This is a genomic window from Paenibacillus sp. Marseille-Q4541 (genome assembly GCF_018310695.1).
In the GTDB taxonomy this organism is placed as follows: Bacteria; Bacillota; Bacilli; order Paenibacillales; family Paenibacillaceae; genus Paenibacillus.
In genome coordinates, this window is the sequence record NZ_JAGXCY010000007.1 from 115,344 (window position 1) to 173,014 (window position 57,671).

Consider the following 57,671-nt stretch of genomic DNA (forward strand, 5'->3'; position numbering starts at 1 on the left):
TTTGATGTTTGTCAGCATGGCATCTTCTATTTTTCAGCCTGCTTCGCAGGTGTATATCGTTAGACTTGTACCGGAAGAAGACCGGAAACAGTTTAATGCTTTTCAGGGACTGACCACTTCAGGTGCTTTCTTAATCGGACCTGCGATAACGGGAATCATGCTTATGTATACCACACCCGATATTGCCATTTATATAAATGCGGCTTCCTTTCTGTTCTCTGCACTGCTCTTGTTCTTCCTTCCAAGACTTGATGTAGTAGAGGTAGATCCAGGCGTAAGTAAAAGATTGACCGTACATATGATTAAAAATGACTGGATAGAGGTGCTGAGGTTTAGCCGAATGTCCTTTTATGTGATGTTTGTATATTGCTTGTATCATCTGATCTTGCTGCTAGGGATGGCGCTTGATTCACAGGAAGTCGTGTTTATCCGGCAGACTTTGGATTTATCGGAACTCGAATATGGTGTCATTGTTAGTTTGACGGGGGCAGGCAGCGTTGCAGGTGCCTTTGTTAATTCCCTGCTTGCGAAATGGATGCCGCTGAAGCATATGCTCGGTGGAGGAATGCTACTAGTATCTGTGGGGTATTTGATCTTCTCTGTGTCTGGCTCTTTTACAGTCGCAACGGCGGGATTTATGATACTTGGGTTCTTTTCTTCCTTTTCAAATACAGGGATGGCAACCTTTTATCAGAATAATGTGCCTGCTGAGCTGATGGGAAGAATCACGAGTGCGTTCGGGCTTCTGATTAGCTTACTACAGATTGTTGCCATTGTTACGTTTGGCGTTATTGCTGAATTGTTCTCGTTAAGACTTGTATATCTATCGGTGTCGGTTGTTCTAATCTTACTTTCATTTCTGTTGTGGGGAGCGGGATTGAAGAAGTCTACCCTTTCTTATTATGAAGAAAAGAGAACGATGAACCATCATCTGTAGAGAACAGTTCATGTGCGATAAAGAGATCATAGATGTATAAAAGACGTCTGATGAGGGGGAAAGTAAAGAGACAAGAAATCTTCTCAACGGATAAAAGTAAAAACCAAAGCTGTACATACAGGCGCTTGGAAGGACCGTTTATCCAGTGTTGCATACAATAAAATAAGCAGAAGATACAAAATGTCGCAATCATTTCGGTGTTATGTTAGATTATATAACACAATCAAAACTCTTTCGCTTTTTCATTCGTTACTTTTATTGACACTTCTGCCTTGAATCGATTAATCTGAACATATGAGATAAAATGAATATGTAATGCGGATGACGATCAATGGGAGAGATTATGCATAAATATGCATGACACCGAAGGAGCAAGCGGTTAAGCACCCAGCTTAACTAGTGGAATCTCTCAGGTAGAATGAACCTTGATCCGACGTAACTCTGGAGAGAGCCTATGAGCCGCCAAAGGGGTAAGTAACAGCAGATATGATAAGAAGGCATCTGTTGTTTACGAAACTTTCAGGTACCAAGGACAGAGAAAGGGGATGACACCCTTTTTCTGTCCTTTTTTGCGAGAAAATGTAGGCTTATGATCCTGCAGTGTTCACGTGCAATGTATATATGCTAACCATGGGGGGAGTCAACATGAGGTTTAAGGATGTTTTTTCAATAATAGGGCCAGCAATGACGGGACCTTCCAGCTCCCATACGGCAGGAGCCGTCAAGCTTGGCCGAATCGCTCGTCAGTGGCTTGGTGAACTGCCTACTGAAGCGAAAATGATTTTATACGGTTCTTTTGCTGAGACTTATCAAGGCCATGGTACGGATCTAGCTCTGCTTAGCGGGCTGATGAATATGGCAACCGATGATCCCCGTATTCCTGATGCAGAGGAATGGGCGGAGAAGCTTGGCATGGATTATGAGATTGTGACGAGCGGTCTTCCTGCAACGCATCCGAATACAGTGAAATTTGAACTGAAGGCGGGCGAAAATACGTGTACGCTGATGGGAGCTTCTATTGGAGGCGGTAGTGTCGTCGTATCCCATTTGAATGATTTCAGGGTACAGCTTACCGGAGATTTCCCGGCACTTGTGCTTCGGCACACCGATAAATCGGGGGTCATTGCTTCGGTTACGTCTATTATCAGTGAATCCGGAGTCAATATTGGGTTTATGCAAGTCGATCGGAAGGCAAGAGAAGGCGAAGCACTGACCGCGATGGAGATGGATACAATTCCTTGTACCGATGTGCTTACGAGACTGATTCAGCTGCCTCACATTTTGGATATCAAAGTAATTGATTTGAAAAAAGGAGCTGACTAGGATGCGTTTTAAACATCTGAGTGAACTGAATACAATTTGTACGGATGAGAACAAGACCCTCGGTGCCTTGATGATCGAAGAGCAAGTGAAGGAAACGGGCACACCGGAGGCAGAGGTTGTACAGCAAATGGCTGATTATTATGAGGTTATGAAGCAAGCGGTTCATAAAGGAATGACCGAGGATACAACTTCGCGTAGCGGGCTTACAGGCGGGGATGGTCAGCGGGTCCGCGATTATTTGCAAAATAACGAAAGTTGCTCCGGCGATGCTTCTACACTTGCGATGGCATATGCGCTCGGTGTGTCCGAAGTTAATGCTTCAATGGGACGGATTGTCGCTACTCCTACAGCCGGTTCAGCAGGCATCATACCGGGAGTATTTCTTAGTGCGCAAGAGCGATTTGGCTGGAGCGACGAACATATGGTGAATGGATTGTTTTGTGCCGGAGCGATCGGTTATGTAATTGCGAATAATTCTTTTATTTCCGGAGCAGAAGGTGGATGTCAGGCTGAAGTAGGTTCTGCAATTGGGATGGCAGCCGGAGCCATGGTTGAACTGCGCGGGGGAAAACCTGAACAAGTGGTTCATGCGGTAGGAATCGCACTTAAAAATACACTAGGTCTCATCTGTGATCCGGTAGCCGGACTTGTTGAGATTCCATGTATCGTCCGGAATGGCCTAGGTGCGGTAACGGCCTTAGCGGCCGCGGATATGGCGCTGGCAGGAGTAAGAAGTGCCATTCCTTCGGATGAAGTCATTGGTGTCATGCTGGAAGTAGGAAGTGCGATGCCAAGCCGCCATCGGGAAACTGCACAAGGTGGTCTTGCACAGACCCCGACGGGAAGGAAGATTACAGAAAATTTGGCGAAGCCAAAAAAAGCGAAGCGTGAGACGAAGGAAGAGCCGAAGGAATAAAAGATTCGAAAAAAACGCCAAGAGACAGTGATATCAGATATCTGTCTTCTTGGCGTTTTTTATATGTTGCTTCATATTTTGTTACTTGTTCATCAGTTCTCCAAGCAGTTTGATGGAATGAAGTCTTGCCTGATGATCATAGATCGGCGTCGTCATGATGAATTCATCCGCATCCGTTTGGGCGAGGAATCGTTCCAGTTGTTCACGCACGCTGTCCGGACTGCCGATGACGGAGTAGCTAAGCTGATTCTGCACAATCGCCTTCTCTTGCATGTTCCAGTCCAGTTCATCTACCGGAGGTTGCATCAGCCCGAAGCGACCGCGGATCATATTCAGGAATTGTCTCTTATGTGAAGTGGACAGGTAATGAGCTTGTTCATCTGTATCTGCTACAAAAGCATTTAAAGCCACCATGGCATAAGGTTTGTCTAGTACTTCAGAAGGTTCAAAACTTGTCCGGTAGAGATCCAGCGCAGGAAGTAAGTAGTCTGGTGCAAAGTGACTTGCAAATGAGAACGGAAGTCCTTTACGTCCAGCGAGTTCTGCGCTGAAGCCGCTCGAACCGAGCAGCCAGATCGGAAGGTCTAGATCACGTCCAGGGTAGGCGTGAACCTGCATGGACGATGTTGATGTAGGATGAAAATAATTTTGCAGCTCTTCCAGACGCTGCGGGAAATCCTGTCCGTCACTGCCGGGTCCACGGCGAAGGGCACGGGAAGTGAGCTGGTCAGAACCGGGAGCGCGTCCAAGTCCAAGGTCAATCCGTCCCGGGAATAGAGATTCCAGTGTACCGAACTGCTCTGCTATGACGAGGGGGGCATGGTTAGGCAGCATAATTCCACCGGAACCAACACGAATTCGCTTCGTTCCGCCAGCGATATGACCAATTACTACAGAAGTAGCTGAGCTTGCAATACCGGGCATGTTATGATGTTCAGCCAACCAGAAACGGTTATATCCAAGTTCATCGGCTAGCTTAGCAATATCCAGTGAATTTTTTAGCGCAGTCGAGATATTGGAACCTTCTGTAACTGTGGCTAAATCAAGAATGGAGAAAGGGATATCTTTCAATTGTTTGGCTTGCGCCGTTGATTTAGTGTTCATTAGTAGTTGTACCTCCTGTACGCTATTATTGTTTCTTTTCCTATATATAAGTCACTTCTGGATATGCAAATCGTAATTCGATTATTATAACATAAAATATAGATATATGTATATGTATAAGGAAGTGATCAGGATATTACTTTGCCATATATTCTTGGAAAATAAGAGAGAAAACACAAAGAAGGCTACTGTAAATACAGTAGCCTTCTGCTGAAACATTTATTCTGCTTTAACAAGGATCTTCACTTGATTCTTTTCTTTCAGCAAACCTTCAAATCCATGCTCAATGACGTCATCGAGCTTAATTCGTTTGGTCACCAGTTGATCAGCAGGGAAGAAGCCTTTTTCCATGAGACTGATAACTGCTGGGAATACATCGCGGTATCCGATAATACCGGAGATGCTCCGTTCCTGGATAACAATTTTATTCGGCATAATTGGGGCTTCTTTTTCGAAAATGCTGACGATCATAAGCTCCCCGCCAATTTTAACGGACTCGAGTGCTTGTTCCAGCACTGGAGGCACACCGGTTACTTCGTATACGACATCAGCGCCTCCGCTTGTTAAGCGGTGAATTTCCTGCACTGCATCGACTTCTTTCGGATCAATCACGAGTGCACCAAGTTCTGCTGCTTTTTCTTTACGCTCTGGTGAGAGCTCAACTGCATAAATTTCGGAGGCACCGGAAGCTTTCAGTGCTTCGATAACGAGCAATCCAATCGGTCCTGCACCAAAAACGACAGCCTTGTCGCCTACTTTTAATTTACTTTGGCGTACAGCATAAAGAGCAACAGCAGAAGGTTCCACCAAAGCACCTTGTTCATAGGAGACGCCTTGAGGGATTTTGTGTACTCTATGCTCGTCAGCAGCAACGTATTCGGAGAAACCGCCTCCGCCACCTGCAAGACCGAGGAACCCCATTTTCTCACAAAGATTGTATTTCCCTTGTCGACACGCTGTGCATTTACCACAGTTAAAGATCGGTTCTACAACAACACGGTCACCTTTTTGGATGTTCGTTACTCCTTCTCCGATCTCAACCACTTGCCCGGAAAATTCATGTCCCATGACAACAGGTGCTTGTTCTCCTGTAAGGGGATGTGGCTCGCTACCCGGAATGAAGATGGGCCCAGCCGTATATTCATGCAAGTCGCTTCCGCAAATACCGCACCACTCGACTTTGATTTTCACTTTACCAGGAAGAGCCTTAGGCTCCTCGATTTGTTCAATACGAAGATCTTTTACACCATGCCATCTAAGCGCTTTCATATTCATTCATCTCCTTGAAATAGTTAGCTCACTAGCAAATCTGACAAGCAGTTTGCTTCGTCTCTTGAATGTCTTGGTTCTATAAAAATGGAATTCGTAATCGGTTCATAAACCGAAAAAATAAAAAGTTTTAGGAAACGTTTCCGACTCAAATATGTCACATTTTTTATATGTTGTCAATCAATCATCGATATTTTAAGTCAATTTTGTGAATGGAATTAAGGAAGAAGGCGGTATGCCTATGGGACAAGCTCATCGTAAGAAATCAGCTATGTTATAATAAAAATAGAATTCTATTTAACCTATAAAACAGGAAACGATTCCAGTTTAAAGTGAGGCTGCTAAGCGCGTGAAAAATAACAGTAATCAGAAAGTTACAATTGAAGACGTGGCTCAAAAGGCGGGGGTTGGGATTGCGACCGTTTCCAGAGCTATTAATAATGCCAGCGGAATCAGTGCCAAGACGAAGGCGAAAGTCCTGGAAGCTATAGAAGAGCTGGGATTTACTCCAAATACTTCGGCGCAAAGTTTAAAAGTACGCCAGACGAATCAGATTGCACTTGTTGTCTCTGATATTCGGAACGCGATTATGCCTGAAATTGCTTGGTCTGTAGAGCAGTCAGCCAAACAATACGGATATCGTGTGGTACAAATCAACACTTCGGGGAATGCCAGAGCAGAGCTAGAAACCATTCGAGAAGTGAAGAAACTTCACGTAGATGGACTGATTATGTTGCCACTAGCTTATCCGAAAACACTGGCTGATGTGATTAATAAATCACCCGTGCCGATCTCCATTATTAATTATGGTAAGAAGCTGGGTCCTGAATATAAAGCGGATATTGTCTGTATGGCTAAGCAGGAAGGGATCCTCGTTATGGAGCATCTGCATAAGATTGGCCGTACACGGATTGCTTATGCCGGAGCGGCCAAGGATATGATAGAAGAGAGGTATCTCGCCTATGAGCGTGCGCTGCCACAGGTCGATATTTCATTAACTTTTTTCGGGGATGACTTTTCACTCCAGACTGGATTTGAAGCGGCAAATTACTTCTATAGTCTGAAAGATATGCCAGATGCGATATATGCTTGTAATGATATGATTGCGATCGGAATTGCAAATCGGTTCAAGGAACTGGGCGTACGAGTGCCAGAAGATGTGGCCATTGTAGGGATTGATAACAACCTTTGGACGACGCTCACTTCTCCGCAGATCAGCTCGGTTACCATTTTGGGTGATGAGGTTGCTCGTCTAGCGACGGAACTGCTTATTAAGCGAATCCGAGAAAATAATCAAGGTCCGTACGAGAAAGTACAGTTCGAACCAAGGCTTATCGTCAGAGACTCAAGTGTATCCGTCAAACGTTCTCCTCTGCTATAGCTAGTTTGAGTGCAAGTATGGACCTAGTTTCCGGCCTAGGCGATATATAGAATGCGAATGAAACCACGCAGAGAGCGTGGTTTTTTCTATGTTTTTTGAAGCTTTAGGTGTTCATATTCAGTTCATTATTTTCCGCTATATTGTCTGTACTTACAATCAGAAGAAATCTCTTAAGACCAGAAAGTTTGGGTGACTATAACACGGTGGAGAGCGGAGTGAACGGATTATGAAAAAAAGAATGGATCCCTGGCTAATCGGCATTGTCATCCTTTCTTTCTTCCTTCAATTTTTTCGGGTATGGGAAGAAGGATATGGAAATACCTATTATGCGGTCGCGGTCAAAAGCATGCTTCAGAATTTCCATGCTTTTTTCTATGCCTCATATGATCCAGCCGGGTTTGTTACAGTGGATAAACCTCCGGTCTCTTTATGGGTTCAGACGGCTTTTGCTTATGTATTTGGCTTCAAAGGGTGGGCTATTATTCTGCCGAGTATACTCGCGGGCGTTGCTTCAGTAAGCTTAATGTATTTCATAATGAAACCACGTTTCGGTGCTAGAACAGCACGACTAGCAAGTCTTATTCTTGCGGTAACCCCTGTATTTGTCGCTGTGAATCGGACGAATAATATGGACCCTATCCTCCTGCTTCTGCTCATGACCGGGACATGGGCTTTGTTCAAGTCGGTTCGGGAGAAGAAATGGAAGTACTTGCTTCTTGCTTCTGCTATGGTGGGAATCGGTTTTAACGCTAAAATGCTGCAAGCCTTTATGGTATTACCTGCGTTTTATTTGTTTTATCTAATTGCAGCTAAATATTCACTGAAAATGAAGCTGATGCAGCTGGTACCGGCAGTCTGCATTTTACTCGTGGTATCTCTTTCGTGGGGGCTCTATGTAGATTCTGTTCCTGCGGATCAGCGTCCTTATATTGGGAGCAGCGAGACGAATTCGGTAATGGATCTTGCATTTGGATATAACGGTGCGATGAGGTTACTTGGAAGAGATAGTGGAGGGAGTGGGGGGACACCGCCAAGTCAAAGCAGAGAAGGTAGCTCGGCAGACACGGCACCGCCTAATGCTAGAGAGACGGATGACTCCGATTCTGCGGCGAGCGCTTCGAATGTGACGACGGAATATCAACATAGCAGCTCCGTGCCTTCAAAAAGCACCCTTTCTACCGATCAAGGAGAACGGCAGTCTCCCCAGAATGGACAACCTATGAACCGCCCAACATTTACGGGTGGCCGGGGAGCAGGAGGAGGCGGATTTAATCTTGGTGAAGCGGGTGTGTTCAGACTCTTTAATGCTTCTCTTGGGGGCCAAGCTAGTTGGTTTTTACCCTTTGTACTGCTTGCAAGTATCGGCATATTCCAAGGGGTATGGAGAAGAAGGCTCTTGAACAATGAGCAAAAGGAAGCGATGTTCTGGTACGCTTGGCTGCTTCCGGTCGCGGCGTTTTTCAGCATTGCAGGCTTTTTTCATGAATATTATCTTACGATGCTTGCCCCTGCTATTGCGGCACTTACCGCCATAGGCTGGATGAAATTATACGGTGACTTTAAGGATGCTAAAAGGGGATTGAAATGGCTTCTTCCTTGCAGTGTCGTCGTGACAGGACTCACGCAAGCGTATTTGATTGAGAACACCGGTGGAAATGGCATTTTTGCTTATGTTATCGGAGGAGTTTCAGTTGCAGTCGGTCTGATCCTAATAGGGATACAGTTAAAACGATTGTTGTCTCCGAGGAATCTACGGCTTGCTTCTTCTATCGCTATGTTTCTTCTGCTCATTGCACCGTTCTACTGGTCCATGACTCCAATACTATACGGAGATAACAGTAAGCTTCCAGTTGCCGGTCCCACGCTTAACAGTCCAGGTGGATTTAGCGGCTCCAGAGGTCAGCAGACAATGACGGAAGATATCGGTCTGATGAAATATTTAGAAGAGCATTATGATGGGGAAACTTATATTGTGGCCGCACAAAGCCATGAAGAGGCAGCTCCTATTCAGCTGGCAACCGATCATGCAGTGATGACGATGGGAGGATATTCGGGCAGTGATTCTATTCTGACGGTTGATGAGTTAGCTAGTCTAGCTGAGTCAGGAGAAATCACGTATTTCTATATTTCGTCTGGAGGTTCGGGTGGTAGGGGCCGAGGAGGTCAATCCTCGGAGCTTACGAACTGGATTATGGAACATACGGAAGAAGTGCCGCAATCAGAGTGGAAAGATGAGACCGAATCTACCAGTAATGATTCTGCCTCCGGCAGTATGTCTGAACAAGGAAATTCAGCTAGCGTAGGAAGATCGCCAGCCGGTTTCAATAATAGTAATAAACTTTATGTTTACACGGGTGAGAGAAAATGAAGCGGGCTGTAAATAAGGGTTCCTTTTTTCGATTCTCATTAGTAGGTATGTTGAATACAGCAGTTGATCTTGGGGTGTTTTTCTTGCTCAGCCTCAGCTCACTGTCTGTTGTGCCTGCTCAGGTAGTGAGCTACGTCGTTGGTATGCTGAACAGCTACTTATGGAATCGGAGATGGACTTTTGCATCCACGCAGCATCGGAGTTTTGGTGAACTCATCCGCTTTATTTCACTTAGTATCATTACCCTTATGATATCTGTAGGTACGCTGCATGTTGCCTATTATTATTTTGGTATTCCCCTCTTTACCAGCAAGCTGCTGGCGACCCTTTGCAGTGTGCTGGTAAACTATGTAGGAAGTGCGCTTTGGGTGTTCGAACAATTACATGAGCAGGCGCCTCCACTCGGAAAAAGCAAGACCCCTTGAGCTTCGTGCCAGGGGATTTCTTTTTTTACAGAAGAGAAACAGTATAATAGGGAATAAAAATGGATCTATTTTGAATAACAGGAAGGGGATGAAATCGTGGCGAAAATTCTGGTGGTAGATGATGATTCTCATATCCGGGAATTAATTGAATTGTTTCTGAAACGAGAAGGACTAGATATTTATCAGGCTAAGGACGGAGAAGATGCGCTGACTGTACTGGATACGATAAAGCCTGATCTTGCAATCGTGGATATTATGATGCCGGCTATGGACGGTTGGGAACTGTGCAGTCATCTGCGAGCTTGGAGTGATATTCCGATTCTCATGCTTACTGCCAAAGGGGAGACCGAAGACAAGGTGAAAGGTTTTGAACTTGGTACGGATGACTACATGGTCAAGCCTTTTGCTCCTCAAGAACTGGTCGTCAGGGTAAAGGCCCTTCTCAAAAGGTATCGTGTCTCCATGGATCAAACCGTGAGAGTAGGGCGCATTACACTCGATCGTCCTTCCTTTCAAGTGATATCGGAACGGGCTTCCCATACACTTCCGCTTAAGGAGTTCGAGTTGCTCTATAAGCTGGCCAGTTATTCAGGAATTACGTTTACGAGAGAGCAGCTCATTGAAGACATCTGGGGACTTGATTATGAAGGGGACGAGCGAACCGTAGACGTACATATCAAACGGCTGCGCGAGCGGTTCCCGGAAATGGAGACTGGTTTTCGAATTGTCACGATACGAGGGCTTGGATATCGTCTGGAGGAATTGGCATGATCCGCAGTCTGTACGTCCGGGTTGTTATTATTTTTATTGCAGTAACGATCATAAGTCTAATGATCTCCTCTTTATTTGCTTTTCGCTGGTTTGAGAAGGATGTAAACCGCGGGATGTCAAGCGACTTGATGGTAGACGGGAAGAAGATCCAGCAATTATATGAGTCATGGCAGCCGGAAGATTTGAGCGAGTTCCTTGCTCAGTCCTCCAGTATGATGCGCTCGCTTCATATTACGCTGATGGATGCAGATGGTCATTCGATGGACAGCGGAAATAATGAGAGAACACCACCGGTTAAGAAAGAGAGCTACGCGGAGCAAGTGGACACCATCTTGAGCGGGTCAGATGTTGTTATTGAAGAGTCCGGTCCTAATGGTTCTCCTGCACGTCCCATAGCTATCGGCATGCCTTTACGTACAGCAGATGGAGTGTATGCAATGTTCCTGCAGCCTAATCTGAAACCACAGCGGGAAGATTTTAGGCGGAATAATGGCATTTTCAATATGACGTCCTTGTTAGTAGGCAGTTTTCTTATTCTTATGGCTTCGCGCTTTGTGGTAAGTCCGCTTAAGAAAATGACCAGTGCAACTAGACAGATCGCCCGAGGGGATTTTAAGGTTAATCTTCATACAAAACGCAGGGACGAAATTGGTGAACTAGCTGAAAGCATTCAGCATATGGCAGGAGAACTTGGACAGCTTGAACAGATGCGTAAAGACTTTGTATCGAATGTGTCGCATGAGATGCAAACACCGCTTACTTCCATTCATGGCTTTTCGCAGGCGCTCACCATCAGTGAGCTTAGTGATGAGGAGCGTATCCGATATGCCAGCATCATTGAAACGGAAAGTGAACGCTTGTCGCGCCTCATTCGTAATTTGCTCAAACTCTCATCTCTGGATTCGGATAAACATCCTTTTCAGCCAGAGACATACCGGCTAGATCGTCAATTGAAAGATGTGATCTTGTCACTGGAACCTATATGGACAGGGAAATCGATTACGTTTCATCTTCATTTGCAGGAACAGGTCATTTATGCCGACCGGGATCAGCTGAGTCAAGTGTGGACGAATCTGATTCATAATGCACTGAAGTTTTCTCCTGACGGGGGCAGTATAGAAATTACGATGAACCGGGAACGGGGCTATACAGTTGTTGCCATCCAGGATCAAGGTGAAGGGATGGCAAAAGAAGATTTACAGCGGATTTTCGAACGTTTCTACAAGGCGGACGCTTCTCGTAATCGTTATGAAGGTAGCGGCCTTGGTTTGTCTATAGCCAAGAAAATTATGGACATTCATGAAGGGCGAATTCAGGTGGAATCAGAGCTTGGAGAAGGAACGATTTTTAGAGTATATCTCAAACTGTAATGCGGCAATTTCTTGAAGAATCCCTACGTTTATTAGCCTTTAGCATTCATACTCAGTTCATAATGATTCGGTATAGTGACACTATAGAGAATCGTAAGGGAGTGAGCGGAAATGAAAGGGCAGATTATGTATTCTATCGTGGTCCCGGTGTATAACGAAGAAGAGGTTATTCAGGTTACGTACAGGCGGCTGACTGAGGTCATGGAACGAACGGAGCAGTCGTATGAACTGATTTTTGTGAATGATGGCAGCCAAGATCGCACGATGGATATTTTAACACAGGCTGCCCTCATCGACGCCTCTGTTCGGGTGATTGATTTTTCACGTAATTTCGGGCATCAGATCGCGATAACGGCGGGAATGGATGCGGCAAGGGGACAAGCTATTATTGTCATTGATGCGGATCTGCAGGACCCTCCTGAACTCATCCTCGAAATGATTGAGCTATGGAATCAGGGTTATGATGTCGTGTATGCCAAACGTAGAGCGCGAGCAGGAGAAACTTTATTCAAGAGAATGACCGCTTCTTGCTACTATCGTGTTTTGAAAGGCCTGACTAAGATTGATATTCCGGAGGATACAGGTGATTTTCGGTTAATTGACCATAAGGTGAATGATGCCATGAAGACGTTGCAGGAGAAAAACCGCTTTGTCCGGGGGCTCGTTAGCTGGGTTGGATTCCGGCAAATCCAGCTGGAGTACGATCGTAAGGAACGTTTGGCAGGGCAGACCAAGTATCCTCTGCGCAAGATGATAAGACTGTCGGTAGATGGTGTCACTTCCTTCTCTGATAAGCCGCTCAAAATGGCATCTTACGCGGGCATTGTGATCTCTGGAATTAGCTTTGTGAGCTTAGTCGTTACCATTTGCCTAAAGCTGTTCACCGATAACACGGTTGCAGGATGGGCTTCCATCGTGTCGATCATCCTCCTGATGAACGGAATTATTTTGTTATTGCTCGGAGTGATGGGGGAGTATATTGGCAGGATCTATGATGAGTCTAGGGGCAGACCTCTGTATATCGTAAGGGAGAGGGTTGGGTTTAACTCACAGCCACTTAGTAAGGAAGAGAAGCTCCTTGATGATTCTCCGCAACAAAAAACAAACTTTGCCTGATGAAGACAAAGATGAATGGAGCGTAGGAGAAGAAAAACAAATAAAAAACCCACTTGAGGTCATCTGCTAAGCAGAACGCTCAAATGGGTTTTTATTATTTTAGATAAATAGATTAATTCCGGATTGATCTGCTTGACCAAGGTAATAACCAACCCCGCCAATTTTGACACCATCAATGAGTTCTTCCCTTTGAATACCCATCACATCCATAGACATCTGGCAGGCTACGAGCTCGATCCCTTGCTCTTTCGCTGTCTCCATCAGATCTTCCACTGAAGAGATATTGTTCTTCTTCATCACGCCGCGGATCATTTTAGAACCAGCACCCATCATATTCATACGGGAGAGAGGAAGTTTACGGCTGCCTCGTGGCATCATAAGTCCAAACATTTTGCCCATAAAATCTTTCCTTACACTTACTGGTTCAGACTTACGAAGCACATTCAGTCCCCAGAAGGTAAAGAACATGGTGACTTTCTTCCCGCTGGCAGCCGCTCCGTTAGCAATGATGAACGAAGCGATTGCCTTATCGAGGTCACCGCTGAATACGACCATGGTTGTTCCTTCTGGCGATGGAGCAGAAATTACGGAATTTTGGGATGCAGATCCGGCAGTAGTGGAAGCATCTACGTTGCTCAGTTCAGATCCCTTTTTCTTGAGTAATGCCTTGATCTGTCCATCCGGCAGACGCTCAACATTAAGAGTGTCGTGGTTGGACATGCGTGCAAATGATTTCACATCTTCATAAAAGCCAGGGTCAGTTGCCGTAATTTGCAGTACTTGGCCTGCTTCGAGGCCATCCATAGCTCGTTTCGCTTCAATGAGAGGACCGGGGCAAGATAGACCACAAGCGTCAAGTTTTACATCTGCAGTAATGACCAATTTCTCATCTGAAGCAGGGACACTTTGGGTAACTGTCGCGTTCATGGGGTTTATAGCACTAAGTTCGTTCCCGTCTGCCTTTTTGTTCGGTTCAAATTTGCTCATCTTGTATGTCTTATACCCTCCTGTCAAATTGCGAACGTGATAACCATGCTGCTGTAAGATACGGGCAGAGGTGTAGCCGCGCAGTCCTACCTGACAGTACACCCAAATTTCTTTCTTCGGATCAAGCTCGGATAAACGTTCTCTTAATTCATCCACCGGGATATGCAAAGAACCAGGGATGTGGCCATTCTGATGCTCAATAGCTGATCTTACATCAACAAGCAGCGTTGTATTTGGATCCCGATGCTGGAGTTCTTCAGGTGTAAATACGTCCATTTGGCCTGTCACTACATTCTCAGCTACGTAACCAAGCATATTCACCGGGTCTTTGGCAGAGGAGAAGGGTGGTGCATAAGCCAGATCAAGCTCAGTCAGGTCCGTAACGGTTCCGCCAAAATGGAGTACGGTCGCGATATCATCAATGCGCTTGTCTACCCCAATTCTGCCAACGGCTTGCGCCCCTAGAATCACTCCGTTTGGATCAAATAGTAATTTGATCGTTAGCGGAGTAGCCCCAGGATAGTATGCGGCATGCGCATTCGGGTGCACATACACAGTATGATAATCTCTGCCGAGCTCTTTCAGTTTTTTCTCGGTAAGACCGGTTTGCGCGCCAGTCAGATGGAACACTTTAATAATGGACGTTCCATGTCCGCCCTTATACTTTGTCTTAAGCCCAGCAATCCGATCTGCTGCAATTCGGCCTTGTTTGTTGGCTGGTCCAGCAAGAGGGATAGCAGTCACGGCTTCGCCTGCGTGAATCTCCACCGCATCACCGACAGCATAAATATGGGGAATGTTCGTCTCTAAAGCTTGATTTACCTGAATATGGCCACGTGGTCCGAGGGCAATGCCGCTGTCTGTAAGGAAACCTGTATCCGGCTTTACGCCGACGGCGAGGATGACGAGATCGCTGGTCAGCACTCTGCCGCTACGAAGCGTAAGGCTCACTTTACCATCTGCATCCTGAAAGGACTGGGCTGTATCCTGAAATACAAGCTCAACACCTTGCTCTTCCATCTCCTGAGCGAGGATGTTCGACATCTCGCGGTCGAATGTACCGAGGAGTTGATCCGCTGCTTGTACGACAGTGACCTCGAGTCCGGCTTCCCTTAAGTTTTCGGCCATTTCTACACCGATATATCCACCGCCAATGACGACAGCTGTTTTCGTCTCGGGAGAGATAACCTGCTTCTTAATACGGTCTGTGTCTGGAATATTCCGTACCGTATAAATTTGTGGGTGGTCGATACCAGGAAGAGCAGGGCGAATTGGTGCAGCTCCAGGGGATAAAATAAGGGCATCATAACTCTCTTCATAGGTGCCTTGTTCGGCACTGCGTACCGTAACGGTTTTTGTCTCAGGATTGACCGAAATAACCTCACTCTTGGTGCGAATATCAAGGTTGAATCGCTGTTTCATCGCTTCTGGTGTTTGTACAATCAGCTTGGAACGATCGGTAATCGTATCCCCGATATAGTAGGGGAGGCCGCAATTGGCGAATGAAATATATTCATCCCGTTCAAACATCATGATATGTGCTTCTTCATCGAGTCTCCGAAGACGTGCAGCTGCGGATGCACCGCCGGCCACGCCTCCCACAATGATGACTTTTTTACTCATTTATAATTCCTCCTGAAAAAATATTTCGATAATCCCTTTTACTCTGGGGTCTTTAACGGTATAACGAACCTCAAGTCCATGTCGCTCGGTTTCGACGATGCCCATGCTACGCAGCTTCTGCAGATGCTGAGAGATAGTGGATTGTGGCAAACCTAGGCATTCCTGCATGTAGGATACATTACAGTTGCCTTTTGCAAGTAAACCTCTCACAATGCAGAGTCTCACTGGATGCGCCAACGCTTTCAGGCATTCTGACATTTCCGTATATTGTTTAATATCGTTATCCATAACTTTCACCTCTATATGCATCATATCACTATATCGTAATATTACGTTATAGTGATATATAAGTCAAACAGCAGAAATAAAAAAGAACCCAGGCGATCGCTATTAAGCGAAGGTCTGGGTTCATTTATCTACTTATTCAGGATGATGTATTACGCTGTTACCGCTTGAAGGACTGCATATCCGTAGGCAGGAACGTCAATGCACAGCTTGCCGTCTTTGACCGGCCATTCCATACCGGAGAGAAGGTCCACGTAGGTATCTGCTTTAACAGGTACAGCGAAATGAGCCTGTTTCTCAGACTTACTCATCAGCACGATAATGCTTTCATTGTCATTCTTCCGTTCAAAAGCAAGTTGGGTGCCTTCCATATCTGCTTCTAGGAATTGAATATCACCCGTTCGGAGGGAAGGATGGGAGAGACGAAGACGAATCAGGTTCTGATAAAAGGCGAATAATTCCCGGTCTTGTTTCTCTACATCCCATTCCATACATTTACGGCAGTCTGGATCACCGTCTCCGTCCATTCCAATCTCATCTCCATAATAAATGCACGGAGCACCGATATACGTAAACTGGAAGAGTGCGGCAAGCTTCATTTTACGTTTGTCGCCTTTACAAAGGGTGAGTAGACGCGGTGTATCATGACTATCCAGCAGGTTGAAGGCCACTTCAGTCGCCTGAAGCGGGTATCTTGATAACTGTCGACCAATCGAGTTAGCAAATTGGTAAGCATCCATTTTATCTTTTACAAAGAAGTCATTGACGGCATTAGTAAAAGGATAGTTCATAGAAGCATCAAACTGGTCACCTTGAAGCCAAGGAGAGGATTCGTTCCACACTTCCCCGAGAATATAAGCTTCGGGGTTCGCTTTTTTGACCGTACGTCGGAACTCGCGCCAGAATTCATGGTCGACTTCATTGGCTACATCAAGACGCCAGCCGTCTGTACCTACTTCTTTGATCCAATACTCGGCTACTTTCAGAAGATATTCTTTTACTTCCGGGTTTTCGGTATTCAGTTTTGGCATCAGCGGTTCAAAGGAAAAAGTCTCGTACGTCGGAATGCCGTCTTCTACTTCAATCGGGAATTTCCGAATATGGAACCAGTCTTTATATTTGGAGTTTTCACCATTCTCCTGTAAATCGATAAAAGGCTTGAATGTACGCCCAGAGTGGTTGAATACAGCATCTAGAAGGACTTTGATCCCGCGATCATGGCAAAGGTCCACTAGCTTCTTGAGGGTGTCTGCATCGCCAAAATGACGGTCGATCTGCAAATAATCCTCTGTGTCATATTTATGATTGGTTGTAGCTTCAAAAACCGGTGTGAAATAGACGGCCGTGACACCAAGTTCAGTCAAATAATCGAGATGATCAATGACACCTTGAAGATCACCGCCAAAAAAATTATCTCGTTCCGGCTTACCACCCCATGGAAGTACATCTTCTGGATCATTGCTTGGATCTCCATTTGCAAAGCGCTCGGGGAAGATCTGGTAGAATACCGCATCTTTTACCCAGTCCGGGGGTGTGAAGACGTCAACCGCATTAATGTAGGGGAATTCGAACATCCGATCTGGATTTTCCGGTTCTTCTTCTAGAAAATCGTTTTCCTCCATCCACACGGATTCATCCCCGCTTTCAAGCAGGAAGGCATAACGTAATCTGTGATACGGCGGCTTTACTTCTCCGGTAAAATAATCGAACATAGAGTCAGAAGTCCATTTTTTGAGCGGGAGATAGGTTTTTGTTCTATCCCAGTCATATTTATCACCGGCAACGATCGATATCTTCTGGACATCGTCTCGTTTGGTGCGAATTCGAATATGTACCGTGTCCTTGTCATATGCGTAGGACCAGTTCTGCTTAGGATGATGATATATTGCTTCTAATAACATAAGAATACCTCCTTATAATATCGGGCATGCAGAATAAGTAAATCGTTTGCATAGAGAGCGTTATCCTATTTCGTCATACAAAAAAAGGTACAACCAAGAAGAGAGCGTATTCTCCCGAGGTTGTACCTGAAATGACCAGATATCATTGCCTTTAAATTGTGCATTGCTTGCTATTATGTATTTCCTAATTCTGCTTTCCCAATATACCACGTCTTGATTAAGATCTGCAATCATGAGACAAAGGAAGAAGTAGAAAAAATATTTGTTAATTGGTGTAGTTCCACCCTATAGATGAAAGGATGGCAATGTTCATATGACAATGCTTTTATATATTGAGGATGATCTGGAAATTGGAGAGATGGTCAGGTCAGATCTTGAAGGCCGCGGTTACGATGTATTATGGCTTAAAAGCGGGGAGCAGGCTTCCGTTATGGCAAAAGAAACTCAGCTCGCTATTTTGGATGTGATGCTGCCCGGTCTGGATGGATTTACGATCGGTCAACGTTTGAAGAAGGACCATCCTGGTCTGCCTATCCTCATGTTATCTGCGCGTACTTCTATTGATGACAAGCTGCAAGGATTGGATTTTGCAGATGATTACGTAACTAAGCCTTTTCATCCAGACGAGCTTGCTGCCCGTATTGAAGTTCTGCTTCGAAGACATGGACAAGCACCAGCAGGCTCAGCTGAAATTAGAATTGGCCATCTGCTTGTTAAGGATAAAGAGGGACTTGTGCAGGACACAAGGAATCAACAAGAAATTTTGCTCTCGGGTAAGCAGTTTCATATCTTTTCTTATTTTATAAGACACCTTGGGCAAATTCGAACGAAGGAACAAATCTATGAATCGGTATGGGGCGAACCTTATATGGAAGGGGATAAGACACTAATGGTTCATATTCGTCATTTAAGGGAGAAGCTGGAGATAGATCCGAGTACGCCTCGTATTATTGAAACGGTTCGGGGTGTAGGATACCGGGTGAAGGAATGAGCATGAATAAGTACAGATTATTTCGAAAAAAAAAGAGCGACCCGTTTAGAAATTCACTGATGTCCCGTTATTTGCTCATTGTGATCCTGGCGATGTTGTTTCTTCCCATTGTGTTTCCTTCGGCATCTCTTTTATTTGTGATGTCTTCCTCATGGATTAACGGGAAGGAGGAGGCTCCTTTACCTTACGGAAACTCTCATGATATCGAATTAAGGTGGCATGAAGAAGCGAAGCTTATGAATGATCTGCCAGAGGAACAGATAGAGTCGCTGCTTACTAAGCTTGCAGAGGAATACAAAGAAGCACATCTATTTTGGGTGAATGATCATGGGTTTATACAATTCGATACAAAGCAAGAGAATGTGGGTCAAAACTGGAGCTCTTCGTATGCCGTTGAATATATGAAAGAAGCGAATGGTAACGGTGAAAATTTTATTGTTGTTGCTTTTATAGGAGGAGGTCAGATCGACCGGGGACAAGGTTTCATTTCGATTGAGATGCCTCGCACATTGGTTACTGCTCCACCATCGGCTTACTTTGGTCCTTTGTATTATGGATTATTTATGACAGTGGTTCCGATTATTTTTATACTCGTCTCCTGGTCCTTTTTTCGGCGTATCATTAAACGTCTTATCCGGCTTAAAGGAGCTATCTCCACTCCGGGTGCAGATGGAATCCCACTGCCGGTGCACGTGAAGAAGAAGGATGAGATTGGGCGGCTCGAAGAATCTTTTAACGGCATGGTTTCACAGCTAAGGGAGAGTCAGGAGCAGCAGAAGAAAGAAGAGCAACTGCGCAAAAATCTGATCGCTGATTTATCCCATGATTTGAGAACTCCGCTAACCGTAGTTCGGGGACATGTGCATGCACTAGATAAAGAGCCACTAACGGAAAATGGAAAAGAATCACTAAGTCTGATTGAAGGGAAGATGAATGATCTCGGCGGATTGATCGATAATCTTTTATCTTATAATTTGCTTGCCAGTGGAAAGTACACAATGAAGCTTGAACCTTGTGATGTTCTCCGTATGGTGAGGGAGAGTGTTGCGGCTTGGTACCCTGTATGGGAAAAAGAAAATTTTGAAATCGATATGGATATAGATGAGGAAGGCGAGGCGGTCATTTGGAATGTGGACAAACAAGGTTTCCGCCGGGTATTAGATAACTTATTTCAGAATATTGTAAGGCATGCGAAGGCTGGAAAATATGTGCGAGTGACAGCTGAATCCCGAAATCAGCAAATCTATATAATCATTGAAGATCATGGCCCGGGCATGGACACGAACTCGGATTTCGCTGGAGCAGGACTTGGTCTTTCTATTGTTGATCTGTTGCTGGAAGGAATGGGGCTTATTCGGTTAGTGGAGAATACAGGGCGAGGGACAAGAGTGATACTGACTGTTAAAGGGACTGCCTGATTTTTAAACTAATCTTAAACTTCCTCCACACCTCGCTTTAACCTTGGCACGTTATGATAGTTGCTGAGGTGATAAGTCGTGAACGAATGGATGATTGAAACGGCAGATGTATGGAAAACGTACCGTGGCCGTGCTGCAGTGAAAGAACTTAGTTTGCAGATCAAAAGAGGGGAAATATACGGATTTCTAGGACCGAATGGTGCGGGGAAAACAACAATGATCCGAATGCTTCTAGGGCTCATCAAGCCAACGAAAGGGTATATTCGTATCTTTGGGAAAGATATTCGCCAGCAGCGTATGGATATTCTTCGTAAAGTAGGGTCCTTGGTGGAGTATCCTTCCTACTATGGGCATTTAACCGCGGTTCAGAACTTAGAGACGAGCCGTCTACTGCTTGATGTGCCCAAATCCCGAATAAGTGAAGTATTGGATATTGTCGATTTAAAGAAAGATGCCAACCGACCGGTAAAGGGTTACTCTCTTGGGATGAAGCAAAGGCTCGGTATAGCGAATGCCCTGCTGGGAAATCCTGAACTGTTAATTCTTGATGAACCGACCAATGGTCTTGATCCTGCGGGAATTCAAGAGATCAGGGAACTGATCAAACGAATGCCAACAGAGTATGGAATTACAGTTCTGGTGTCGAGTCACTTACTTAGTGAAGTCGAACAGATGGCGAGTACCGTAGGCATCATCCGCGAGGGCAAGCTTGTATTCCAAAATACGATTGAACGCTTGCATCAGGAAGCAGGGAGCACGATCCGTCTTACGGTATCTGATGCTGAGGATGCTTTGCAGCTTGCCCGTGAACAAGGGCAGTGGGGGCAAGTTGAAGGTTCGAAAATTATTTTTAATCATATGGATGATATTGCTATATCGACCTTAGTACGCCGATTGGTAGAGCATGATCATTCTGTATACCGGGTGGAAGAGCATAGACAATCCTTGGAGGATTTCTTCCTTCAAGTGGTTGGAACCGGAGGAGGCGAATCATGATGTCGCTACTCGCCTCCGATTTACTCAAAATACGTAAAAAAGGATTATGGTTTCTCGTTTTCTTTGCTCCTACTGGGCTTGTACTCATGAATGCACTGAACTTTGGATTACGTTTGGATTACTTGCAAGATCAGTATGGCAAGGACGGAATGTGGGATGGTCTAATTAGTGCATTTTCTATGTTTATTCCACTCGCGATAATGCTCGGAGCAACCATTCTTAGCTCCATGATGGCAAGTATTGAACACCAGAATGGTTCTTGGAAACAGCTGCTCGCCCTTCCGGTATCACGTAAGTCGGTATTTTTGTCCAAGTGGGTATTAATCACCGGATTACTACTCACTTCCTGTGCGCTTTTGTGTGGGGGAATTGTGGTGCTTGGAACATTACTTGGGTTTGAAGGGAGTATTCCGTGGGTTGATCTATTAAGGTTTTGTTTTCTTCCCCTTGCTGCTTCTCTTCCAATCATTGTTCTGCTTGCGACACTAACCATGACACATGAAAATCAAGCCTTGTCTGTTACGCTGGGTGTTACTCTTTCCATCGTAGGGTTGTTCGGGGCTCAGTTTCCGGATTCAGTGCCTATAAGCTGGCCAATGTTCTCTATACTGACGACAAACGGGATTTCGTTTGCAATCAAGGGCCTCGTGCTCGGTCTCCTTTTCTTACTGCTGGGCATGCTGTATTTCCAGCGTAAGGAGGTGTCCTAGAGAGATGACAGCTTATCTTAGAATGTTATCTGCAGAGCGGTTAAAGTTGATCAAATCGCCAATCTGGTTGCTTGTACTTGTCAGTCCCTTGATTGCTTTACTTGTAGGTTTTATGGCTGAACCATCCGGTAGTTGGACAAGTCTGATCAATTCCCAGGTTACGCTACATGGGATGCTACTTTTACCTATATTTACAGGGGTTTTTGCTTCCTATATTTGCCGGTTTGAGCATGCAGCCGGAGGCTGGAAACAAGTGCTTGTCCTGCCCGTGAGTCGGGCTAGCTTTTATGCAGCGAAACTTACGGTCATTATGGTACTGCTTCTTATGATGCAACTCTTGTTATTTGGCAGCATTCTCATCGCAGGAGGTTTTCACGAGATGATGAATGACATTCCTTGGGCCGTGTTACTTAAAAGTATTTCAGCTGGCTGGATTGCATCTCTGCCTCTTGCTGCCTTGCAGTTATTCGTATCCATGATGTGGAACAGTTTTGGTGCTCCGCTGGGGATTAATTTTATGCTGACGGTCCCAAATTTGTTGATCGTGAATTCGGAGAAATATGCCCCTTACTATCCGTGGGCTCAACCTTTTCTAGTAATGATGCCTACAGAAGAGGCGAATTTTGGTGCATTTCTCGTGCCGTATTCCACTCTGGTCCCTGTGATCTTCGGAACTGCAGTACTGTTTGTATTCGCAGGAATGTTTTATTTCAAACAGAAGGAAGTTTAATCTATATAACAAAAGGTGCTCTCCTACCGTAACTAGTAGGGGGCACCTTTTTTTATATAGAGCTTATTTATATGGATAAATTATTGATATTACCGCGAAGGACCTGACAGGAGTGTTCAAACAGTTTCATTTCCTCGTCTGCCAGTTGGAGTTCGATAATTTCTTCGATACCGCTGCCTCCAATAATGGCAGGAACTCCGATACACATATCCTTCTGCCCATATTCACCGTCGAGAATGGAAGAGACGGCGATAATTTTATGATCATCCGTCAGGATGGAACGTGTTATAAACGCAATTGCACTCCCGATGCCAAACTGAGTAGATCCTTTTCGTGTGAAGATCTCCCAGCCTGCATCTCTAGTTTTGCGGGAGATGTCTGCAAGATCGAGATGTTTGAATCGTTCCTTGTGTTGATCAAGAATATGAAGGATCGGTTTGCCTCCAATGGTTACATGGGACCAAGCAACGAATTGGGATTCACCGTGTTCACCAAGCGCGTACCCATGCACACTGCGCGGATCAATAGAGAATACCTCCGAGAGTATGGTTTTGAGTCTGGAGGAATCAATGGATGTTCCTGTTCCGATAACCTGACTTCTCGGCAGGCCGGATAGCTTCCAGACAAGATAAGTAATAATATCAACGGGGTTGGCCGCTACGACAAAAACGCCTTGAAATCCACTTTCCATGATTGGCGCTACAATATCTTTAGTAATCATCTCAGCCTCTTCTAGAATATCGAGCCGAGTCTGACCAGGCTTTGGATTGGCACCAGCCGTAATAATAATGACATCCATATGCTTGCAATCAGCATAAGTTCCCGCATGTACCTTGGTCCGCTGATAAGTAAAATCCATACTGTGGGACAAATCAAGCGCTTGGCCGAGTGCTTTCTCATAGGTACGCCCGATGAGCATAATCTCTCCTGCAATGGCTTGGTTGATCATCGAGTACGCTGCACTCGATCCGACAAGACCCGCTCCAACAATCGCCACTTTTCCTGTTCTGCTTCTCACCGTAGTCCGCCCTCCCGTTATAAATCGTCACTATTGATATAAAAATCAGCATCGCTCTTCTTATCTATCATTATATTCTATGCGTACGCCTATTCAACGTTACATAAGATAACATAATTTTTATTGTTTCAGCAATATTTAAACAAGGAATGGATTTGAAATGGAGAATTCATTACAAATAGGTAACATGAAAGGGTGGGTTTCAAAGAATAAACAAAAGGGAAATGTCGAAAGGCAGGGAATAAAAGTCAGATTATAGGCCCGACAAAACTTCTTACGATACCACATTCTTAGAAGAATTACGCCAAAGGAAATAAGGGGGAAAGAACGAATTTAGAGTATAACAAAATTTATAGAGACTCACCTGTGAGTGAAACTTCTCTATACATGCTTGTTAATTGTAACATGACAAATACATTTGATAAGACTGTTGCTCGCGCAAACAACAGTTCTTAAGACGTCCTTATTCCATTTTGTTAGACCAGAGCAGGCAATGTTCATGACTTATGTTTTTACAAACAAATCGATTGTAAAAAACCGGGAGGTAGTGAATATGAATATGCATTTGAATGGTAACGAAACAGGAGCAACTACAGAGACTGCGAAAGAACTGGGCATCGGAGCGAGTACACTTCGTAAATATGCGGCTGCACTTGAGGAGCAGGGGCATCATTTTGAACGTGCGGCGAATAAATCAAGATTGTTTGGCAACCGTGACATTGAACGAGTTAAGAACCTGATGACGCTCCTTCGTGAGCAGAATTTACCGCTGCAAGATGCAGCTGTCATCGTAATGGAGGTCAGCAGTGAAAATGCAGCCGCTACAAAAGAAATCGCGAATCCGGCGGCTGGTCTTAAGACAGATCACTTAGCACACACTGGCTCTCTGGTGGAACAGGAACATGTTTTTCAAAATGCTGGAGTGACTTCTGAACAGATGGAACAAATGAATGTGGAATGGCAGCTTCTGCAAGAACGAATGGTTGAGTTAGAGCGTGAACATGCGAAGTTAAGAAAACAAAACGAAGACCTCCAAGTTCAGGTGGAAGAACAGCAAAACTGGATGCGAGAGAAGCTGGAAGAAGATCGCGATCGTCAGTTGATTACGAATCTGCGCAGCTACCAAGGACGCAAGCAGAAGGCCAAGACGAAGAGTCATTCCCTACGAATGTTGTTTGGGTTATTCCCGAAGAGTGGGAGGGAGGCGTGATGATGAGAGGGGGCATGACTAGGATGAAGGCAAAAACGTTATGGCGAATTCATCAGAAACAGTCGCATAGCTCACCTTATCATCAGAAAGATACCATTCAGGATACAGGACCTCCGGTAACTCAAGGTTTTTATTTTTAGATATTTAGAGTTACAATAGAAAGGAGGGATTCGATAAAAGCGACAAGGAGAGCCACGAATGATTATTTTAAAAAGCAAAGATGAGATTGAATACATGAAAAAAGCGGGCGAGATTCTTGCCGCTTGCCATAGAGAGATTGCAGGGCTCATTCGCCCGGGCATTCAAACTCAAGAGATTGATGCGTTCGCAGAAAGCTTCATGAAGAAGCACGGTGCTACACCAGAGCAAAAAGGTTACAACGGATATCCATATGCAACTTGTGCCTCGGTTAATGACGTGATTTGTCACGGTTTCCCTGGGAAATACGCGCTGAAAGACGGGGATATCGTTACGATTGATATGGTCGTTAACCTTGACGGCTGGCTTGCGGATTCCGCTTGGTCTTATGCTGTAGGGAACGTATCCGAACCAGCTCAGAAGCTGCTGGACGTAACGAAAACTTCCTTGTACAAAGGAATCGAAAAAGCCGTTATCGGCAACCGTATCGGTGATATCTCCAATGCCATCCAGGTATATGCGGAAGCAGAGGGACTCTCTGTTGTACGTGAATTTATCGGACACGGTATCGGGCAGGATATGCACGAAGAACCGCAAGTACCTCACTATGGTCCTGCTGGACGCGGACCGCGCCTGAAAGAAGGCATGGTGATTACAATTGAACCGATGCTGAACATCGGAACATACCGCAGCAAGCTGGACAGTGACGGGTGGACTGCCCGTACACAGGATGGCGAATTGTCTGCGCAGTATGAACATACGATTGCCATTACGGCAGATGGTCCTGTCATTTTGACGGAACAGTAACATAAACGGTGCAAGAGATGTGAGGAGAAGAGACGTACTTTTCCCATATACTCGGTAAGAGTGCATCCCGGGTATACAGATGAGATATCTGAATAGTTTGACAACAGAAGATGCAGGGCTCCTTTTATCCTCCACATAAAGAGAGCTCTGCTTTTTTGTGTTTTTATTTATTTTGGTACAGCGTAAGTTACATAACGCACAGACATCATTAGCGGGATAGCCTATGATGAAGCCGATACAAGGGTCAGTAAATCATTTTTGCAGCAAGAAAGGGTGACTCTCGGGGGAAATGAGAAATAATAAAGGCAAAAGCAAACTTCGCCATCCCTTTGTATGGGGGATCGGAATTGCCGTGATCCTATTTGTACTTTTAGCTTTGCTGAATGGAAATACGAATGGAGCAGACTCTAAAGTGCTTACTGCAGTTACGAATGAAGAGCTTACTGAGTTTCTAGAGGGACAATCTGGATTTTTATATGTAGGTCGGCCAACTTGTCCAGTATGCCGTGAATTTCTACCGAAGCTGGAGCGTGCCTCTGAAGATACCGGTCAGCTCGTGTATTATTACAATACAGATGAAGGACGTAAACAAGATGAGCAGGAGGTTATGGCGCTGATGAACCAGCTCGAGATTAACTCCGTACCTGCTCTTCTATATATAGAGAATGGCAAAGAAACAGATCGGCTTACGCCAGGAACGATGGATCAGGATTCCATTGTTGCATTTATACAATCTCATATAAAAAAGCTCTAGAATAAGAACACGATCGTGTTCTGTTCTAGAGCTTTTTTATACATTAGGAACGAGTAGTAGACTCCTCGGCACCAAAAGTTTCATTGTAGTGGCGCAGCATGTATAAACGCCAGTGGAGCAGCATACCAAAAGCCAAAATGAAAAAGAGGGCCCCTGTTTGAACTACGGTTATATAATTTTGTATAAATTCATGAAGTAGTAGGCGGACCACAAGCAAACCTAGCAAGATGAACATAAAGCTCTTGGAGCTGGTAACAAAGACCTCGCCATTTCTTTTCTCGAATTTCGTGCTTCGGATGAGTGGGTAAGAAAAAATAAACCAACCTATCAGAAACGCTCCAATCGCCCAGAGGATCGGAATGTGTGTTTGTGGCACGATAAACATCATAAATCCTGTACTCATACCGAGTGGTGGAATAATGATTTTCCGTTTGGTTATGGGTCTGTTTGCAGCCTTCATGCGAATAAAAATAGCACTGAGTGCAATGAAGATCATACCAATCGTTGCCGCGATTTGTAAAAACGAAGAGTTAAGCGTCACGTATAGGACCCCTCTTTTGCTTGATAGTCAAACTTATTCTATATTATATCATATCTTATCGAAAACGCTCCTGCCGCGATTTTCTTTTATACACATATTAAATTATATGGCTTATTAAATGAACATGTGAGCAATTCTACATATGAGCTTTCCATTTCCCACATCCCGTCTTATACTAGGACTGTGCTTTTCAAGTATGTTTCAGAAGAGTATATAGGAATTATAGTAAAAGGGGATGGTGAATACGTGGGTTCTGGAGATTGGATACCAAAAGCAATCCTTGCCGTACTGGTATTCCTTTTAATCCTTGTGACCTTTCCTTGGATTCAGTGGAGAGCAGGACCTAGTCGGACCATTGATATCGCGATTATCGATAAGACCGTCCCTGACACCACATATCGAGGGCATAAAGGGCTTAGCTGGATATTAAACCATCAAAAAATAGTTGATCGTGATGGCTATAATTACGTCAATGATGAAAGTTACTTCGGATTTAACCCGAATGGGATCAATCATATTAACTCCCTTCCTTCCATGCTACGTGGGAAAGATTTGATCTATGCGGCAGATACATATGGAGTGTATGAGCAGGGACAAAAACAAGAAGATGGATCTTACGAACAACGGCTAGTGTATGGCGGAATGAAGCTTGCGGATGTCCAAAAAATTCAGTATGCCACAGCGACAGGCACTACCTTTATTGGAGAATATAATATTCTCGGGGAGCCTACATCCGAAGGAGTTAAAGAACAACTCCATAGTATGCTGGGGGTAAATTGGACTGGATGGAAGGGCAAACTATATACGGAGCTGGCCACCGAAGTTCCTGTAAGTATAATGCAGGATTACTCTCTCTCGTCAGGAAAAGATTGGACGTATAGTGGAGAAGGAATTTTGTTCGCTAATGAAAAAGGCGACATTGTTGTATTGGACAAGGAGGATCTGGGCCCGTATTCTTTTGGAGTTGAGTTTACTGAAAAAGGAATAGAGTGGGGGCAGATGAAAGGAAGAACCGCCTATTATGAATGGTTTGATATTGTGGAGCCACGCCAGAGGGCAGAAGTACTCGCGGAGTATACAATGAAATTGACCGATTCCGGAGAAGATAAATTAAAAGCAGCTGGAATCCCGGTTCATTTTCCTGCGATTACTCGTTTTAACCACACTACACATTATTCTTATTATTTTGCCGGAGACTATGCAGATCGTGGAGTGACGCCATATCCTGTTCAGTATAAGGGTTGGGATCGTATCAAGCGAATCATGGTTCCGAGCACACATAAAGATGCTTTCTACTGGGATGTATATATCCCGGTTATGGAGCGGATTTTGTGGGAAATTGAACAAAATTCGTGAGCTGGATGAGGGCAGATTCGATGCATTTAATCTGTCTTGACAAACAAAACTGTTATCATTAGAATAACAGTTGCGAAAAATATGACGAAGCAGTCATAGCCAAGTTTGATTTTGGTCGATTAGCGTAACATAATGAAGTAAAGCGGACATGTACGCTAAAATTATGGGAGGGCAGGGTAATGAACAGTGAGTTTACCATTGCGGTGCATTGCCTGTTGTTTCTGGGAGTCCGTGAAGGACGCATTGCGAATAGTGAAGATATTGCTGAAAGTGTAACGACACATCCAGCAAGAGTGCGTAAAGTACTGAGTGTGCTCCGCAAGCATAAGTATGTGACGACCAAAGAAGGAGCTCATGGCGGTTACATGCTTAGCAGCAGTCCCTGCGAAGTCAGATTAGGTGATTTGTACCGATTGTTTGCATTCGGTTCTTTCGGACCTCACTGGCGGTCAGGGGATGAGAATTCGAATTGTGTGGTTTCTTCTAATATTAAAGAAGTTATGGGTACAATTTATGACGGCGGAGAACTGGTAGTGGAACAGTATCTGGATAGCATTACACTTGAAGAAGTGCAAAAGAGGTTGACTGACAAAGGAAAGATTCGCTTTGATCCTAATGAAATTACTTAGAGAATAAAGGTTTAAACAAATCACTTTATATGATATTTATCAAATGAGTGAATAAGGTACGCAAAGCCCGGCGAAAAAGCGGGGCTTTTTTTGTTGGTACCACCATGGGATGGATTTCAATATGTATGAAACTCTAGAATTAGTTAAAAAGGTTTTATTTCCCTATATTAGATTTTATAATACAATAATTACCATAGAAAGAAGGAGGTATCGGTACTGATAAAAACATACGCTGCAGGAGGAATATTCAGATGAATTCATACCGTTCACATGAAGACCCTGAGGTAGAAATGGCGGCTAACAACGCAGATTTCGAGGCATATGAAGAACTGGTACAACGGAAAGCCCCCGAGCTGTATCGAGTAAGTTATGCTCTCTCTAGAGAGCAAGCTAGGGCAGAGCGATTGCTTCGGTGTACGATCTCTGCCGTATGGTCTAAATACAGAAAACAGAAGAAGGAGATAGATATATCTTTATTCTTGATGCAGAGACTGTTATCTCAAGCCAAGAAGAGAGGTTATGTGAGCGGGCAAAGTTTCACGGCTACGGGAGCTAGTCTTGAAGAAGAGGAGCGAGCCGGAACATTTCAAGTGAAACAAATGACAAGTCACCGTTCTATGCAGGTGGAGCAAGCCATTGATAACATGCCTGCGGAAACAAGACAGGTGTTTCTGCTGACACATTTGGCAGATATAAATACACCTGACATCACGTCATACATAGGTAAATCAGAAGCCGTTGTGGCAGAGCGGCTAGAGCAAGCGATGAACACCTTAGCAAGTGAACTTGGGGAGGACGAGGAGGAAATTCATCCGAATCTGCTGCGTCAGCATTTTGCGAGGGAGAAAGAAATATTGTTCGCAGATGTAGCTGCAGAACGGTGGAAAGCTGCTATTCAGCAAGGGTTGCAGGATGCTATAGAGGACAAATATGCAAAGCGGCACAATAGAATCATAGCTAGCTGGTCAGTTAGCGGAGTGATGGCTGTTCTTGCCGTTATATTTATTTTGTTCAATCCATGGGCTCCGAAAGAGTATCATGACGCTCTTAACGAAGATGGAACACTCGTCGTTCCAGATCTCCGCCATATGATGGAGACAGGTGAACAGAATAATCTCGTCCGAGAAAAAATAGATAGCGGTGAATATACCCAGTTAGGCCATGTCATGGAGACGGAGAATGGCGTGCGTTTGATTCTAGATGCAGCAATGGATCTCGGCAGAGAGAAGGTGTTCTGGTATACCCTTGAGAAGGGGGAGCTAGATCATACTCCATTCATTACAAGAGGTGAAGTGATGGATGCAAGTGAAACAGATTATATCGGTAATCTGCAAAATACGGCTGCCCGTACCAATGAAGATGAATCATCCTCCAAGGGAATGTTAAGTTTCATTAAAATGGACTTGTCTCTGTTGAAGTCTACCGAAGGGGCCATGATGAAGTTCGTGATTGAAACAAATGAGGATCAAAATAACCGAACATATAGTCTAACGACTCCTTATCCTAAATTGCCTGAAGAGCCAGTGAAACAGATGACTTTAAATGAAAGCTTCACAGTAGAAGGTCAATCGTTTCAGTTAACCGAACTGCTAATGACACCCGACTACACCAAGGTGGAATTAAAGCAGGACCCTGAAAATAGGTATAGTACGGACAGTCTGAAAGGGGTAGTCTTAGAAATAGATGAGGTCATGGGATACGGTACAGTGGAAGTGGGAGTAAACTATTTGCTGTTTCCATCCATTTATTATGATGAATTTGATGATCTGCAGCTTTCCGTCGCAAACACATTAGTGAAACCTGATCCTGTTTTAGTGATGGATACAGAGAAAGAGACGATTGTCTCATCTCCTGTTGCAGACGATTCTTCTAAATTATCTATAGATCACAGTACGATTGAAGACGGATATTTTACGGTCAATTTTCCGAAATGGGAAGGGATTGAATACAGTGTTGCTAATCAATATGATGATGCAGCGGGGAATTCATATTTTACTCGAAGCAGTGAATTTAACCAAAAAGGCGCCATTTCTTTTAAACTTAACGATTTTGACTATGTGCAGCCATTGACCTTTCATGTGACTCTACATGATTCAGGCAGCTCTTATGAAGATCCAATTATTATACCTCTAATAGACCATACAAAGGAGTGAATGAATCTATGGCCAAAGTACAGCAAGGCCGCTACACAGCCCAAATGGACCAAGGATATGCTGTTCTTATCATTGGCATGCGGGTGAACAAACTTTGGGCCGTTTCTTCTTGGTTACCCGTATTCACCGCAATGGGCCGGATGATTCGTGAACTCTATACGAACAAGGAGTGGGGATTCCTATCTGCTGAATTTATGATCACCGCCCGTGGTGCTAACGTAATTCAGTACTGGCGTTCATTCGAAGATATGGAGCGTTACGCCAGAGAAGGTGGGAACCATCTGAAAGCCTGGCGGGATTTTAACCAGCTCTCTCGTAAAACGGATGCCGTAGGTATCTATCATGAGAGCTACATCATTGAGCCTGGGCAATATGAAAATGTATACGTCAATATGCCGCCTTTTGGTCTTGGGAAGGCAGGTAACTTGGTTCCTGCTGATCACCGGCATCAGGCTGCAAGAGACCGGCTACGGCATAACGAAAATCAAAGAGAAGAATAGCCGGATATTTTCCCTGGCCATTTAGATGCCAGAATGAATGAGCGCCATAAGTAATATGGGCAAATAGGTCATACGCTTGCTCTTTCTACAAGTTCAAAGGGCACGGATTTTTTGATTCCCTTTGGTTTCTCTTTCATCCCTTTGTCTCTCATCTCATAGAAAGCACGAAATGATTCCTGACCGATGCGTTTCAAGTGCTGATCTATTGTAGTCAACTTCAGCGCTTCAGAGATGGGCAGATTATCGAAACCAACAATAGCAAGATCCTCGGGAATCCGAAGGCCGGCCGATTGTGCCTGAAGAATGACACCTGCTGCAACCTCATCACCTGTAATGAGGAGTGCTGTGGGTCTTTTTTTCATGGTCATTATTTTATCTACGATACGAATCCCATCTTTCGTCTCGGTACTGTTTTCAAAAATCCATTCCGGTATGAGAGGTACGCCCAGTTCATCAAGCACAGAAGTATAAGCTTTATAACGCTGCCGGCTGCTTCTGCTTTCAGCCCGGCCGACACAGTACCCGATATCTGTATGTCCATGTGCAGTCAGATGTTTCATTCCTGTGATGAAGGCGGCATGATGATCCGTGTACACGGAAGAAATCCGCTCATCTTCTGCATGCTCACAGGTAACGATGGGACCGTACATTCCGTAGCTGACAATCTCGTCTACGGGGAGGGACCTGGAACAGAAAATAAGCCCATCGATTTGTTTAGTACGAAGTAGATGAAGGGCTTGTTCTTCTTCCTTTCGGTCATATCTGCTTTGATATAACAGCGTACCATACCCAGCTTCGGATGCCTCGTCCATAATCCCCGACAGAATAGCATGAAAATAGGAATGGCTGCTTGGTACGATCACTCCGACGGTTTTTGTCTGACCTTTGATTAAATGCACTGCGTTTGCATTCGGCGTATAGCCTTGCTGATCGATTACTTGCTGGACTTTCCTGCGCTTCTCATCACTTACATAAGGGTGACCGCTGAGCACCCGGGAGACGGTAGTTACAGATACACCCGCCAATGAAGCAATGTCTTTAATATTTGCCATAGGGAATCACCTCGCCTTGATTACAATCCAGTATTTTACATGAACGAGAAATCTTCTATAATCATTATAATCATGAAAAGGAATAAACCCAAAAAAGCCCCTGTAGCAGGGACTTTACATTGGGTAAGGCAAAGCAATCATAGAAAGGTATATTGTGCCGGCTAAAAAGGACGAGCCAAAATTAAATTTTCTCTCCATTCGTTTGAATGACGTCCTGATACCAGTAGAAGCTATCCTTCTTGATCCGGCGGAGGTCTTTGTCTTCCTCTTCATCTTGATTTACATACACAAAGCCATACCGTTTCTGATATCCATTTAACCAGCTAAGCAGATCAGTGAAGGACCAGCTGCAGTACCCTATGAGTTCAACACCATCTGCCATCGCTTCTTTACACTGACGAAGATGAGATTCCAAGTAAGCAATCCGGTATTCATCATGAATGCGGCCGTCCTCTTCCAATTTATCAAACTCACCGAGGCCATTTTCGGTGATGAAAATGGGAAGGTTGTAGCGGCTAGTAATCCGGCGCATACCGATGCGAAGACCGATGGGGTCGATAGCCCAGTCCCAATTGGATTTTTCTACATGGGGATTATCCGCTGTTTTGTACAAGCCTGGAATCCCAGTGGATTCATTGCTTCCTTTTTTACCGGTGTTATTCATTTTTCCGTAAGATACGCCGTCCAGCGGGTTATGTTCATACGTAATGGTCTGGTAGTAGTTTACTCCGACAAAATCAGGTATGCCTTTCAGCAGCAACTCTTCATCCCCGTCTTCGAATGTAGGAGCGAGCCCCTGACTTTTCAAATGACGGTAAGGGATGCTCGGGTACGTTCCTTTACAATAAACGTCTAGCCACCAGTAGCTCGTAAATTCCTCTGCATTTTCAAACGCGAGCATATCTTTTGGTGAGCTGGTTGCTGGGTACGAAGGTGTATAGGCGAAACTTGGTCCGATTTTGCCGCCAGGTACATATTTTCGGAAAGAGTCAATGACCCGGGCATTCGCAAGAAACATAATATGATTGGCTTCATAGAAACGTTTGCGATCTCTTACCCCAGGCGGGTGTAATGCTTGCATAAAAGCAAGGTTGGTGTTGTGGTTCTGTTCATTCAAGGAAACCCAGTGTTTTACCCGGTCTCCAAATCTTTTGTATAGTGTGATGCAGTATTCATTAAAGTCTTCAATGATTTGTCTGGACTCCCATGCACCGTATTTTTCTTGCAGGGCTTGCGGTACATCCCAGTGATATAGGGTAAGGACAGGTTCGATGTTGTTAGCGATCAGTTCGTTAATCAGATTATCGTAAAACTGAAGACCTGCTTCATTGACTTCACCTGTTCCACTCGGATAGATGCGAGGCCAGCTCACAGAGAAACGATACGCTTTAAGGCCCATTTCTGCCATCAGTGCGACGTCCTCTTTATAGCGATGATAATGGTCAACCGCTATTTTTCCGCTGGTGCCTTTATAGGTTTTGCCCGGAATCTCGGTGTATAGGTCCCACACGGATGGGCCTTTGCCGTCTTCATTCCATGCACCTTCAATCTGATAAGCAGCGGATGCGGAGCCCCACAGAAATTCGTTTGGAAAAGCAGCCAGATTCTCATGAATCATAGAATGATTCCTCCTTATATGTTTTCAATCTTATTTTGTTTACTAGCATGTACACATATATGTTACGTTATGAAATGCATTTCAGAGCAAGCCTTAACGATATAAGCTTTTTGAGAATCTATATGGATTGGGGCAAATGCGCCTGCATTTGGTTAATAGAATAGTAACTAGACAAGCTGTATAAAAAAAGGAGCGATCGACGATGAACGAGCAATTGCAGAAAGCAGATGAAGTACTATTTTATACAGGAACTTATTCTACTGCGGAAGAGCCCGGTATTTTTCTTATAGCAGCAAGTAAAGAATCAGGGGAAATGCGAATTGTGAATCAGATGAATGGTATTGGGCAGCCTTCCTTTGTAGCACTGCATCCAAATGGAGAAAAATTGTACGCTGTAAGTGAAAAAGGGGAAGGGGAGCTATTTACTTATCAGATTGATGCTTCTACGAAAGAACTTCATCTTCTGGACCGGAAATCAACGGAAGGCGCAGACCCTTGTTATGTATCCGTCGATACAGAAGGCCGCTACGTCTTAGTTGCCAATTATTCAAGCGGAAGCGTCAGTGTGTACAAGCTAGATGAATCGGGTCTACCGGTTGAAATGAGTGCAAAGATCCAGCACGTGGGAGAAGGATTCCGTAAAGACCGTCAAGAAGGTCCGCATGCTCACTCCATTTTGCCAAGTTCAGATGGTCATTTCGTTTTCGTATGTGACCTTGGATTGGATCAACTGATTGTTTACCGCAACGAAGATGGCAAGCTCTCTACACACTATGAATTGAAATTGCCAGCAGGATCAGGACCTAGACACCTTGTGATTCATCCTTCAGAGAAATTTGCTTATATCGTAGGAGAGCTCAATAGCACAGTTACAGCACTAACTTATAATAAGAATCGCGGAGAGTTTCAAATTACGCATCATATTTCTACAAGGGAAAAAGCAGCACAGGATGAAAATACAGGTGCCGATATTCGAGTCTCTCCTTGTGGACGTTTCCTCTATGTATCCAACCGCGGGGATGATACGATTGCACTTTTCCATATTAATGAAGAGACTGGGGCACTTACTGCGGAAGAGCGAGTATCCACTGGCGGTAAAACTCCGCGTAACTTCAATCTGCTCGAAGGTGGGCTGTTGCTCGCTGCCAATCAGGGAACGAATAATCTGGTTTCTTTCCGTATCGACAGTGAAACAGGCAGACTTACGCAAACTGGATTTGAACTAGAACTGACAGCACCCGTTTGTATTGAACCATTTAAATAAAAATCATGATGTTTCGAAACCCGAACTCGTTTAATTGAGTTCGGGTTTCTATGTAAATCAACGATTGTATGCATAGTACAAGCCTCTCGTGCGATATATTGACCTACAAGTATGTATCCTAGCGGAGGTGCGTATCGGCAATGCCGTATATTTTAAGGTATAACACTACTATGAATGGAGAGATTGCGTTTACTGAAAATACCCTGGGTCTTAATCAAGTAGCTGAGAATAATCAGGGTAACACAGGATCGATTGGTGCCTTTAGCGCGCTCAATACGGCACTTAGGGCAGGGAATTTCCCGTTAGGGACAACACTTGATTATACGTTAAATGGATCTACAGCTGTTCTTGATCTTCCGAGTGGAGCCGCACTATACGCTGAATTAATCTGGGTAGGTAGTTATGATGACGGAGGAGGAAGTGTACTCGATGAGGTGAGTAATCCTCCTCAGTCAGGAACTGTTGTAGTGAACCCGAAAGGTACGTTCACGTATACGCCAAATCCAGATTTCACAGGTACGGATAACTTTACAATCATTGCAACAAACAGTGTAGGAGAATCGACATCGATTTCGTTCACAGTTGGGGTTACTGTTTCGGGACCTGTGAATGTGCCAATTACGGCCGACATTGGACTTGGAACCAATCAGGATCAGCCTGTGTCGGGGATCATCATTGCTAGTGATCTCGAAGGATTTTCACTCACGTTCCAGAGTTCCGCTCTTCCGAATTCAGGATCAGTGGTACTGAACCCGGATGGAAGTTTCATTTATACACCTAATTCAGGTTTCGTCGGTACCGATACGTTTCGTGTTAGGGTGACCAATAGTCTAGGGGGCAGTGCGCTGTCTATAGTCAGTGTTGTCGTGTATCCATCAGTTGATCCAAGCTCCGTGAAGGTAGAGCTTACGACAAGGGCGGGGACCTCCGTAAGTGACTCTCTTTCAGCAGGTCAAGGTGTTTATGTCTTGCCGAGTGGTCCTTCCCACGGAAGCGTACAATTAAATCCGGATGGAACGTTCGTCTATACACCAGAAGCTGGATTTACAGGCGTTGATGAATTTATGATTCAATTTACGGACCGTACTAGAAATGTTATACGAAATATTATACATTTCAATATCTCCGTGAATGTGGTTCCGCAGAGCAATACGCTTACACTTGGTCTTCGTACGGAAGAGAACCATCCGCTTTCCAGCAATCTGAATACCATTGGTATTGGGCTTGTGATTACGGCCCAGATCGTTGATACGCCGAATAATGGAAGACTTGTTCTGAATGCCAATGGGACGTATACCTATTTCCCCGGCCCGGATTATACAGGCCCAGATCAATTTGCTTTCATTGTAACGGATGCGCAAGGTAGCATTTATATCGTCATTGTTAGGATGTTAATATATCCTGAGTTGGAAGAGTAGATGCTGTCATTCTGCTCCTAAATAAAAAAGAAACCCGGAAGAGTCTCGTTATCGAGTCTTTCCGGGTTTCTTTTTAGTAGTGCGTCTTTTTTTATTTAAAGATGTTTTCTTGTTACGTTTATTTAGAAAAAGTTGACGCTGCTCTTTTACGTAGGCAGGTTCCTCCCAATTGCTCTAGATTAGGAAGCCAAGTTCCTCTGAAGAGATCTCTTCTTTCACAACAATAAAATGATACATGATTTGATAAGCAACATTCAGTTGACTTTGTCTTAACAGACTCTAGGGGATACAGCTTCACCAAACATCTGATATGTAAACAAAGCTGCAGAAAGTGTCACTAAATTAAGGAGTTAGACCTATATCTGGAATAAAATGTTTAAAATATAATATAAACCACAATATAAAGCGCTTACATAAAAGGGAAAACCACATTTTACTTGAACTGGAGGGACAAGTTGTGAACAGGAAAATGAGAAAGGGTATGAGAAAATTAGGCCTTTGCTTTCTGGGAGCCGCTCTATGTTGCAGTGTGGGAGGTTATACAGGACAGGCTGATGCTGCAAGTCCAAGACAGATGGAATACCTGGATCGAGGCGTCGTTGCGGTGAAGACAGGTACAGGGGTATTTGTTAGTTGGCGTTTACTGGGAACAGAAGGAGCGAGTGTGTCCTTTAACGTGTACCGTGATGGGGTGAAAGTGAATGCTTCACCGATTACGAATAGTACCAATCTTCAGGATAATGTAGGTACGACGAGTTCGAAGTATACGGTTAGAGCTGTAGTCAATGGAACGGAGCAAGCGGCTTCTCCTATTGCTGCGGTATGGGGTTCCAATTACTTAAGTGTTCCGCTGATAAAACCGGCAGACGGAACGACACCGGACGGCGTGAGTTACACTTATAGCGCAAACGATGCGAGTGCCGGAGATCTGGATGGCGACGGAAAATACGAACTGATCGTGAAATGGGATCCATCAAACTCGAAAGATAACTCCCAAAGTGGCTACACCGGCGAAGTATTCATTGATGCTTATAAGCTTGATGGAACAAGATTATGGCGCATTGGACTCGGTAAAAATATTCGTGCAGGTGCACATTATACTCAGTTCATGGTGTACGATCTGGATGGCGACGGGAAAGCGGAAGTAGCAATGAAGACTGCGGATGGAAGTAAAGACGGAACGGGCACCGTGATTGGGGATGGTACGAAAGACTACCGTAACAGCAGCGGGTACATTTTAACAGGACCGGAGTATCTGACTATTTTTAATGGACTAACGGGAAAAGCACTTACAACGGTAAATTATGATCCGCCGAGAGGTACCGTAAGTAGTTGGGGAGATAACTACGGGAACCGGGTTGATCGTTTCCTGGCAGGCATTGCTTATCTTGATGGCGAGAGACCAAGTCTTGTTATGGCTAGGGGGTACTATACCCGTTCTGTACTTGTTGCCTATGATTATCGCAACGGGCAATTAACAAAACGCTGGACTTTTGATAGCAACACTTCAGGTAACAACGCTTATGCAGGGCAAGGGAACCATAATCTCAGTGTGGGGGACGTAGACAATGATGGACGGGACGAAATTATCTATGGCGCAATGGCTGTTGATGATAACGGAACAGGACTGTATACGACCGGACTGGGCCATGGTGATGCCATGCATCTTGGAGATTTAGATCCTGACCGTGCCGGAATGGAAGTATTCCAAGTACATGAAGTACCATCAGCTACAGCTGGGGTTGAATTTCGTGATGCGAGAACAGGAGCACTCATTTGGGGGATTCCTACATCATCCGATATCGGACGGGGTATGGCGGCAGATATTGATCCGAGATATAAGGGAGAAGAGGTATGGGCTGCGGGAGCATTATATACTGCAAAAGGGCAACTCATCAGCAACACCCTGCCATCGTCCACAAATTTTGGGATCTGGTGGGATGGTGACCTAAGCCGTGAACTGCTGGATAACAACCGGATAGATAAATGGAATTATGCTACCTCTACTACAACAAATCTGCTCACTGCTTCCGGTGCTACAAGTAACAATGGTACAAAGGCAACTCCTGCGCTGCAAGCTGATCTGCTGGGGGATTGGCGGGAAGAAGCAGTGTGGCGGTCAACCGACAGCTCTGAACTTCGGATATACACAACGACTGTCATTACGGACACAAGGATCTACACGCTGATGCATGATCCCGTATACCGTCTGGGGATTGCTTGGCAAAATGTGGCGTATAATCAGCCTCCCCATACTAGTTTCTATCTAGGAACAGGGATGAGCACCCCGCCAGTACCCAATATTAAAGTAACTGCCGCACCTTGATATATGTACAGATTGTTATGTAAGTGAAGACAATAATTTCAGAGCCTCTTCAATTTGCTTTTAGACCGCAGTGATGCGGTCTTTTTGCTGTGATAAATAGAAGCCTACTTTGGAGGGGGAGCTTTACAATTTGAGAAACCAAGGGGCCATTACTTAACAAAACATTTACCTTGGAGTGTACATACGAGGGTTCTTTATCTGTAACATGAAGGAAAAGGGATGTTTTTGGAAAAAAGAGAGTACTTAATATATAGTATCTATTTATGTTAAAAAATGTTTGACAGCCCTGTTCTGCCTCATTACAATGTACATAACATACTAAACAGGTAGGAATAAATGTTAATATGAAAACCTACCACACGGGTGGAGGAACGTAAGGCAGCATAGATATGGCAGACACGAAAGTCAAGATCGGTTTGACCTTCTATCTATGTGCTTTTGTTTCTCCATTTTTATATCTACTTATAATGAATAGCTGGGGCGAGGAGAGATTTATGATGAAAAAGGGTGTACGCAAAGGTCTTATCATTAGCATGGCATTGTTGCTTATTGCTTCGCTCGCAGCCTGCGGTGGGGACAATAAAGAAGGCGGGGCAGCAAGTGCTGGGAATAATGGCGATAAATCCGGAGCTCTGGAACTGCTGAACGTCTCTTACGATCCGACACGTGAACTCTATGATCAATATAACAAAGCTTTTGCTGCTTACTACGAAAAAGAAAAAGGTCAGAAGGTTACTATTAAACAGTCTCACGGAGGATCAGGTAAACAAAGCCGCTCCGTGATTGATGGTTTGGATGCAGACGTTGTCACACTCGCATTGGGATATGATATCGATGCGATTGAAGAAAAAGGTCTAATTAATGCAGGTTGGCAGGAGAAATTTGAGCATAATAGTGCTCCTTATACATCAACGATTGTGTTCCTCGTTCGCAAAGGCAATCCGAAAGGAATTAAAGACTGGGATGATCTGATCAAAGGAGATACACAGGTCATTACGCCGAATCCCAAAACATCAGGTGGAGCACGTTGGAATTACCTAGCTGCTTGGGGTTACGCGCTGAAGCAGAACAGTAACGACGAAGAGAAGGCAAAACAATTTGTAGCTGAGTTGTTCAAACACACTCCTGTCCTGGATACAGGTGCACGCGGTTCGACAACGACATTTGTTGAGCGTGGGATCGGAGACGTTTTGCTGGCTTGGGAGAATGAGGCTCAGTTATCAGTAAAAGAACTGGGACCGGACAAATTTGATATCATCTATCCTTCTACCAGTATTCTTGCAGAGCCGCCTGTAGCTGTCGTAGATAAAAATGTAGATAAAAAAGGAACGCGAGAAGCTGCGGAGGCTTATCTTACGTACCTTTATAGTGAAGAAGGCCAAAAAATCGCAGCAGAAAATTATTATCGTCCTACACTAGAAAGTGTAGCTGCACAGTATAAAGATGAGTTCCCACCAATTGAGCTGTTTAAGCTTCAGGATGTATTTGGTACTTGGAAAGAGACACAGGAGAAGCATTTCAATGAAGGCGGCATTTTCGATCAAATCTATACACCTGGCAGCTAAAGAACGAGGCATGGCTGACCGGACAAACACCGGAGGCATGGAGGGATGAGTAAAAAATGAGCAGTGTCGGAACTTCCAAAGTAAGGGTTCTTCCCGGGTTTGGCATCACCATGGGATTTACTGTTTTATACTTAAGTCTTGTTGTATTAATTCCACTAGCAGCACTTCTGTTTAATTCAACAGGGCTCACTTGGGGCAAGTTTATAGATATGGCGACCAATCCGCGGATTCTAGCCTCTTTTAAGGTCAGTTTCACGACGGCCGGTTTAGCAGCTTTTGCGAACCTGTTTCTCGGGCTGCTGCTAGCGTGGGTACTTGTTCGTTACGAGTTCCCCGGCAAAAAAATATTCGATGCAATTATTGATTTGCCTTTTGCTCTGCCAACGGCAGTAGCAGGCGTAGCACTCACTGCACTGTATTCACCTAACGGCTGGATCGGATCCTTTCTGGACCCGCTTGGCATCAAGATTGCTTTTTCACAGCTGGGCATCACACTCGCATTAATGTTTATCGGTATTCCGTTCGTGGTACGGACCGTACAGCCGGTTCTGGCCGAACTTGATACGGGTGTGGAAGAAGCCGCGGCAACGCTAGGTGCTGGTCGCTGGCTGACGTTTCGAAAAGTGATTTTGCCTGAACTTATTCCTCCTCTTCTGACCGGATTTGCCTTGGCGTTTGCACGAGGGATTGGAGAGTACGGATCGGTGGTCTTCATTTCTGGTAACATGCCGATGAAAACAGAGATTGCACCGCTCCTTATCATGACGCAGCTGGAACAATTTGATTACGCAGGGGCTACAGCAGTTGCTTTATTACTGCTCATTGTATCCTTCATTCTGTTGTTCTTGATTAATACTCTGCAGCGCTGGAGCCGCAAAACATCCCGCAGATAAGAAAAGGAGGAAATCATTATGGCTGGAACCGTACCTTTAGGAACAGGAGCTAGGGTACAGACAAAAGCGTCCCGAGGAGCAAGCGAAGCACCATGGGTCAAATGGACGCTTATCGGCGCTGCGGCACTGGTCATGGGCTGGCTGCTTATTTTACCCCTTGTCATCGTGATTACCGAAGCATTAAAACAAGGAATCGGCGTATTTACCGCAGCGCTTACTGAACCGGATGCACTCGCAGCCCTTAAACTTACACTTATCGTGGCTGCAATTACCGTACCGCTGAATACAATATTTGGTGTAATGGCAGCTTGGCTGATTACGAAGTTTCATTTTCGTGGCAAGGGGCTGCTGATTACGTTAATCGATTTGCCGTTCTCCATTTCACCTGTTGTAGGCGGACTGATGTTCGTTCTGGTGTTTGGGGCAAGCGGCTGGTTTGGGCCGCTCCTAGATGCATGGAATACGAAGATTATTTTTGCAGTGCCAGGCATCGTGCTGGCTACGTTGTTCATTACTTTTCCTTTTGTAGCGAGAGAGCTGATTCCGCTCATGGAAGATCAGGGAACTCAAGAGGAAGAAGCTGCTGTGATGCTGGGAGCAAAAGGCTGGAGGGTTTTCTTCTCAGTCACTTTGCCAAATATTAAATGGGGCCTGCTGTACGGCGTTATTTTATGTAATGCGAGAGCGATGGGGGAATTTGGAGCTGTCTCCGTAGTATCCGGCCATATTCGAGGAGAAACCAACACCTTGCCACTGCATGTGGAGATTCTGTATAACGAGTACCAATTTTCAGCATCTTTTGCTGTTGCATCCTTGCTGTTGCTTCTAGCTCTTGCAACTTTAATATTAAAAAGTTTTTTCAGCAGAAAGAGTACACATTGATATCAATATCCCATAGAGGGCTACCAAGCCCGATATCAAGAGGAGGCGTTCATAATGGCGAAACCGCTAAAAGTGGATGAAGTGTGGATGGAACGTATTGTCGGGTTACTGAATGAGATGGAGTTTGGATCTCTTTCTATCGTGGTACATGAAGGCCAGATTGTACAGATGGAGCGTACCGAGCGCAAACGTTATGAAAACACCCCATCGGGAAAATCGCGTGCTTCGTCAGCGGGGAATACGACTAGAACGTCGGCTGGTCCGAGGGTGGTTAGGTAAGCATCATAGATTGTAATAAGGGGAAACGGACCTTCCGTGCTCGCCGCTCCCCTTGTTTTGGCTGGACTTAAGTGGATTCGGAAGAAGCTCCGGTCCAGCCAAAGCCAAAGTCGCTCTGATCCCGGAATGACCTTATTCCCTAGAGCGACGTTTGAGCTTATGCCAATAAAGCTTTCTCCCCACGTGTAATTCTTGATCGATTTCAGTCCATTGACCAGGTTTAGTTTCTTTGTATAAATAGGTTTAACAACTGATCCTTGTTAAAAGTTCATAATACAAAAAGATCCTGCCATTTGGAATGACCATAGGCAGGATCTTCGTTATGATTACAACTGGCATTTCCCTCATTCCGTCCCCTTATCTATCTCCTTTTCCTCTGACTGCTCTGCTTGAACTTCTGCATGGTGAAGTACTGGACGTCCAGACTTCAAATCAGGATGGCCTACATATGGACGCTCTTTGCGGGAAGGAGGCTTGCTGAGTCTGAATCCGAGCAGGAACAGAAGAAGCTGAACCCCAAGCGCGTAAGGAGCGATATAAAGTCCAAGCAAGTGGAACAAAGCGGCGAGAACGATAAGAATCGATAAGATAATATTCGTAAAACCTGTAGCTGTACGAGGTTTGGATAAGGCGAGTATGTAGATATACGCAGTAGTAACAAGCCCGGAAACAAATCTAGCGGATACAGCAACCCATTCATATACAGATAGGGGTTCGAGTGATCGATCTATCTCCATAATGAACTGATAAACTAAGAAAGCAATTCCTGCGGCAGCGAGAGGAGCGAACAATGGCTGTACGATTTGCCATAGTGCTTGTCCCCAGCTTGGGGAATGGAGTGCAGACAGAAGCTGGTTTCTTTCAGCCGCAAGTCTTGCCATCTCTCGATCAAGTGAGCGCTGTAGCAACTCTAGCCTTGACTCGTCCCGTTCATCTAGACACCCCTGAATTTGTTCTTGAATATGAGGATGTAAACAGGGAGCTGATTTGCTCTCCTGAAGGGCTAGAATAAGTGCTCCGTGGAATGGTTCACCTGGTAGTCCTTCACGCTCTAAGCCGAGTGTCAATTGGCCGGCCAGTCGGGAGTAAGCATAAAGCGTATCCTGTAGCTCATCCATTCGCCTATACTTGCTTTGTTTCAGGGTTGAAGCATGATATATGTATAGCCATAGCAGCAGAACAATAAAAAAGGCACCGAGTGCAATCGTTGGTGCGGATAACGAAACTACGTTGATACCTGCTAGCATGTTCAGGTTTCTTCCTCCTTCCGAACATTGTTTTCTTCTTTCACTATTGCATATGAAAACTAGGTTTTCAAGTGATATCATGTCTTATTCATGAAAGCCTGCCTTGCCCTTACCTAAAAAGGAACATGCGTTTTCTTTTACCCAAAAAATAGCTTACAATATCAGGGATGTTTTAAAGCTTATTCTAATCAATCGAACGAATACTATATTCTGAGGGAAAAGAGGCTGAACACCATGATAGAAGTAACCCATGATATTCCTTCGGCGGAATCATATTTGAATTTGCGTCGTGCCGCAGGACTGAGTGAAATGAGTAGGGAGGGTGCTGAAAAGGGGCTGCCGGCTACTTTATTTGCGGTCAGTTTACGGGATGGAGATAAGCTGATTGGCATGGGCCGAGTCGTAGGAGATGGCGGATTGCAGTTTTTTGTATCGGATATCGCAGTTCATCCTGACTTTCAAGGGAAGGGTTACGGTAAAACGATCATGAAAGAAATCAAAGCCTATATTGACGAGCACGTTCCTGGAGGAGGGATTGTCTCTCTCATTGCAGATAAGCCAGCAGACCGTCTATATGAGCAGTTTGGTTTTGCCGATGCTGCCCCAAACTCGCTTGGAATGTGGTTTAAGCAGAAACGAAAATAGAAATAGTCACGAGAAAATTAGGTGATAATTGACAAATCGAAATGACTATGAAAAGATGGAAGAAGTAACAAATCCGATCAAGAAGCGGATCATTAACTTATACAGAATGAATGAAATGAACGATACAGAGATTTCAACATAAATGAAAAAGGCCCCTTTGGATTCTGACGGAAGTGTTCAGAAACGGCAAGGAGGGCCTTTTTATTATCAAAAAGGGGCATCATACCTGCATTTTTGGTCGGAAAATGTGAGGAGGCTAAGTTCATGGCACGGGATAACTACAGCTATTTAAGTCATCTGGAATGTCCGAAATGCGGACTCATTTACCATTCAACAGGAGTACAGCAGTTATGTTCCTGCGGTTCTCCGCTGTTAGCCCGCTATGATTTGGAAAGTCTACGCAAGGTTTGGAATCCGTCCTCGTTACAAGGCAGAGAAATGAATCTATGGCGATATCATGAGCTGCTCCCCGTTCGCGAACCACAGCATATGATTACTCTTGGTGAAGGGATGACCCCGCTGCTTCGTATGCCAAGCCTGGGTATAGATATGTCTATTCCTCATTTGTATATGAAGGATGAGAGCCTCATGCCAAGCGGATCTTTTAAGGCAAGAGGAGCGGCCGTGGGGATCTCCAAGGCAAAGGAACTTGGAGTTAAGCGTTTTGCAATGCCCTCTAATGGTAATGCGGGGGCAGCCTGGTCTTTATATGCTGCTCGCGCAGGAATGTCATCTTCCGTTGTGATGCCTGTAGATGCTCCCCTCATTACTCGTGAGGAATGTATTGCTGCAGGAGCAGAGCTTTTACTCGTAAAGGGCCTCATTAGCGATGCAGGACGAATTGTAGCAGAGAAAGTGAAACGTGAAGGTTTATATGATGCCTCTACCCTGAAGGAGCCTTATCGGATTGAAGGCAAAAAAACGATGGGTTTTGAAATCATCGAGCAGATGGATTTCCAGATCCCGGATGTGATTCTATACGCCACAGGAGGCGGAGTAGGACTCATTGGTATTTACAAGGCATTACAGGAGTTGCAGGAGATTGGCTGGATCTCCGGACCACTCCCGAAGCTCGTAGCTGTTCAGTCTGAAAATTGTGCGCCTATCGTCAGAGCGTGGGAAAATCAGCTGACAGAATCCGTATTTTGGGACAAATCCAGTACGGCAGCCTATGGTATTAATGTACCTAAAGCAATTGGAGATTTTCTTGTGCTTGATGCATTATACAAGACTGGCGGGGCAGCTATTTCTGTAACAGAAGAGGAAATTCTGGCAGAACAAAGACGGGTTACCAGAATGGAAGGATCATTCTTGTGTCCTGAAGGGGCAGCTGCTTTTGCTGCAGCCCGCATTCTTCGTGCTAACGGCTGGATTGAAGAGGAAGAGAAGGTCGTCGTAATCAATACGGGATCGGGACTGAAGTACCCGGGAGCATCAGCACAAGCAATACCACTGCTTGATCCGGAAGATGTATGGCCAGACTATGGGGACAAGGAAGAGGCCTCTTCTGTAACGAAAAGATAATAACGGACGAATAAATAGCCACAGCGACAGAATCATCTTTGTGTTCTTAAAGAGAACGAAGATGATTCTTTTTTAATTGTCTTTTTTATTGAGAGTTATTGGGCTTTGGTTTTTTGGTAAATCTTCTTTATAATGAGACGTACGTTTTAACTGTTGGGTAATTTGATTAATACATAGTGTGAAATATCTGAACAGGTAATATAAGAGGAAATGAGGAATTGAATAATGAAACTGATTATATTTGGTGCATCGGGTACGATTGGACAAGCCATTGTGCAAGAAGCTTTGAGAAGAAAACATGAGGTGACAGCGGTCGTTCGCAATCGCTTTAAATTAAATGAGAAACACGATTTGCTTACGGTCGTAGAAGGTGATTTGTTGAAGCCGGGGTCTATTGCTGAATTGGCAAAAGGTCACGAAGTAGTAATCAGTGCTTACGGTCCAAAATTTGGAGCTGAACAGGAACTCGTTGAAGTAGCTCGTGCACTTGTTGAAGGATTACGTGAAGGCGGAGTAGAACGTCTTGTTGTGGTGGGTGGAGCAGGAAGTCTGAAGACAGATGAGGGAGTTCCACTTATGGAAACAGCCGGATTCCCTGAAGAAGTAAAGCCGCTCGCAATGGCACATCAGGATGCTTTTCAAATTTATCAGGAATCCGATCTTGATTGGACTTACTTAAGCCCTGCCTCCATTATTGAGCCGGGGCGCCGTACAGGTAACTTCCGAATAGGAACGGACAGACTGATTGTGGATGAGGAAGGACAAAGCCGGATTTCCGTAGAAGACTATGCGGTAGCGCTAATTGATGAGGTAGACGATCCTTACTTCAGTGGTTCAAGATTTACGGTTGCTTATTAAGTGGTTTGAGTATAGATGGATAAAACAACAGGAGCGAAGTCATGTACTTCGCTCTTTTTCATACCATTTTGACAGGAGGAGAAGCTAATGTATGTAGTCACTGCGGAGCAAATGAGAGAATTGGACCAATATGTCATTGATTCTTGGGGCGTACCTTCGGTAAGTTTGATGGAGAATGCAGGCAAAGCTCTTGCGGAAGAAGTGCTTCACCTGTGTGAGCGAAACCACCCAATAGAAAGTGGGGATCGCCATTATTACCTTGCTTCCGAAGAAAAGCGAACGACTTTCGAAGAGTGGAAGGGGACGCGCGGACAAATAAGTACCGACGGCTTTCTACCCAGAGAGCAGGCAAGGAGAGAGCATTGGCATATCCTTGTGGGGAAAGGGAATAACGGGGGAGACGGACTGGTTGCGGCCAGACATCTGCAGGAAGCTGGGTTTGGCATTACTCTTGTATTTGCTGTTGCGCCAGAGGAACTGCGAGGAGATGCAGCTTTGGAGTACCGTGCAGCTCTATCCGCCGGGATTCGTTCTGTTGTGTACACCGCCGAACAAGAAAATATGATCTTTGCAGGTAGTACAGGGATTATTGATGCTTTGCTAGGGACAGGAAGCAGAGGGGCCCCGCGAGGAGCCTATGCTTCTTTGATACGAGCTGCGAATAAGAGTGGCCTTCCTGTTGTTTCGGCAGATATTCCTAGTGGACTGGATGCAGATACAGGAGCTCTCTATGAACCGTATATTCGGGCAGAAGTGACGGTATGCTTTGCGTTGTTAAAAAGGGGACTTACGCAATTCCCTGGAGCAGAAGCGGCAGGGCGGATCAAAGTCCGGTCTATAGGCATCCCATCTCAACTTGTAGAAGGAAAATATCAAGAGACCGTATGCATGCTTACGGACGAGGTGCTGACAGAGAAGCTGAAGGTGGACCTTGCTCGTCGGCGAGCGGATGATGGGCATAAGGGAACGTATGGTCATGTGCTGCTTGTAGCAGGCACGCTTGCTATGAGTGGAGCGGCACTTCTTAGTTCCCGTGCGGCACTGCGAGCCGGGTGCGGGCTTGCGACTTGGGCGCTTCCTGCTGAGCTGCTCCCACATGTAATAAGCGCGGTGCCCGAGCTCATGCTGTCCGCTGCAGCTGAGGGACCTGATGGTACTTGGAATAAAGCATCGGCAAGAAACGTTATCCATCTTGCCAAGAGTAGAGATGTGCTCGCCATTGGGCCCGGCCTCGGTCGATTTGAAGAGGACACCGTATGGCTGCGTCAAATTTATGAAAATACGGACCTCCCTATGGTAATCGATGCGGATGGACTAAATATTCTTTCTGATCTTGGCCAAGATTTTTTCAATAGTGTACAATCTCGAAAGTCACCGGTCATTTTAACTCCTCATCCAGGAGAGATGGCTCGTCTGGCGGGTGTATCTACTAAAGATATTCAACAGGACCGAATTTATCATGCGCTATCCTACACTAAGAGAACGGGAGTAACGCTCGTACTGAAAGGCTCTCGTACAATCATTGCTACACCAGAAGGTCATGCTTATATTAATATGACGGGGCACGCAGGGATGGGCACAGGAGGAGCAGGAGACGTACTGACCGGGATGATTGCAAGCTTGCTCGCTCAAGGGTATACCGCAGAGCAGGCAGCTGCATTTGGTGTGTATCTGCACGGCAGAGCTGGAGAAACAGCAGCACTTACGCGTCCCAATCCGGCAGGAGTCATGGCGGGGGATATTATTGAATATTTGTAAGGGTGAGCATAGGTAGCGGTTCGCTGTGGAAAGGGAGTATCTAACATCTTAGGTTGACAGCAATGAATAGGAATTGTTATTATTTTCTAATACCAATGAATTTAGTAGGGATTGTTAAGATACAAAAGTAACACAATACAATCATATATCAGGGGTGAAATGAACGTGGCTAAAATAGCAGTAATTAACGGGAGTCCTTCACTGACTTCAAGGCTAAATGCGGTAATTGAATATGCAGAGCATTCGCTTAGGGAAGCCGGATTTGAAGTAGATCGCATCAACGTAGCGGAACTACCAGCTGAGGATCTGATCCTTACGAAATTCGGAAGTGAGCACATTGTAAAAGCGAATGGCATTGTTGCAGAAGCCGACGCGGTAATCGTGGCAAGTCCGGTGTATAAGGCATCTTACACGGGAGTCCTCAAAACATTCCTGGATCTTGTACCAGAGCGGGGACTGGGTGGGAAAACCATTCTGCCACTCTTTATCGGCGGAAGCCTTGCTCACTTGCTCACAATAGACTATGCTTTGAAGCCCGTTCTGTCCGTTCTTGGTGCTCGTCATATACTTGCGGGTATTTATACAGTTGACGCACAAGTTGCACGTAATGAACAGGGTGGTCTTGATATTGCTCCGGAATTGTTGGAACGACTACAGGCTGGAATTCAGGAGTTTACAGAAGAGATTAAGCTTCGCGAGACACAGAAAAGTTTAAAATCATAAGATCGATTTTGTTTAAGAGCTCAGCCCTAAAAAACGGCCGGGCTCTTTTTATAAATGTTGAAAAGGCGACCTCTGTAACACAAAATAAATTGGTTATATATGGTATACTATTTCTGTAATTTGTAATGGAGGGGAAATGACGATGAACATTCAAGGAATTAACCATCTCTGTTTTTCTGTATCCGATCTGGCCAAATCAATTGCATTTTACAAACATGTTTTTGATGCTGAAATTGTACTGGAAGGTCGAAGATTGGCCTACTTTGATTTGAACGGTATATGGATCGCCCTAAATCAGGAAGATGTTCCTCGTAATTTTACTGCCCCAACGTACACGCATGTTGCATTCACGGTTAACGAAGAAGACATGCAGATGCTACATCAGAAGCTTACAGAGGCTAATGCCAAAATTCTGCCTGGTCGTGAACGGGACGCCAGGGATCTAAAGTCGATTTATTTTCTCGATCTGGATGGACATATGTTTGAGTTTCACACTGGTACGCTGCAAGATCGTATGAATTATTACAAGGAAGACAAACATCACATGACGTTTTATCGGTAAGTGCAGTGTGAAAATGGAATGTAATAGAAGAGTCCCACCGGATCGTGTGCTTTCGTCCTTTTCCAATTATGTGATAGGGATGATGGCTACATCGATTCCAGCCGTGCTAAGTGCGATTACCAATGCTTCACTGCGTGGACTAGGGAAAGCACAGGCCTCCTCTTATATCGCCATAGGGTCAGCAATACTGAACGTAATACTCGTCTCTTTACTTGCAAATCAAGCAGGCCTTGCTCTTACTGGCCTTGTATACGCGAACGCTATTAGCTCTACATCCGCTCTACTAGTATCAACATTCCTTCTCTTTCACAGTAAATCACTAGGCAACATTCCTTCGTTTAACTTCTGTATGTCGCATTATCTTATGCTCAGATATGTAGGTATTCCTGTTTTTGCTTCATACTGTCTTATTTTTATTAGCACGTTTTTCTACAACCGGATTGTAAGTAGCTTTGGCGAGCAGGTACTGGCCGGATTTGGGGTCGGTTACCGGATTCAGACCATGGTCATCTTGCCAGGCATGGCAATCGGATCTGCTATCGGAATTATAATTAATCATAATCTTGCTGATGCATTACGGCATCGTGCTTATGAAGGGTTTCGAAAGGGGATGCTTCATTCCTATTTTCTATACCTTTGTATTGCCGGGGTATTATGGATATGGAAGGAACCCATGGTCTCCTTACTCATAGCGGACCCCCTCGCAAGTATGGAAGCAGTTCGGTATTTACATATTGTAGCTGGCTCATTCATTCTAATGGGGCCCATGCTGACAGTGCTACTAACCAAGGAGCAGACGGGTCAGGGGTTTCGGGCCTTATTACTGAATGCTCTTTATTTTGTACTGATTATCGGGATAGGATGGATACTTACCTCGATTACAGGAAAGGTTGAATCTTTTTATTGGTGTATCTTTGGTGTGAATTTAGCCGGAGTGCTCGTCATTATACCGACCTTTCGAATGTACAGAACGAAATTCACTGTTTCTTCCCAAAGGAATATGAGCAACCACGCCTTATGATATATCGGAAAATCGATACCATTTTATCTTATAGGAGGACATGATTTATGATCTCATTTCCAAATCCTGAAGTTGAACAATATTTTCAAACGTATGTTATGAAGTATTTTACGGTTACTTCAGATGAATCTCGTTTGTTGTTCCATAGTAATCTGAGTGGTCAGCCAAACCTATGGGCTAAGGATTTACCAGGGGGCGACCCGTATCCGCTAACGTATCAGAACCAATCCGGAAGTTTTATTAAAGCAGACCCTAAAGGTCAGTTCATTCTTGCTGATTTCGATAAGGATGGGGATGAGAATTTCCATATCTATGCCTTGAGACCAAGTGGCGGGAAGCCGATCAAACTCATCGAGGGAGAAGCAGATGATAAATTCTTTTACAGCAAGCTGACTGAGGATGGAAAATGTCTATATTATGTAACTTCCAAGGATAACCCTCATTTTTTGAATACCAGAAGATATGACCTCAGTACAGGAGAAGATGAACTTCTTTATGAAGGGGTTGATCGCTCTTGTTTTCTCTGTGCAGTAAGTCCAGATGAGAAACATAGAGCCTATCTTAAAATGTATGCTAATACACATCAGGCGCTTTTTATCCAGTCCGAGGGAAAAGAAGAAGTAGTTTACGTCTTCCCGGAAAATGAAGTTCTTCGTATCGCAGATGTTACTTTCACAGGCAACGACAAGCTGTTGTTTGTAACGAATCGGGATGAAGAATTTTCCTATATTGCTGAGTACACTCTTTCTACTGAAAAAGTTAATATTGTTCGTGCTTTTGAAGGGGAAGATGTGAGCAGTATCCATTGGCATGAAGAATCAAAGACACTTTATATCTTGAATGATCTTGGAATTGAGAATCGAATTTATAAGTACCTGATTGAAACAGGGGAGATCCAAGTATTAGATATTCCCACTGATGTTGTAGAGCAATCGCTTGTTACCAAAGCAGGGAACCTTTACATTCTTGGCCGTGGGGCTGTGAAACCTCATAATATATACCGTTATATTAATGGGGCATGGGAGACACTTACACATAATGTGGTTATTGGTCTGACCGAGGAAGATCTCTCTTATCCTGAAGTGATTACATATCGTTCCTTTGATGGAATGGAGATAGAATCCTTACTGTTCAAAGCCAAACCGGAATCCGCTAACGGATATACGATCTTCTGGCCGCATGGTGGACCGCAGGCTGCGGAAGGCAAGTTCTTTAGACCGATGTTCCAATTCCTATTAGCTCGTGGATATCATATTTTTGCCCCTAATTTCCGGGGAAGTTCAGGTTACGGCGCATCTTTCATGAAGCTCGTTGAAGGGGATTGGGGAGAAGGTCCACGCCTCGACTGTGTTGCCGGGATTGAATGGTTGTTTAAGCAAGGGATTAGCTCTCCTGAGCGCCTATTTATTGTAGGGGGTAGTTTTGGTGGATACATGACACTGCTGCTGGCAGGCCGTCATTCAGAGCTGTTCCGAGCAGCGGTTGATATTTTTGGACCAAGTAATCTGTTTACCTTTGTTGAGTCAGTGCCTGATTCCTGGAAACCAATGATGGAGCAATGGCTCGGTGATCCGGTTAAAGATCGTGAGCGTCTCACCAAGGATTCACCTATCACTTATTTGAAGGACATGGTGAAGCCGATGCTTGTGATTCAGGGAGCTAATGACCCACGTGTAGTAAAAGCAGAGTCCGATCAAATTGTAGCTGCACTTCAAGAGCAAGGGACCGAAGTGGAATACATAGTGCTGGATGATGAGGGACATGGTTTCTCACGTAAAGCAAATGAAATAAAGGTATACACGGCGATGGCTGAATTTTTAGATAAACATCAAGCACATATAGAGATTCATGCCTAGCAACAGGTTCGAAATCAATGTGCACATTAAATTAAAAAAGCGATCCCTGAAGTTCAGGGATCGCTTTTTTAATAGTACGGGAACCGCTGCAGAAACTGCTCGGTCCGATTTGAATGCTGATAATAAACAGCCTGTCTTATAGATCGTCAAAACCGTTGTCGTCTCCAACTTTTCCGTAGTTACGAGATTTTGCTTCAAAGAAGTCTGTTTTGGTGGAATTCAGCGCTTCATCAGAGAAAGGCTTGATCCAAGGCATACTGTTCACATCTACACCTTCGTATAACTTTTCAAGACCCATCAGACGCAGACGTTTATTCGCCGTGTATTTGTTGTAATCTTCCAGTTCTTTCAGGTCGATGCCGCGAACTTTGCTGAGTGTGTAGTGTGCCCAGTTTGTTTCGAGTTCAACCGCACGATCGATAGTGCGATAGAGATAGTCACGGTTTTCTTTTGTATCCAGTTCAGGGTAGTCAGCTAGCAACTGTTTAAACACTTCAGCGAAGAAGTAACAGTGCTGGTTTTCATCCCGCTGAATGTAGGAGATCATCTGGCAGGTCCCCATCATCTTCTGGTCTCTTGCGAGATTGTAGAAGAAAGCAAAGGTACTGTAGAAGAAAATCCCTTCCAGAATGAGATCCGCTACAAGTGCTTCATAGAAAGTTTGCGGCGTTGCTTCGTCACGGAAGTTCTGATAGATATCCGAGATAAATCGGTTACGTTCTAAGAGAACCGGATCATTCTTCCAATATTCAAAAATTTCTTTCTGCTCATCCCAGGATACAAGAGAGGAGAGAACATAGGAATAAGATTGATTGTGAACAACCTCTTGCTGTGCAATGATGGCTGAAATTGCTTCAAGCGAAGAGTCTGTTAAATATTCTCTTACGTCACCGACAAACATCGTTTGCATGGAATCAAGCACCGCAAGCAGACCGATGTTGATTTTGAAAGTACGTTGTTCTTCCGGATCGAGATGCGGGAATTGCTGCGCATCCTTGGACATTGGAATTTCATCAGCGATCCAGTAGTTTAGCAAGAGTACTTTATACAATTTATACATATGCGGCATCCGAATGTCGTTCCAGTTCAGAATACCGGAGTTCTCACCGTTAATGATGCGTGTTGATTTATTAGGAGCTTCTGTGTTGAAAATATTTTGGACTTTCATTGTCATGATACTTCCTCCTTAAGATTCGCAAGATTCACATTCGTTCTCAATAGTGAGTGCACGGCTGCGAACATAGTAAGTGGATTTGATACCAGCTTTCCACGCATGCAGGTGAAGTTCCAGGAATTCTTTTGCGCGGATATCAGGACGAACATACAGGTTGAAGCTTTGCGCTTGGTCAATGTGGCGCTGACGAGCAGATGCCATATTGATGGACGCATGCTGATCCAAGTTGAACGCTGTTTTGTAGTACCAAATCGTTTTTTCGGAAAGATCCGGTGCCGGGTTGGCAATTTTGTATGTCGTTTTCTCTTCATAGGAAAGAAGTTCGTACAAAGGATCAATACTTGCTGTAGAACCAGCGATGATCGAAGTCGATGCGTTTGGCGCAATTGCCATCATCCAAGCATTACGTACGCCATGCTCTTTGACTTCAGCAGCTAGCTCGTTCCATTCTGCAGTCGTAACAAATTTACCTTCACGAGTTCCATCGGTGTAACCACGTTGCGTGAAGTAGTTACCATTCTCCCAGTCGGAGCCTTCGAACTTTGGATATTTCCCTTTTTCCTTCGCCATTTCCATACTGGATTTGATCGCAAGGTAGCTAATTTTTTCGTACAAATTATCGTTGTAAGTGACCGCTTCTTCTGACTCCCATCGAATGCCTTCGAGAGCGAGTAGATGATGAAGTCCGAATGTACCCAGACCAATCGCACGGTACTGACTGTTTGTATATTGTGCTTGCAGAACTTCGATATTATTAATGTCAATTACGTTGTCGAGCATACGCATTTGAATCGGTACTAGACGATCCAGTACATCGTTTGGTACGGCACGAGCAAGGTGAATCGAGTTCAAGTTACATACAACGAAGTCGCCTGGTTTTTTGGTGATCACAATGCGTGTTTCGCCGTCTTTCGTTACCAGTTCTTCTTGTTCGATCACGGTTGCAGATTGGTTCTGCATAATTTCCGTACACAGGTTCGAGGAATAGATCATTCCTTTGTGACGGTTCGGGTTAGCACGGTTTACTGTGTCACGATAGAACATGTAAGGCGTACCTGTCTCAAGCTGAGACTTCATTACGCGTTTCATAATATCGATGGCAGGAAGCATAATACGGGATAGTTCCGGATGGTTCGATGCTTCTTCATATTTTTCACGGAAAGAACCTTTACCGAATTCTTCATCGTAGAAGTCTTCGAGTCCGAGTGCACGACCGTTCTCATCTTTCCATCCCATTACTTTTTTCACTTCGTGCGGGTCAAACAAGTTCCATTCTCCGCGTTGTTCTACACGTTCCATGAACAAGTCAGGTAATGTAATGCCGTGGAAAATATCATGCGCACGCATACGCTCGTCACCGTTGTTCAGCTTCAGGTCGAGGAACGCCAAAATATCTTTGTGGAACACATCAAGATAAACAGCAATGGCACCTTTACGTGTACCCAGCTGGTCTACGCTGACTGCCGTATTGTTCAGCTGACGAATCCAAGGGACAACACCGGAGCTGGTGTTCTTGTGTCCACGGATATCGGAACCTCTGGACCGAACTTTACCTAGGTAAACGCCGATACCGCCGCCCATTTTACTCAGACGTGCTACATCTGTATTGGAATCAAAAATACCTTCTAGCGAGTCATCTACAGTGTCAATGAAGCAGCTGGAGAGTTGTCCTGCGACTTTTTTACCTGCGTTAGACATGGTTGGCGTTGCTGCCGTCATGTACAGGTTACTCATAGCCCAGTAGGCTTCTTTAACGAGCTCTACCCGTTTTTCCTCTGGCTCTTTGTGCATCAGATACATGGCAATAACCATATAACGCTCTTGCGGCAGTTCCATCACTTTACCATCGAAATCATGCGCGAGGTAACGCTCTGTCAGGGTAAGGAGTCCGATGTAATCAAACAAAAGGTCGTTTCTTGGTTCGATTGTACGTCCAAGATCTTCGATTTGTTCTTTGGTGTAGCAGTCCAGCAACTCTTCACGATAAATGCCTTTTTTAACGAGGCCTGTAATAAGTGGATAAAAAGCGCCGTATGGCTCGTCCGTATAAGCTTTATATCTGCGATTATTTGCTGCTTTTTTATATAAAGAAGTGAGCAGGGAGCGAGCCGCTGCGAACTTCCAGTTTGGCTCTTCTTTTGTCACCAGTTCAAGGGCGGACATGGAAAATGCATTGCTGATTTCTTCACCGGATACTTCATCACGGCGGAGCTTGGATGTTACACCGCGTACGAGTTTATCTTTATCAAGCATGGGAAGATCAGCCAGAATACGATCTGCGTAAACAGAAATACGGGTTTCATCAAATTCAAGTTGACGATTGTTTGGTTTAATAACCACTTGTGGCATGGAGAGCCCTCGCTTTCTTTATCAAATAATAAATATAAAGGTAATAAGTCCCAATAAGTATGCGAATGGACTTTACATGCTGTACATTTTGCCATGTGGAACATAAGGGGCGTTACTTTCAACAGAAGAAAAAGTACGCGCATAAAACATTGCGAATCAAACAAAAAGCATTTCCCAACCCACTGGTCAGACAAATGCCAATGAAACCTCAATCTTTCCCGTCCCTTAACTCCCAAGAAACAATGTTCTTCATCGGTGTAAGGGCCTGATGTCGTTGATAAATACAATAAAATTTTTTCTGTGTCTATCACATTGATCTTTTCTGGATTGCCAAAGGTTCGTGGTAAAGGTGGGTTTTTCCTATCAAAAATAACTTGACAAAAAGGAGAGTTGTATTTTTGCCGATTTTAGCTGTGACACTACATTTGGTTGCTGTACATAAACTGTACCCCAATATATTGTGTTTGTAAACAGCCTAGTAACTTAGAAACGCAATTGCGATTATAGCAAAAAAGCCGAGATACCGCAAAGGAAAAGGGATGGAAGAAATGTGTCCAACCTTCAAAATTTTTTTTGATGAGGTGCTGGGGCATGCTACAATAGGGTTATCGTCTACGAGGAAATAATCTTAAAGGAGGTTAGGTCGATGGCCATTGCAGAAGTGACTATTATTCCGGTCGGAACGGGGAGCACCAGTCTTAGCGGTTATGTAGCTGATCTACAGCGGGTATTGGCTAAGCAGCCAGGTATCACATATGAACTTACTTCCATGAGCACAATACTGGAAGGTGAACTGTCGGACATCTTTGCTGCTATTACCGTGTTGCATGAGACTCCATTTGCAAACGGGGCTCAGCGAGTGTCCACCTCCGTCAAAATTGATGATCGAAGAGACAAAGTTTCTTCCAGTAAGCAAAAACTTGATTCGGT

The 57,671-nt window shown here is 44.7% G+C and carries 49 protein-coding genes and 1 riboswitch (2 of these 50 cut by a window edge); of the genes, 37 read left to right on the forward strand and 12 right to left on the reverse strand.

Annotated features, from left to right (window positions below; genetic code table 11):
• The 3 genes from KFT32_RS10710 to sdaAA form a co-directional block, all read left to right on the forward strand.
• Positions 1 to 937 carry the 3' portion of an MFS transporter gene (locus KFT32_RS10710; protein ID WP_211747182.1) on the forward strand. It extends 314 nt beyond the left edge of the window, so only the last 937 of its 1,251 coding nucleotides appear in the window; its start codon lies beyond the left edge, outside the window; its stop codon occupies positions 935 to 937.
• A 322-nt stretch (positions 938 to 1,259) separates the two neighbouring features.
• A riboswitch (glycine riboswitch) is annotated at positions 1,260 to 1,372 on the forward strand.
• 210 nt (positions 1,373 to 1,582) lie between these two features.
• Positions 1,583 to 2,260 (forward strand): L-serine ammonia-lyase, iron-sulfur-dependent subunit beta, encoded by a 678-nt coding sequence (gene sdaAB / locus KFT32_RS10715; protein WP_211747183.1) that lies wholly within the window; start codon positions 1,583 to 1,585, stop codon positions 2,258 to 2,260.
• Between the two features lies 1 nt (position 2,261).
• Positions 2,262 to 3,176: an L-serine ammonia-lyase, iron-sulfur-dependent, subunit alpha gene (gene sdaAA, locus KFT32_RS10720; protein ID WP_211747184.1), complete on the forward strand. Its 915-nt coding sequence runs from the start codon at positions 2,262 to 2,264 to the stop codon at positions 3,174 to 3,176.
• Positions 3,177 to 3,257: 81 nt separating this feature from the next.
• Here sdaAA and KFT32_RS10725 read toward each other — a convergent pair whose 3' ends face one another.
• Positions 3,258 to 4,280, reverse strand: coding sequence for an LLM class flavin-dependent oxidoreductase (locus tag KFT32_RS10725; protein ID WP_211747185.1), 1,023 nt, complete (start codon positions 4,278 to 4,280; stop codon positions 3,258 to 3,260).
• A 219-nt stretch (positions 4,281 to 4,499) separates the two neighbouring features.
• On the reverse strand, positions 4,500 to 5,549 hold the full coding sequence (locus KFT32_RS10730) for a 2,3-butanediol dehydrogenase (RefSeq protein WP_211747186.1): 1,050 nt from the start codon (positions 5,547 to 5,549) through the stop codon (positions 4,500 to 4,502).
• A gap of 349 nt (positions 5,550 to 5,898) precedes the next feature.
• Between KFT32_RS10730 and KFT32_RS10735 the strand changes: the two genes are divergently transcribed.
• From KFT32_RS10735 to KFT32_RS10760, 6 genes are all read left to right on the forward strand, one after another.
• Positions 5,899 to 6,930: a LacI family DNA-binding transcriptional regulator gene (locus KFT32_RS10735; RefSeq protein WP_211747187.1), complete on the forward strand. Its 1,032-nt coding sequence runs from the start codon at positions 5,899 to 5,901 to the stop codon at positions 6,928 to 6,930.
• A 226-nt stretch (positions 6,931 to 7,156) separates the two neighbouring features.
• Complete coding sequence (locus KFT32_RS10740; RefSeq protein ID WP_211747188.1) at positions 7,157 to 9,298, forward strand: ArnT family glycosyltransferase; 2,142 nt, start codon at positions 7,157 to 7,159, stop codon at positions 9,296 to 9,298.
• Positions 9,295 to 9,723, forward strand: a complete 429-nt coding sequence (locus tag KFT32_RS10745) for a GtrA family protein (protein ID WP_211747189.1) — start codon at positions 9,295 to 9,297, stop codon at positions 9,721 to 9,723. Before KFT32_RS10740 ends, KFT32_RS10745 begins: the two co-directional genes overlap by 4 nt.
• A 96-nt stretch (positions 9,724 to 9,819) precedes the next feature.
• A complete protein-coding gene (locus tag KFT32_RS10750) occupies positions 9,820 to 10,494 on the forward strand; it encodes a response regulator transcription factor (RefSeq protein ID WP_211747190.1) in 675 nt (224 codons plus the stop codon).
• Complete coding sequence (locus KFT32_RS10755; protein ID WP_211747191.1) at positions 10,491 to 11,864, forward strand: sensor histidine kinase; 1,374 nt, start codon at positions 10,491 to 10,493, stop codon at positions 11,862 to 11,864. Before KFT32_RS10750 ends, KFT32_RS10755 begins: the two co-directional genes overlap by 4 nt.
• A 111-nt stretch (positions 11,865 to 11,975) precedes the next feature.
• Positions 11,976 to 12,980: a glycosyltransferase family 2 protein gene (locus KFT32_RS10760; protein WP_211747192.1), complete on the forward strand. Its 1,005-nt coding sequence runs from the start codon at positions 11,976 to 11,978 to the stop codon at positions 12,978 to 12,980.
• Positions 12,981 to 13,079: 99 nt separating this feature from the next.
• Here KFT32_RS10760 and KFT32_RS10765 read toward each other — a convergent pair whose 3' ends face one another.
• The 3 genes from KFT32_RS10765 to KFT32_RS10775 form a co-directional block, all read right to left on the reverse strand.
• A complete protein-coding gene (locus KFT32_RS10765; protein ID WP_211747193.1) occupies positions 13,080 to 15,590 on the reverse strand; it encodes a CoA-disulfide reductase in 2,511 nt (836 codons plus the stop codon).
• Entirely contained in the window at positions 15,591 to 15,878 is a 288-nt protein-coding gene (locus KFT32_RS10770) for an ArsR/SmtB family transcription factor (protein WP_211747194.1), read from the reverse strand.
• Positions 15,879 to 16,027: 149 nt separating this feature from the next.
• Positions 16,028 to 17,776, reverse strand: coding sequence for an alpha-glycosidase (locus KFT32_RS10775; protein ID WP_211747195.1), 1,749 nt, complete (start codon positions 17,774 to 17,776; stop codon positions 16,028 to 16,030).
• Positions 17,777 to 18,089: 313 nt separating this feature from the next.
• Here KFT32_RS10775 and KFT32_RS10780 point away from each other — a divergent pair, with 313 nt between their 5' ends.
• The 5 genes from KFT32_RS10780 (at position 18,090) to KFT32_RS10800 (ending at position 22,621) form a co-directional block, all read left to right on the forward strand.
• On the forward strand, positions 18,090 to 18,767 hold the full coding sequence (locus KFT32_RS10780; protein WP_211747196.1) for a response regulator transcription factor: 678 nt from the start codon (positions 18,090 to 18,092) through the stop codon (positions 18,765 to 18,767).
• 2 nt (positions 18,768 to 18,769) lie between these two features.
• Positions 18,770 to 20,185, forward strand: a complete 1,416-nt coding sequence (locus KFT32_RS10785) for a sensor histidine kinase (RefSeq protein ID WP_211747197.1) — start codon at positions 18,770 to 18,772, stop codon at positions 20,183 to 20,185.
• Between the two features lie 78 nt (positions 20,186 to 20,263).
• Positions 20,264 to 21,181 (forward strand): ABC transporter ATP-binding protein, encoded by a 918-nt coding sequence (locus KFT32_RS10790; RefSeq protein ID WP_211747198.1) that lies wholly within the window; start codon positions 20,264 to 20,266, stop codon positions 21,179 to 21,181.
• On the forward strand, positions 21,178 to 21,891 hold the full coding sequence (locus tag KFT32_RS10795; protein WP_211747199.1) for an ABC transporter permease: 714 nt from the start codon (positions 21,178 to 21,180) through the stop codon (positions 21,889 to 21,891). Before KFT32_RS10790 ends, KFT32_RS10795 begins: the two co-directional genes overlap by 4 nt.
• Before the next feature lie 4 nt (positions 21,892 to 21,895).
• Entirely contained in the window at positions 21,896 to 22,621 is a 726-nt protein-coding gene (locus KFT32_RS10800; RefSeq protein ID WP_211747200.1) for an ABC transporter permease, read from the forward strand.
• A 67-nt stretch (positions 22,622 to 22,688) separates the two neighbouring features.
• Here the strand turns inward: KFT32_RS10800 and KFT32_RS10805 are convergent, their stop codons facing one another.
• A complete protein-coding gene (locus KFT32_RS10805) occupies positions 22,689 to 23,639 on the reverse strand; it encodes an L-lactate dehydrogenase (RefSeq protein WP_211747201.1) in 951 nt (316 codons plus the stop codon).
• A 553-nt stretch (positions 23,640 to 24,192) separates the two neighbouring features.
• Between KFT32_RS10805 and KFT32_RS10810 the strand changes: the two genes are divergently transcribed.
• The 3 genes from KFT32_RS10810 (at position 24,193) to KFT32_RS10820 (ending at position 26,548) form a co-directional block, all read left to right on the forward strand.
• Complete coding sequence (locus KFT32_RS10810) at positions 24,193 to 24,849, forward strand: MerR family transcriptional regulator (protein ID WP_249435806.1); 657 nt, start codon at positions 24,193 to 24,195, stop codon at positions 24,847 to 24,849.
• A 198-nt stretch (positions 24,850 to 25,047) separates the two neighbouring features.
• A complete protein-coding gene (gene map, locus KFT32_RS10815; RefSeq protein WP_211747202.1) occupies positions 25,048 to 25,794 on the forward strand; it encodes a type I methionyl aminopeptidase in 747 nt (248 codons plus the stop codon).
• A gap of 289 nt (positions 25,795 to 26,083) precedes the next feature.
• Positions 26,084 to 26,548, forward strand: a complete 465-nt coding sequence (locus tag KFT32_RS10820; protein WP_211747203.1) for a thioredoxin family protein — start codon at positions 26,084 to 26,086, stop codon at positions 26,546 to 26,548.
• A gap of 43 nt (positions 26,549 to 26,591) precedes the next feature.
• Here KFT32_RS10820 and KFT32_RS10825 read toward each other — a convergent pair whose 3' ends face one another.
• Complete coding sequence (locus tag KFT32_RS10825) at positions 26,592 to 27,089, reverse strand: CcdC family protein (protein WP_349304894.1); 498 nt, start codon at positions 27,087 to 27,089, stop codon at positions 26,592 to 26,594.
• Positions 27,090 to 27,335: 246 nt separating this feature from the next.
• Here KFT32_RS10825 and KFT32_RS10830 point away from each other — a divergent pair, with 246 nt between their 5' ends.
• From KFT32_RS10830 to KFT32_RS10845, 4 genes are all read left to right on the forward strand, one after another.
• Positions 27,336 to 28,445, forward strand: coding sequence for a hypothetical protein (locus KFT32_RS10830; RefSeq protein ID WP_211747204.1), 1,110 nt, complete (start codon positions 27,336 to 27,338; stop codon positions 28,443 to 28,445).
• Between the two features lie 179 nt (positions 28,446 to 28,624).
• Positions 28,625 to 29,074 (forward strand): Rrf2 family transcriptional regulator, encoded by a 450-nt coding sequence (locus KFT32_RS10835; protein ID WP_211747205.1) that lies wholly within the window; start codon positions 28,625 to 28,627, stop codon positions 29,072 to 29,074.
• Between the two features lie 251 nt (positions 29,075 to 29,325).
• Entirely contained in the window at positions 29,326 to 31,227 is a 1,902-nt protein-coding gene (locus KFT32_RS10840; protein ID WP_211747206.1) for an RNA polymerase sigma factor, read from the forward strand.
• A gap of 8 nt (positions 31,228 to 31,235) precedes the next feature.
• Positions 31,236 to 31,727 carry a DUF4188 domain-containing protein gene (locus tag KFT32_RS10845; protein ID WP_211747207.1) on the forward strand — a complete coding sequence of 164 codons (492 nt, stop codon included), beginning with the start codon at positions 31,236 to 31,238 and terminating at the stop codon, positions 31,725 to 31,727.
• A gap of 68 nt (positions 31,728 to 31,795) precedes the next feature.
• On the opposite strand, the gene KFT32_RS10850 is transcribed toward KFT32_RS10845, so the two are convergent.
• Both KFT32_RS10850 and KFT32_RS10855 read right to left on the reverse strand, forming a co-directional pair.
• Positions 31,796 to 32,779: a LacI family DNA-binding transcriptional regulator gene (locus KFT32_RS10850; RefSeq protein ID WP_211747208.1), complete on the reverse strand. Its 984-nt coding sequence runs from the start codon at positions 32,777 to 32,779 to the stop codon at positions 31,796 to 31,798.
• A 181-nt stretch (positions 32,780 to 32,960) separates the two neighbouring features.
• Positions 32,961 to 34,397 (reverse strand): glycoside hydrolase family 1 protein, encoded by a 1,437-nt coding sequence (locus KFT32_RS10855; RefSeq protein WP_211747209.1) that lies wholly within the window; start codon positions 34,395 to 34,397, stop codon positions 32,961 to 32,963.
• A gap of 202 nt (positions 34,398 to 34,599) precedes the next feature.
• Between KFT32_RS10855 and KFT32_RS10860 the strand changes: the two genes are divergently transcribed.
• From KFT32_RS10860 to KFT32_RS10890, 7 genes are all read left to right on the forward strand, one after another.
• Complete coding sequence (locus KFT32_RS10860) at positions 34,600 to 35,661, forward strand: lactonase family protein (protein WP_249435807.1); 1,062 nt, start codon at positions 34,600 to 34,602, stop codon at positions 35,659 to 35,661.
• Positions 35,662 to 35,801: 140 nt separating this feature from the next.
• Positions 35,802 to 37,079: an Ig-like domain-containing protein gene (locus KFT32_RS10865; RefSeq protein WP_211747210.1), complete on the forward strand. Its 1,278-nt coding sequence runs from the start codon at positions 35,802 to 35,804 to the stop codon at positions 37,077 to 37,079.
• Between the two features lie 469 nt (positions 37,080 to 37,548).
• Positions 37,549 to 39,405 (forward strand): rhamnogalacturonan lyase, encoded by a 1,857-nt coding sequence (locus KFT32_RS10870; RefSeq protein WP_211747287.1) that lies wholly within the window; start codon positions 37,549 to 37,551, stop codon positions 39,403 to 39,405.
• Between the two features lie 497 nt (positions 39,406 to 39,902).
• Positions 39,903 to 40,970: a sulfate ABC transporter substrate-binding protein gene (locus tag KFT32_RS10875; RefSeq protein WP_211747288.1), complete on the forward strand. Its 1,068-nt coding sequence runs from the start codon at positions 39,903 to 39,905 to the stop codon at positions 40,968 to 40,970.
• Positions 40,971 to 41,026: 56 nt separating this feature from the next.
• Entirely contained in the window at positions 41,027 to 41,863 is an 837-nt protein-coding gene (gene cysT, locus KFT32_RS10880; RefSeq protein WP_211747211.1) for a sulfate ABC transporter permease subunit CysT, read from the forward strand.
• 18 nt (positions 41,864 to 41,881) lie between these two features.
• The gene (gene cysW, locus KFT32_RS10885) at positions 41,882 to 42,745 is read left to right on the forward strand and encodes a sulfate ABC transporter permease subunit CysW (protein ID WP_211747212.1); all 864 of its coding nucleotides are present in this window, start codon (positions 41,882 to 41,884) and stop codon (positions 42,743 to 42,745) included.
• A 54-nt stretch (positions 42,746 to 42,799) separates the two neighbouring features.
• A complete protein-coding gene (locus tag KFT32_RS10890) occupies positions 42,800 to 43,024 on the forward strand; it encodes a YezD family protein (protein ID WP_211747213.1) in 225 nt (74 codons plus the stop codon).
• A gap of 344 nt (positions 43,025 to 43,368) precedes the next feature.
• Here the strand turns inward: KFT32_RS10890 and KFT32_RS10895 are convergent, their stop codons facing one another.
• Positions 43,369 to 44,271: a hypothetical protein gene (locus KFT32_RS10895; protein WP_211747214.1), complete on the reverse strand. Its 903-nt coding sequence runs from the start codon at positions 44,269 to 44,271 to the stop codon at positions 43,369 to 43,371.
• A 234-nt stretch (positions 44,272 to 44,505) separates the two neighbouring features.
• On the opposite strand from KFT32_RS10895, the gene KFT32_RS10900 reads away from it, so the two are divergent.
• From KFT32_RS10900 to KFT32_RS10935, 8 genes are all read left to right on the forward strand, one after another.
• On the forward strand, positions 44,506 to 44,916 hold the full coding sequence (locus KFT32_RS10900; protein WP_211747215.1) for a GNAT family N-acetyltransferase: 411 nt from the start codon (positions 44,506 to 44,508) through the stop codon (positions 44,914 to 44,916).
• 264 nt (positions 44,917 to 45,180) lie between these two features.
• A complete protein-coding gene (locus KFT32_RS10905) occupies positions 45,181 to 46,440 on the forward strand; it encodes a threonine synthase (RefSeq protein WP_211747216.1) in 1,260 nt (419 codons plus the stop codon).
• Between the two features lie 225 nt (positions 46,441 to 46,665).
• Positions 46,666 to 47,298, forward strand: coding sequence for an NAD(P)-dependent oxidoreductase (locus KFT32_RS10910; protein ID WP_211747217.1), 633 nt, complete (start codon positions 46,666 to 46,668; stop codon positions 47,296 to 47,298).
• Between the two features lie 87 nt (positions 47,299 to 47,385).
• Entirely contained in the window at positions 47,386 to 49,056 is a 1,671-nt protein-coding gene (locus KFT32_RS10915; protein WP_211747218.1) for an NAD(P)H-hydrate dehydratase, read from the forward strand.
• A 165-nt stretch (positions 49,057 to 49,221) separates the two neighbouring features.
• Positions 49,222 to 49,779 carry an NADPH-dependent FMN reductase gene (gene ssuE, locus KFT32_RS10920; RefSeq protein ID WP_211747219.1) on the forward strand — a complete coding sequence of 186 codons (558 nt, stop codon included), beginning with the start codon at positions 49,222 to 49,224 and terminating at the stop codon, positions 49,777 to 49,779.
• Between the two features lie 142 nt (positions 49,780 to 49,921).
• Complete coding sequence (gene fosB, locus KFT32_RS10925) at positions 49,922 to 50,341, forward strand: metallothiol transferase FosB (protein WP_211747220.1); 420 nt, start codon at positions 49,922 to 49,924, stop codon at positions 50,339 to 50,341.
• 13 nt (positions 50,342 to 50,354) lie between these two features.
• Positions 50,355 to 51,362, forward strand: a complete 1,008-nt coding sequence (locus tag KFT32_RS10930) for an MATE family efflux transporter (RefSeq protein WP_211747221.1) — start codon at positions 50,355 to 50,357, stop codon at positions 51,360 to 51,362.
• Between the two features lie 47 nt (positions 51,363 to 51,409).
• Positions 51,410 to 53,218, forward strand: a complete 1,809-nt coding sequence (locus tag KFT32_RS10935) for a S9 family peptidase (protein ID WP_211747222.1) — start codon at positions 51,410 to 51,412, stop codon at positions 53,216 to 53,218.
• A 136-nt stretch (positions 53,219 to 53,354) separates the two neighbouring features.
• Here KFT32_RS10935 and KFT32_RS10940 read toward each other — a convergent pair whose 3' ends face one another.
• Positions 53,355 to 54,386: a ribonucleotide-diphosphate reductase subunit beta gene (locus tag KFT32_RS10940; protein ID WP_211747289.1), complete on the reverse strand. Its 1,032-nt coding sequence runs from the start codon at positions 54,384 to 54,386 to the stop codon at positions 53,355 to 53,357.
• An 18-nt stretch (positions 54,387 to 54,404) separates the two neighbouring features.
• Entirely contained in the window at positions 54,405 to 56,741 is a 2,337-nt protein-coding gene (locus KFT32_RS10945) for a ribonucleoside-diphosphate reductase subunit alpha (RefSeq protein ID WP_211747223.1), read from the reverse strand.
• 646 nt (positions 56,742 to 57,387) lie between these two features.
• On the opposite strand from KFT32_RS10945, the gene KFT32_RS10950 reads away from it, so the two are divergent.
• Positions 57,388 to 57,671, forward strand: partial view of an MTH1187 family thiamine-binding protein gene (locus KFT32_RS10950; protein ID WP_211747224.1) — the 5' portion only. The gene runs 19 nt beyond the window's last position; the window shows 284 of its 303 coding nt (coding positions 1–284); its start codon is at positions 57,388 to 57,390; its stop codon lies beyond the right edge, outside the window.

Bases quoted from the DNA above. Each gene is read 5' to 3' on its own strand.
- KFT32_RS10775 (WP_211747195.1), bottom strand. From the start codon at position 17,776: ATGTTATTAGAAGCAATATATCATCATCCTAAGCAGAACTGGTCCTAC.
- KFT32_RS10890 (WP_211747213.1), top strand. From the start codon at position 42,800: ATGGCGAAACCGCTAAAAGTGGATGAAGTGTGGATGGAACGTATTGTC.
- map (WP_211747202.1), top strand. From the start codon at position 25,048: ATGATTATTTTAAAAAGCAAAGATGAGATTGAATACATGAAAAAAGCG.
- KFT32_RS10930 (WP_211747221.1), top strand. From the start codon at position 50,355: ATGGAATGTAATAGAAGAGTCCCACCGGATCGTGTGCTTTCGTCCTTT.
- KFT32_RS10800 (WP_211747200.1), top strand. From the start codon at position 21,896: ATGACAGCTTATCTTAGAATGTTATCTGCAGAGCGGTTAAAGTTGATC.
- KFT32_RS10945 (WP_211747223.1), bottom strand. From the start codon at position 56,741: ATGCCACAAGTGGTTATTAAACCAAACAATCGTCAACTTGAATTTGAT.
- cysW (WP_211747212.1), top strand. From the start codon at position 41,882: ATGGCTGGAACCGTACCTTTAGGAACAGGAGCTAGGGTACAGACAAAA.
- KFT32_RS10905 (WP_211747216.1), top strand. From the start codon at position 45,181: ATGGCACGGGATAACTACAGCTATTTAAGTCATCTGGAATGTCCGAAA.
- cysT (WP_211747211.1), top strand. From the start codon at position 41,027: ATGAGCAGTGTCGGAACTTCCAAAGTAAGGGTTCTTCCCGGGTTTGGC.
- KFT32_RS10760 (WP_211747192.1), top strand. From the start codon at position 11,976: ATGAAAGGGCAGATTATGTATTCTATCGTGGTCCCGGTGTATAACGAA.
- KFT32_RS10770 (WP_211747194.1), bottom strand. From the start codon at position 15,878: ATGGATAACGATATTAAACAATATACGGAAATGTCAGAATGCCTGAAA.
- KFT32_RS10795 (WP_211747199.1), top strand. From the start codon at position 21,178: ATGATGTCGCTACTCGCCTCCGATTTACTCAAAATACGTAAAAAAGGA.
- KFT32_RS10855 (WP_211747209.1), bottom strand. From the start codon at position 34,397: ATGATTCATGAGAATCTGGCTGCTTTTCCAAACGAATTTCTGTGGGGC.
- KFT32_RS10820 (WP_211747203.1), top strand. From the start codon at position 26,084: ATGAGAAATAATAAAGGCAAAAGCAAACTTCGCCATCCCTTTGTATGG.
- KFT32_RS10730 (WP_211747186.1), bottom strand. From the start codon at position 5,549: ATGAAAGCGCTTAGATGGCATGGTGTAAAAGATCTTCGTATTGAACAA.
- KFT32_RS10870 (WP_211747287.1), top strand. From the start codon at position 37,549: ATGAGAAAGGGTATGAGAAAATTAGGCCTTTGCTTTCTGGGAGCCGCT.
- KFT32_RS10835 (WP_211747205.1), top strand. From the start codon at position 28,625: ATGAACAGTGAGTTTACCATTGCGGTGCATTGCCTGTTGTTTCTGGGA.
- KFT32_RS10875 (WP_211747288.1), top strand. From the start codon at position 39,903: ATGAAAAAGGGTGTACGCAAAGGTCTTATCATTAGCATGGCATTGTTG.
- sdaAA (WP_211747184.1), top strand. From the start codon at position 2,262: ATGCGTTTTAAACATCTGAGTGAACTGAATACAATTTGTACGGATGAG.
- KFT32_RS10915 (WP_211747218.1), top strand. From the start codon at position 47,386: ATGTATGTAGTCACTGCGGAGCAAATGAGAGAATTGGACCAATATGTC.
- KFT32_RS10840 (WP_211747206.1), top strand. From the start codon at position 29,326: ATGAATTCATACCGTTCACATGAAGACCCTGAGGTAGAAATGGCGGCT.
- KFT32_RS10850 (WP_211747208.1), bottom strand. From the start codon at position 32,779: ATGGCAAATATTAAAGACATTGCTTCATTGGCGGGTGTATCTGTAACT.
- KFT32_RS10740 (WP_211747188.1), top strand. From the start codon at position 7,157: ATGAAAAAAAGAATGGATCCCTGGCTAATCGGCATTGTCATCCTTTCT.
- KFT32_RS10900 (WP_211747215.1), top strand. From the start codon at position 44,506: ATGATAGAAGTAACCCATGATATTCCTTCGGCGGAATCATATTTGAAT.
- KFT32_RS10895 (WP_211747214.1), bottom strand. From the start codon at position 44,271: ATGCTAGCAGGTATCAACGTAGTTTCGTTATCCGCACCAACGATTGCA.
- fosB (WP_211747220.1), top strand. From the start codon at position 49,922: ATGAACATTCAAGGAATTAACCATCTCTGTTTTTCTGTATCCGATCTG.
- KFT32_RS10845 (WP_211747207.1), top strand. From the start codon at position 31,236: ATGGCCAAAGTACAGCAAGGCCGCTACACAGCCCAAATGGACCAAGGA.
- KFT32_RS10765 (WP_211747193.1), bottom strand. From the start codon at position 15,590: ATGAGTAAAAAAGTCATCATTGTGGGAGGCGTGGCCGGCGGTGCATCC.
- KFT32_RS10745 (WP_211747189.1), top strand. From the start codon at position 9,295: ATGAAGCGGGCTGTAAATAAGGGTTCCTTTTTTCGATTCTCATTAGTA.
- KFT32_RS10785 (WP_211747197.1), top strand. From the start codon at position 18,770: ATGAATAAGTACAGATTATTTCGAAAAAAAAAGAGCGACCCGTTTAGA.
- KFT32_RS10780 (WP_211747196.1), top strand. From the start codon at position 18,090: ATGACAATGCTTTTATATATTGAGGATGATCTGGAAATTGGAGAGATG.
- KFT32_RS10910 (WP_211747217.1), top strand. From the start codon at position 46,666: ATGAAACTGATTATATTTGGTGCATCGGGTACGATTGGACAAGCCATT.
- KFT32_RS10755 (WP_211747191.1), top strand. From the start codon at position 10,491: ATGATCCGCAGTCTGTACGTCCGGGTTGTTATTATTTTTATTGCAGTA.
- KFT32_RS10940 (WP_211747289.1), bottom strand. From the start codon at position 54,386: ATGAAAGTCCAAAATATTTTCAACACAGAAGCTCCTAATAAATCAACA.
- KFT32_RS10865 (WP_211747210.1), top strand. From the start codon at position 35,802: ATGCCGTATATTTTAAGGTATAACACTACTATGAATGGAGAGATTGCG.
- KFT32_RS10935 (WP_211747222.1), top strand. From the start codon at position 51,410: ATGATCTCATTTCCAAATCCTGAAGTTGAACAATATTTTCAAACGTAT.
- KFT32_RS10810 (WP_249435806.1), top strand. From the start codon at position 24,193: ATGAATATGCATTTGAATGGTAACGAAACAGGAGCAACTACAGAGACT.
- sdaAB (WP_211747183.1), top strand. From the start codon at position 1,583: ATGAGGTTTAAGGATGTTTTTTCAATAATAGGGCCAGCAATGACGGGA.
- KFT32_RS10725 (WP_211747185.1), bottom strand. From the start codon at position 4,280: ATGAACACTAAATCAACGGCGCAAGCCAAACAATTGAAAGATATCCCT.
- KFT32_RS10860 (WP_249435807.1), top strand. From the start codon at position 34,600: ATGAACGAGCAATTGCAGAAAGCAGATGAAGTACTATTTTATACAGGA.